Origin of the sequence: Glutamicibacter sp. AOP12-B1-11 (assembly GCF_052379245.1) — a bacterium.
Taxonomy (GTDB): Bacteria; Actinomycetota; Actinomycetes; order Actinomycetales; family Micrococcaceae; genus Glutamicibacter.
In genome coordinates, this window is the sequence record NZ_JBQSYL010000029.1 from 1 (window position 1) to 56049 (window position 56049).

At 63.3% G+C, this 56049-nt stretch carries 53 protein-coding genes (1 of these 53 only partly in view); 23 read left to right on the forward strand and 30 right to left on the reverse strand.

Annotated elements, in window-relative coordinates:
• Nucleotides 1–1568: PucR family transcriptional regulator ligand-binding domain-containing protein (locus ACT3UQ_RS15775; RefSeq protein ID WP_444637498.1), on the reverse strand; the 1568-nt coding region annotated here is incomplete at its 3' end.
• A gap of 227 nt (nt 1569–1795) precedes the next feature.
• On the opposite strand from ACT3UQ_RS15775, the gene ACT3UQ_RS15780 reads away from it, so the two are divergent.
• The 5 genes from ACT3UQ_RS15780 to pdxR all read left to right on the forward strand — a co-directional run bounded on the left by ACT3UQ_RS15780 (nt 1796) and on the right by pdxR (nt 8685).
• Complete coding sequence (locus tag ACT3UQ_RS15780; protein ID WP_105552567.1) at nt 1796–3343, forward strand: sodium/proline symporter; 1548 nt, start codon at nt 1796–1798, stop codon at nt 3341–3343.
• On the forward strand, nt 3336–3830 hold the full coding sequence (locus ACT3UQ_RS15785) for a hypothetical protein (RefSeq protein ID WP_444637499.1): 495 nt from the start codon (nt 3336–3338) through the stop codon (nt 3828–3830). Before ACT3UQ_RS15780 ends, ACT3UQ_RS15785 begins: the two co-directional genes overlap by 8 nt.
• A 902-nt stretch (nt 3831–4732) precedes the next feature.
• Entirely contained in the window at nt 4733–5800 is a 1068-nt protein-coding gene (locus ACT3UQ_RS15790) for a sugar phosphate isomerase/epimerase family protein (RefSeq protein ID WP_444637500.1), read from the forward strand.
• Complete coding sequence (locus ACT3UQ_RS15795; RefSeq protein ID WP_444637501.1) at nt 5800–7077, forward strand: MFS transporter; 1278 nt, start codon at nt 5800–5802, stop codon at nt 7075–7077. Before ACT3UQ_RS15790 ends, ACT3UQ_RS15795 begins: the two co-directional genes overlap by 1 nt.
• 114 nt (nt 7078–7191) lie before the next feature.
• Nucleotides 7192–8685, forward strand: coding sequence for a MocR-like pyridoxine biosynthesis transcription factor PdxR (gene pdxR, locus ACT3UQ_RS15800; protein ID WP_444637502.1), 1494 nt, complete (start codon nt 7192–7194; stop codon nt 8683–8685).
• 75 nt (nt 8686–8760) lie between these two features.
• Here pdxR and speB read toward each other — a convergent pair whose 3' ends face one another.
• From speB to ACT3UQ_RS15825, 5 genes are read right to left on the reverse strand one after another with little or no spacing between them, the layout of a single operon-like run.
• Nucleotides 8761–9711, reverse strand: a complete 951-nt coding sequence (gene speB / locus ACT3UQ_RS15805) for an agmatinase (protein WP_096254347.1) — start codon at nt 9709–9711, stop codon at nt 8761–8763.
• A gap of 30 nt (nt 9712–9741) precedes the next feature.
• Nucleotides 9742–11286, reverse strand: a complete 1545-nt coding sequence (locus ACT3UQ_RS15810; protein ID WP_219843905.1) for an aldehyde dehydrogenase family protein — start codon at nt 11284–11286, stop codon at nt 9742–9744.
• A 33-nt stretch (nt 11287–11319) separates the two neighbouring features.
• Nucleotides 11320–12333, reverse strand: coding sequence for an alcohol dehydrogenase catalytic domain-containing protein (locus tag ACT3UQ_RS15815; RefSeq protein WP_444637503.1), 1014 nt, complete (start codon nt 12331–12333; stop codon nt 11320–11322).
• A 13-nt stretch (nt 12334–12346) separates the two neighbouring features.
• A complete protein-coding gene (locus ACT3UQ_RS15820; protein ID WP_096254349.1) occupies nt 12347–13780 on the reverse strand; it encodes a purine-cytosine permease family protein in 1434 nt (477 codons plus the stop codon).
• Between the two features lie 52 nt (nt 13781–13832).
• On the reverse strand, nt 13833–14021 hold the full coding sequence (locus ACT3UQ_RS15825) for a hypothetical protein (protein ID WP_105650512.1): 189 nt from the start codon (nt 14019–14021) through the stop codon (nt 13833–13835).
• A gap of 244 nt (nt 14022–14265) precedes the next feature.
• Between ACT3UQ_RS15825 and ACT3UQ_RS15830 the strand changes: the two genes are divergently transcribed.
• Nucleotides 14266–15840, forward strand: a complete 1575-nt coding sequence (locus tag ACT3UQ_RS15830) for a PucR family transcriptional regulator (protein WP_444637504.1) — start codon at nt 14266–14268, stop codon at nt 15838–15840.
• A 197-nt stretch (nt 15841–16037) separates the two neighbouring features.
• Here ACT3UQ_RS15830 and ACT3UQ_RS15835 read toward each other — a convergent pair whose 3' ends face one another.
• The gene (locus ACT3UQ_RS15835; protein ID WP_181148334.1) at nt 16038–16301 is read right to left on the reverse strand and encodes a hypothetical protein; all 264 of its coding nucleotides are present in this window, start codon (nt 16299–16301) and stop codon (nt 16038–16040) included.
• Between ACT3UQ_RS15835 and ACT3UQ_RS15840 the strand changes: the two genes are divergently transcribed.
• The 7 genes from ACT3UQ_RS15840 (at nt 16263) to ACT3UQ_RS15870 (ending at nt 22586) form a co-directional block, all read left to right on the forward strand.
• Complete coding sequence (locus tag ACT3UQ_RS15840; protein ID WP_444637505.1) at nt 16263–16988, forward strand: transposase; 726 nt, start codon at nt 16263–16265, stop codon at nt 16986–16988. The genes ACT3UQ_RS15835 and ACT3UQ_RS15840 overlap by 39 nt on opposite strands.
• Nucleotides 16985–17416, forward strand: a complete 432-nt coding sequence (locus ACT3UQ_RS15845) for a hypothetical protein (RefSeq protein WP_240520446.1) — start codon at nt 16985–16987, stop codon at nt 17414–17416. The genes ACT3UQ_RS15840 and ACT3UQ_RS15845 overlap by 4 nt, the downstream gene beginning before the upstream one ends.
• Nucleotides 17350–18114, forward strand: a complete 765-nt coding sequence (locus ACT3UQ_RS15850; RefSeq protein ID WP_258138623.1) for an amidohydrolase family protein — start codon at nt 17350–17352, stop codon at nt 18112–18114. The genes ACT3UQ_RS15845 and ACT3UQ_RS15850 overlap by 67 nt, the downstream gene beginning before the upstream one ends.
• Nucleotides 18115–18301: 187 nt before the next feature.
• The gene (locus ACT3UQ_RS15855; protein ID WP_096254355.1) at nt 18302–18925 is read left to right on the forward strand and encodes a hypothetical protein; all 624 of its coding nucleotides are present in this window, start codon (nt 18302–18304) and stop codon (nt 18923–18925) included.
• 398 nt (nt 18926–19323) lie between these two features.
• The gene (locus tag ACT3UQ_RS15860) at nt 19324–19896 is read left to right on the forward strand and encodes a copper chaperone PCu(A)C (protein ID WP_444637506.1); all 573 of its coding nucleotides are present in this window, start codon (nt 19324–19326) and stop codon (nt 19894–19896) included.
• On the forward strand, nt 19896–21098 hold the full coding sequence (locus tag ACT3UQ_RS15865) for a Dyp-type peroxidase (RefSeq protein ID WP_096254357.1): 1203 nt from the start codon (nt 19896–19898) through the stop codon (nt 21096–21098). The genes ACT3UQ_RS15860 and ACT3UQ_RS15865 overlap by 1 nt, the downstream gene beginning before the upstream one ends.
• A gap of 39 nt (nt 21099–21137) precedes the next feature.
• Nucleotides 21138–22586 carry a PepSY-associated TM helix domain-containing protein gene (locus ACT3UQ_RS15870; protein WP_170947721.1) on the forward strand — a complete coding sequence of 483 codons (1449 nt, stop codon included), beginning with the start codon at nt 21138–21140 and terminating at the stop codon, nt 22584–22586.
• 10 nt (nt 22587–22596) lie between these two features.
• On the opposite strand, the gene ACT3UQ_RS15875 is transcribed toward ACT3UQ_RS15870, so the two are convergent.
• The 8 genes from ACT3UQ_RS15875 to ACT3UQ_RS15910 form a co-directional block, all read right to left on the reverse strand.
• Nucleotides 22597–23166: an Lrp/AsnC family transcriptional regulator gene (locus ACT3UQ_RS15875; RefSeq protein WP_219843906.1), complete on the reverse strand. Its 570-nt coding sequence runs from the start codon at nt 23164–23166 to the stop codon at nt 22597–22599.
• 14 nt (nt 23167–23180) lie between these two features.
• Nucleotides 23181–23324 (reverse strand): hypothetical protein, encoded by a 144-nt coding sequence (locus ACT3UQ_RS15880; protein ID WP_219844245.1) that lies wholly within the window; start codon nt 23322–23324, stop codon nt 23181–23183.
• A 146-nt stretch (nt 23325–23470) separates the two neighbouring features.
• A complete protein-coding gene (locus ACT3UQ_RS15885) occupies nt 23471–24487 on the reverse strand; it encodes an FUSC family protein (protein ID WP_096254358.1) in 1017 nt (338 codons plus the stop codon).
• A gap of 131 nt (nt 24488–24618) precedes the next feature.
• On the reverse strand, nt 24619–25533 hold the full coding sequence (locus ACT3UQ_RS15890; protein WP_444637507.1) for a LysR family transcriptional regulator: 915 nt from the start codon (nt 25531–25533) through the stop codon (nt 24619–24621).
• Between the two features lie 175 nt (nt 25534–25708).
• Nucleotides 25709–26548, reverse strand: a complete 840-nt coding sequence (locus tag ACT3UQ_RS15895) for a class II fructose-bisphosphate aldolase (protein WP_444637508.1) — start codon at nt 26546–26548, stop codon at nt 25709–25711.
• Nucleotides 26549–26551: 3 nt separating this feature from the next.
• Nucleotides 26552–27934, reverse strand: a complete 1383-nt coding sequence (locus tag ACT3UQ_RS15900) for a GntP family transporter (RefSeq protein WP_105569420.1) — start codon at nt 27932–27934, stop codon at nt 26552–26554.
• A 55-nt stretch (nt 27935–27989) separates the two neighbouring features.
• On the reverse strand, nt 27990–28883 hold the full coding sequence (locus ACT3UQ_RS15905; RefSeq protein ID WP_096254362.1) for an NAD(P)-dependent oxidoreductase: 894 nt from the start codon (nt 28881–28883) through the stop codon (nt 27990–27992).
• A gap of 26 nt (nt 28884–28909) precedes the next feature.
• Complete coding sequence (locus ACT3UQ_RS15910; RefSeq protein ID WP_444637509.1) at nt 28910–30358, reverse strand: four-carbon acid sugar kinase family protein; 1449 nt, start codon at nt 30356–30358, stop codon at nt 28910–28912.
• 168 nt (nt 30359–30526) lie between these two features.
• Here ACT3UQ_RS15910 and ACT3UQ_RS15915 point away from each other — a divergent pair, with 168 nt between their 5' ends.
• The gene (locus tag ACT3UQ_RS15915; protein WP_105569421.1) at nt 30527–31243 is read left to right on the forward strand and encodes a FadR/GntR family transcriptional regulator; all 717 of its coding nucleotides are present in this window, start codon (nt 30527–30529) and stop codon (nt 31241–31243) included.
• Nucleotides 31244–31368: 125 nt separating this feature from the next.
• On the opposite strand, the gene arfB is transcribed toward ACT3UQ_RS15915, so the two are convergent.
• Complete coding sequence (gene arfB, locus ACT3UQ_RS15920; protein WP_105552577.1) at nt 31369–31791, reverse strand: alternative ribosome rescue aminoacyl-tRNA hydrolase ArfB; 423 nt, start codon at nt 31789–31791, stop codon at nt 31369–31371.
• A gap of 117 nt (nt 31792–31908) precedes the next feature.
• Between arfB and ACT3UQ_RS15925 the strand changes: the two genes are divergently transcribed.
• A complete protein-coding gene (locus ACT3UQ_RS15925; RefSeq protein ID WP_096254366.1) occupies nt 31909–32364 on the forward strand; it encodes a DUF6069 family protein in 456 nt (151 codons plus the stop codon).
• A 69-nt stretch (nt 32365–32433) separates the two neighbouring features.
• Nucleotides 32434–32727: an antibiotic biosynthesis monooxygenase family protein gene (locus ACT3UQ_RS15930; RefSeq protein ID WP_444637510.1), complete on the forward strand. Its 294-nt coding sequence runs from the start codon at nt 32434–32436 to the stop codon at nt 32725–32727.
• 60 nt (nt 32728–32787) lie between these two features.
• Here ACT3UQ_RS15930 and ACT3UQ_RS15935 read toward each other — a convergent pair whose 3' ends face one another.
• The 5 genes from ACT3UQ_RS15935 to ACT3UQ_RS15955 all read right to left on the reverse strand — a co-directional run bounded on the left by ACT3UQ_RS15935 (nt 32788) and on the right by ACT3UQ_RS15955 (nt 38141).
• Complete coding sequence (locus ACT3UQ_RS15935; RefSeq protein WP_444637511.1) at nt 32788–34353, reverse strand: molybdopterin-dependent oxidoreductase; 1566 nt, start codon at nt 34351–34353, stop codon at nt 32788–32790.
• Between the two features lie 114 nt (nt 34354–34467).
• Nucleotides 34468–35856: a cryptochrome/photolyase family protein gene (locus ACT3UQ_RS15940; protein WP_105552579.1), complete on the reverse strand. Its 1389-nt coding sequence runs from the start codon at nt 35854–35856 to the stop codon at nt 34468–34470.
• Nucleotides 35857–35941: 85 nt separating this feature from the next.
• A complete protein-coding gene (locus ACT3UQ_RS15945) occupies nt 35942–36685 on the reverse strand; it encodes an anti-sigma factor (RefSeq protein WP_096288379.1) in 744 nt (247 codons plus the stop codon).
• Complete coding sequence (locus tag ACT3UQ_RS15950; RefSeq protein ID WP_096288381.1) at nt 36686–37276, reverse strand: sigma-70 family RNA polymerase sigma factor; 591 nt, start codon at nt 37274–37276, stop codon at nt 36686–36688. It lies immediately after the preceding gene.
• A 181-nt stretch (nt 37277–37457) separates the two neighbouring features.
• The gene (locus ACT3UQ_RS15955; RefSeq protein WP_096288383.1) at nt 37458–38141 is read right to left on the reverse strand and encodes a fasciclin domain-containing protein; all 684 of its coding nucleotides are present in this window, start codon (nt 38139–38141) and stop codon (nt 37458–37460) included.
• Nucleotides 38142–38566: 425 nt separating this feature from the next.
• On the opposite strand from ACT3UQ_RS15955, the gene ACT3UQ_RS15960 reads away from it, so the two are divergent.
• Both ACT3UQ_RS15960 and ACT3UQ_RS15965 read left to right on the forward strand, forming a co-directional pair.
• The gene (locus ACT3UQ_RS15960; RefSeq protein WP_444637512.1) at nt 38567–39043 is read left to right on the forward strand and encodes a hypothetical protein; all 477 of its coding nucleotides are present in this window, start codon (nt 38567–38569) and stop codon (nt 39041–39043) included.
• 174 nt (nt 39044–39217) lie between these two features.
• On the forward strand, nt 39218–41119 hold the full coding sequence (locus ACT3UQ_RS15965) for a glycerophosphoryl diester phosphodiesterase membrane domain-containing protein (protein WP_444637513.1): 1902 nt from the start codon (nt 39218–39220) through the stop codon (nt 41117–41119).
• A gap of 51 nt (nt 41120–41170) precedes the next feature.
• On the opposite strand, the gene ACT3UQ_RS15970 is transcribed toward ACT3UQ_RS15965, so the two are convergent.
• From ACT3UQ_RS15970 to ACT3UQ_RS15980, 3 genes are read right to left on the reverse strand one after another with little or no spacing between them, the layout of a single operon-like run.
• Entirely contained in the window at nt 41171–42406 is a 1236-nt protein-coding gene (locus ACT3UQ_RS15970; RefSeq protein ID WP_444637514.1) for an ABC transporter permease, read from the reverse strand.
• A complete protein-coding gene (locus ACT3UQ_RS15975) occupies nt 42403–43110 on the reverse strand; it encodes an ABC transporter ATP-binding protein (RefSeq protein ID WP_444637515.1) in 708 nt (235 codons plus the stop codon). Before ACT3UQ_RS15975 ends, ACT3UQ_RS15970 begins: the two co-directional genes overlap by 4 nt.
• On the reverse strand, nt 43110–44180 hold the full coding sequence (locus ACT3UQ_RS15980; protein ID WP_444637516.1) for an efflux RND transporter periplasmic adaptor subunit: 1071 nt from the start codon (nt 44178–44180) through the stop codon (nt 43110–43112). The genes ACT3UQ_RS15975 and ACT3UQ_RS15980 overlap by 1 nt, the downstream gene beginning before the upstream one ends.
• Before the next feature lie 170 nt (nt 44181–44350).
• Between ACT3UQ_RS15980 and ACT3UQ_RS15985 the strand changes: the two genes are divergently transcribed.
• The 3 genes from ACT3UQ_RS15985 to ACT3UQ_RS15995 all read left to right on the forward strand — a co-directional run bounded on the left by ACT3UQ_RS15985 (nt 44351) and on the right by ACT3UQ_RS15995 (nt 47635).
• The gene (locus tag ACT3UQ_RS15985) at nt 44351–44668 is read left to right on the forward strand and encodes a hypothetical protein (protein ID WP_096288395.1); all 318 of its coding nucleotides are present in this window, start codon (nt 44351–44353) and stop codon (nt 44666–44668) included.
• Between the two features lie 177 nt (nt 44669–44845).
• Nucleotides 44846–45988, forward strand: coding sequence for a phosphate ABC transporter substrate-binding protein PstS (pstS, locus tag ACT3UQ_RS15990; protein WP_096288397.1), 1143 nt, complete (start codon nt 44846–44848; stop codon nt 45986–45988).
• Between the two features lie 279 nt (nt 45989–46267).
• Nucleotides 46268–47635: an MFS transporter gene (locus ACT3UQ_RS15995; protein WP_096288399.1), complete on the forward strand. Its 1368-nt coding sequence runs from the start codon at nt 46268–46270 to the stop codon at nt 47633–47635.
• A 14-nt stretch (nt 47636–47649) separates the two neighbouring features.
• On the opposite strand, the gene ACT3UQ_RS16000 is transcribed toward ACT3UQ_RS15995, so the two are convergent.
• Complete coding sequence (locus ACT3UQ_RS16000; RefSeq protein WP_096288464.1) at nt 47650–48315, reverse strand: histidine phosphatase family protein; 666 nt, start codon at nt 48313–48315, stop codon at nt 47650–47652.
• Nucleotides 48316–48423: 108 nt separating this feature from the next.
• Nucleotides 48424–49656, reverse strand: coding sequence for an MFS transporter (locus ACT3UQ_RS16005; RefSeq protein ID WP_444637517.1), 1233 nt, complete (start codon nt 49654–49656; stop codon nt 48424–48426).
• A 464-nt stretch (nt 49657–50120) separates the two neighbouring features.
• Here ACT3UQ_RS16005 and ACT3UQ_RS16010 point away from each other — a divergent pair, with 464 nt between their 5' ends.
• Nucleotides 50121–50765 carry an arsenate-mycothiol transferase ArsC gene (locus ACT3UQ_RS16010; RefSeq protein ID WP_096288403.1) on the forward strand — a complete coding sequence of 215 codons (645 nt, stop codon included), beginning with the start codon at nt 50121–50123 and terminating at the stop codon, nt 50763–50765.
• A 28-nt stretch (nt 50766–50793) separates the two neighbouring features.
• On the opposite strand, the gene ACT3UQ_RS16015 is transcribed toward ACT3UQ_RS16010, so the two are convergent.
• The 4 genes from ACT3UQ_RS16015 to ACT3UQ_RS16030 are packed head-to-tail and all read right to left on the reverse strand — an operon-like array spanning nt 50794 to nt 55565.
• Nucleotides 50794–52593: an ABC transporter permease subunit gene (locus tag ACT3UQ_RS16015; protein WP_444637518.1), complete on the reverse strand. Its 1800-nt coding sequence runs from the start codon at nt 52591–52593 to the stop codon at nt 50794–50796.
• Between the two features lie 12 nt (nt 52594–52605).
• On the reverse strand, nt 52606–54126 hold the full coding sequence (locus ACT3UQ_RS16020) for an ABC transporter substrate-binding protein (RefSeq protein WP_444637519.1): 1521 nt from the start codon (nt 54124–54126) through the stop codon (nt 52606–52608).
• Nucleotides 54127–54144: 18 nt separating this feature from the next.
• Nucleotides 54145–54831 (reverse strand): ATP-binding cassette domain-containing protein, encoded by a 687-nt coding sequence (locus ACT3UQ_RS16025; RefSeq protein ID WP_444637520.1) that lies wholly within the window; start codon nt 54829–54831, stop codon nt 54145–54147.
• Nucleotides 54828–55565 carry an ATP-binding cassette domain-containing protein gene (locus tag ACT3UQ_RS16030; protein ID WP_444637521.1) on the reverse strand — a complete coding sequence of 246 codons (738 nt, stop codon included), beginning with the start codon at nt 55563–55565 and terminating at the stop codon, nt 54828–54830. The genes ACT3UQ_RS16025 and ACT3UQ_RS16030 overlap by 4 nt, the downstream gene beginning before the upstream one ends.
• 346 nt (nt 55566–55911) lie before the next feature.
• Here ACT3UQ_RS16030 and ACT3UQ_RS16035 point away from each other — a divergent pair, with 346 nt between their 5' ends.
• Nucleotides 55912–56049 carry the 5' portion of a pyridoxal-phosphate dependent enzyme gene (locus ACT3UQ_RS16035; protein WP_444637522.1) on the forward strand. Its footprint extends 861 nt past the window's final position, so 138 of the gene's 999 nt are visible here — the first part of the coding sequence; the start codon lies at nt 55912–55914; its stop codon lies beyond the right edge, outside the window.

Below are 56049 nucleotides of genomic sequence, written 5' to 3' on the forward strand. Positions count from 1 at the left end.
CTCAGCGTCAGAACCGTCAGCGTGCGCGCATCATTCAGATCCGCTTCAAGCAGTGATTCCAGCAGCGCGAGGCGCTGGTAGAACACCGAACGCGACAGCCGGCAGCGGGTTGCTGCCTGGGAGCGGTTGGTTGGCGAGGCCAGATAGGCTTCGAGCACGCGAAGGCACTCATCGCGCCGGTTGGCTTCCAAGGCCAAAATCGGCGCCAGCACTTGCTGTGGCAGGCGTTGCACGGCTGGTTCGTGGCGCAATTCATGGGTGAGTAGAGCCAGCGGGTAGTCGGCGGCCAAGACTACCGAAGTGCTTGGTTCCAAGCGCAGTTCACAGCCCTCGGTAGCCTGCTCGATCGAGGTCCGGATCTGCCCGAGCCCCGCAACTATTTCGCCCAGATAGAGGGGTCCTTCGAGGGCATGGGATTCCACTGCTAGACGCATCGCTTGCTGGAAGGCGTCTTGCAGCTGGATGCTCACGGTCGAAACGATGCCAAAGAGTTTGGGCGTTGGTGAATGAAGTGCACCAATAACTAGATTCATCCCATTTCCGGCATGCTGCTCAAATTCTTTCACTGCGGCTTTCGGGTCTTGCCCCGAAGCAAGCCGCACAGCGAAGCCACGCAGGGCCCGTTGCCTGACCGGGAATCCGGCAGCCTCAAATTTTCCGGTCAGCAGCTTCAAACTGGTTTCCCGGCTATTGAGCAGATCGTCGAGCAGCTCGCAGGCCGTATCGAACTTCCACAGTGCCGGACCTCTTGTGCGCAATAGCTCGGTACCCAAGGCGATGGCAGCCATGGTCAGCACATGCAGCGAGCCGGCCGGGTGGGCGGCGGAGCCCGGTGCGATCAAGGAGCCAAAATTCTTGCCATGGATTTGCACCGGAATCACCTGGCGCTCGGTATTTCCCATGAGGTGCAAGGCTCGTGATCGATCCTGCCAGTGGTCAAAGAAATCCGTTGGCAGTTCCACCGTGCTGGCGTAGCGCCGCAGGTTGTATCCGGAATCTTCGAAGACCACCGGACAGCCAAGAAGCCTGGCGCAGTCGTTCAAGACCGTTGCGGCCGGGGCGCCTAATTGCATCAGGCCGGTGAAATGCTCGGTCACTTCACCGCCTGCTTCGATTCTCCGCGTTTGCGCGGAGAACAGCAGCTGATGCAAGGTCTCGGTGATCTCGACGAATGCCACCGGCTCGTGCAGCAGAATCAATGGCAGGCGCTGCTCTTTGCAGGCGCGGACAAGACCCGCGGGGGCTTCGGGGCAATGGGCCCCGAGCTCCACTACCAAGGCCGCTGCTCGAAGCTCAACTAATTCGGCAACAAACGGTTCAAACTCCGCCTGTGCACTCCAACCGATGCCGGTGGTCAAGACCAGCTCCTGGCCGCGCAGGTAGGCGGCGGGGTTGAGGTTCTCCAAGACATGCGCCCAGCCAATGTGACGCTTCAATGACGGGGCATCGGCGATTACCTGCGGACTGCCGATCAGCATGCAGGGCAGTTGCAGCAGCTGTTCGACGGTGAGAATCGCATTGCCCGGACAGTCTGTCCGATTGGCCGGCATTTTTCCGACAAGTGTCACTGTTGGTAAGCCTCTCGCTGTGTAAAACTGTCAACGACATGGATCTTTGGTGATTCAGTTCACACGATACAGAATGTTTGGCTTTGGAAGGGGAATGCGTCGATGTTTGGTCTACCAACGTTCACGACCGTTGTCATCCTTGGGGTCCCGGCCCTCTGGGTAATCTATACGGCGGTATTTATGTGGCTCAGCCGCGGATGGAAGCGTGAAGACGTGGAGGACAACCGGTGAGCCTCGAAATCATCTTTCTCATCATCTACTTCATTGCCATGGCAGGTATTGGCTTCTGGGCGATGAAAAAGGGCCAGCAGGACTCCGAGGGATTCCTGCTCGGAGGGCGCAGCATCGGCCCGGGCGTGACGGCCCTGCGGCTGCAAAGTTCCTCGATGTCCGGCTACATGTTCATGGGCGCCGGATCCCTGGGCTACACACAGGGCTACTTTGGCATGTGGTACGCATTGGGCGATCTCGGCGGCGGCATCCTGAACCTTTCGGTCCTGGGCCGTCGCATGCGCAAGCTGTCCCAAATTCTGGGTTCCATTACCTCCATTGAATATCTGGAACACCGCTACCCGTCGAAATGGATCCGGCTGATCGCCGCCCCGGTGGCGCTGTTCTGCATGTTCTTCTATGTCCTGGCGCAGTTCATTGCCGGGGGACGCGGGCTGGAGATGGTCACCGGGGTGTCCTTCCCCGTGGCGCTGGCTATCGCCATCGGGGTGATCGTGCTGTACACCTTCCTCGGCGGCTACCTCGCGGTGGCCTACACCGACTTCGTCCAGGCCATCATCATGGTGGTGGGCATGGTCTGGATCCTCATTGCCACCCTGATCGCCATTGGCGGCTTCACCAAGGGCAACGAAGCCATTGGCGCCATCAACCCGAATATGCTGACCATGTGGGGCGCCGACCTCGGGTTCCAAGGACAGTGGGGCGTCATCATCGGTGCGCTGCTGGTCTTCTCGATTGGCTATATGGGGTGGCCGCATGTGGTGGTCAGCCACATGGCCATGAAGAAGCCGTCGGTAGCCCGCACCGCCGGTGCCTACTCGCTGATCTTCAACCTGCTATTCATTCCCGGCCCGTACCTTGTCGGCATGTTCGCGTTGATTCTGCTGCCTAACCTGGCCAATCCGGAAACCGCGATCTTCGAGGTCGCCGACGCGGTCTTGCCGACCTTTGCCGTGGGCATCGTGATGGCTGCGATCATGGCGGCCATCATGTCTACCGCCGACGCGTTGCTGCTGCAGGCCGGAACCATTGCCAGCCAGGATATCTACGCGCGCTTCATCAACAAGAAAATGAGCGACGGGCAGATGGTGTGGGTCTCGCGCATCACCGTGCTGGCTCTGGCGCTCATTGGTTTCGCCATTGCGGCCTTTGAACCGCCTGCGGTGGCGGCCATCGTGATCTTCTCCACCACGGTACTTGGCAGCGCCTTTGTCCCGGCGTATGTCTGCGCGGTTTGGTGGAAGAAGGCCAATACCGTCGGGGCTATCTCCTCGATGATCGCCGGCACGGCAGTTTCCGTCCTCTGGCAGGTATCGGGTGCCCCGGAGGCCACCGGCATCGATCCGATGGTCACCGGAATCTTGGCCTCCACCGCGGCCATGATCATCGGCAGCTTGGCTTCCCAGGCGAACCACCCCGTTCCAGAGCGCATCGTCCGGGCCCTGGACGAGACGGCGAAGATCGGGCCGATCCCGACGAAGATGCTCATCGGCCAGGACGCGTTGCTGGCGGGGCAAGCCGAAATGGCCGGCCGCAATGAGTGAGCTGGTGCTGCGCACCTTGGTCGATGAGGACTATGCCCAGTCGATATTGCAAGCGAAAGCTCCGGGCCTGGAGGTGACCTCCGCTCGACTGCGGCACCACCCGTTTGCCGGTTTCATCTTCGACGTCTCGCACCTGGCCGGTCTCGTCGGAAGGACCCACGCGCTGGTGGACTACTACACCGGCAAGGCTTTTATCAGCGGCCCGTGGCAGGCGGCCGATCCGGACCGGGCCACGCAGCTCAGCCCGGTGCAAGACCCGCAATGGAACACCATTGATTTCGACACCGCACGGCAGAAAGCCAAGTCGCTGCTGGCAACCGCCGCGCTGCGCCGCGCCCGATTGGCGTGGAAAGGCGGAGTGCGGGAACACCGCAGCGTCAACAAGGTGTGGAAGCCGAACTGGGTGCTCGACGCGAAACTCGACGGAAAGTCCTACCGCATCATGGTGGATGGGCTGAATGGAGGCTATTTCTTCATCGACTGCTGAAGTCGGGCACCGCGATGTAACTGGCAGTGCGCCTGGGCGACGTCTCTCCGCGGGAATCCAGTCGGGAACAAGCAGAGCGCAAGCCTATGGAAAACTGGGACGCAATACGCACTTGCCAAGTTCGTGAAGGGTCGCGAATGCAGTGAACTGCTCGCCAGAAGTCGGACTGGGAATGCAGGAACCAACATCTGTGGGCAATTCACACGTTGCGCCGGCCCAAGGGAAAAGGCGAATCAAAACGGTCGGCTGCTACAAGCTGGCTCCTGTTGCCGATCGATATGGAGTCGCTCGGGCAGGCGGCCCGCTACAGTTCCAAGCTCGTCGGTGCTGGTGCGTTGGAGTTCTCGGACCAAGCCGGTGCAGGCATACCAGCTAAGGTTCGAGTTCTTGAAGGTGGGTTGCAATTGCGCTGCGAGCTGTTCATGATCAGGCCGCGGGTAAGCGCACGGATCCCGTCGACATGCCCGGGGCAGGAAACGGTCAGCTGACGCGATGCGGTAGCCCGCGGTGTTGCTGGCCGACCGGCATCCTTCGCTTTTCAGAGGGTAATTGGAAGCTTGGAAGTCTTGCTCTTGGAGGCTCGTGCTTTGGTAAGGACATGGATTCGTCTTTGAATCACATGATTCCGGCTCATGGTCCCACGTCACGTTGGCCTAACCCTCTGCCCGTTTGGCTGCCAAGATCATCGGAAGAGATGCAATATGGCTCCCATGCCCACAAGGCACCGTGCGTTGCGCCTCCTGGACTAGGCCATTGGTATTAACCCTGGCCTCGATAATGGACATACCTCGATGACTAATATCTTGCTAAAAATGAGAGTCAGCACACCGGGTGATGCGCAGCACGCCGAAGCCGAGGAGGAAATCTTGAACGTACAGTCTCGATTCGCAAAGATTCTGTCAATGAATCTAGATGCCGCCGAACAGAAGCAGATTCCAGAGCTAACGCCGCAATTGGCACAGAAGCTAATCGATCGAATCGACACGATTCCTCTGTTCGCGCATGCCTACTCGCTACTGGGAAATTTCACTTATGGCACCTACCGCCCCAGCGACCTGCTGACCTACGCTTTTGAGCATGAACTGGACGGTGTCTGCATCCACCTGCTTGATGGCGAAGAGCGCAGCCTGGGGCAGGCCAGCGACGCGGAGCTTCGGGAGTTCGGAGCCACCGCGCACCAGCTGGGGCTCAAAGTACATCTGGAAATCAGCAGCACCCACAAGACGGACCTCGACGACGTGGTGCGCATTGCGCGGATCCTGAACGTCGAGCACATCCGAGTGTATTCACGCTACGAAGGCCTGCTGTCCGAGGTTCTCACCATGGTCGACAGCGACTTGCAATACCTGATCGTGCTGGCCGAGAAATACGACCTTCAGTTCTACTTCGAACAGCACGAGGAATTCAAGAGCTTCGAAATCGCAGCAATCCTGGAACGTGCAAACCATCCCCGGCTGCATGCACTGTTCGACTTCGGGAACATGATCAACGCCTACGAGCGCCCTTTGGACGCGCTTAATCACTTGGCGCCGCACATCGGCCAAGTTCATCTCAAGGGCATCAAGATCATGCCGGAAGATGGAGGCTTCGGCCACCGTGGGGTATTGCAAGGCAGCGATGACGACGACATGCCAAGCCCGCGCATGCTGTTGGACCTTTTGCTCTTGGGAGAGGATGAACCGCAGTTGGTCGCCTTCGCCCTAGAGCAGGAAAACCATTACCGTGCTCCGGCTTTCCGCCGCGCAGATGACCCGGAAGATCCGTTTATCGCCTATCGCGATCTGAGCACTACCGACCTTCCGGCCTCACTGACCTTGGACGAAATGCTGGTTGAAGAGCCGCAGTGGGCGGTCAACCAGCTGACCTATGTTCGAACAGTCCTTGCTCAACTGCGTGAACTTGCCATGTGCCGACTGGAATCGGCGTCCGAGGACGCGGCCCGCAACGAAACTCTTCAGGAGACCTGCTAATGAAAACGATCAACAAGGCCAAGTGGGGCAAATTCGTCCTGCTGATCATGGGCGGCGGCACCATTTACAAGTTGGCCAATCTCAAGGACGTTTTCTATGTCCCCATGCAGGAGCACCTCGGGCTGAGCAACACCGAAATCGGACTGCTGTTAAGCATCAACTCGATCGTGGCCACCGCCCTGTTTGTAGTCGGCGGATACCTGGCTGACCGTTTCCAGACCCGCACCGTGATCAGTGCAGGCCTGATCGGCGCCGGTGCCATCGGCTTCTACATGGCCTCGTTCCCGGACTTCAACATGATGATGGTTGTGTTCGCGATGCTCGCGGTGTGCTCGGACTGTCTGTTCTGGCCGGCGCTGCTCAAGAGCGTCAGGCAGTTGGGCGACGGCGACGAGCAGGGACGCATGTTCGGTTTCCTCGAGGGTGGCCGCGGTGTCATCGACACCATCGTGGCGTTCTCGGCCCTGGGAATCTTCATCGCCATGGGATCGGGCCTCGCTGGATTCCGTGCCGCGATCATCGCCTACTCTTCGATCAATATCGTGATCGGCATCCTGCTTTTCTTCCTGTTGCGCGGCAATTCTGCGCCGGACATCCAGGATGCCGCGGCAGCTGAGACTATGGCGCACAAGCCGACCGTAGGGGATTCCTTGAAGCTGATTGCGCGCATGCCGCAGCTGTGGTTGGTCAGCTTCACCGTGTTCATGGTTTACATCGTCTATGTGGGGCTGACCTACTTCATTCCGTACCTGTCCACCGTGTACGGACTGCCGGTGGCTCTGGTAGGCATCTTCGGCATCATCAACCAGTACGGACTGAAGATCATCGGCGGTCCGCTGGGCGGCTACCTGGCCGACAAGAAAGTCAAGAGCTCCAGCAAGTACCTGAGCTATTCTTTTCTGGCCCTGCTTCCCGTAATGGCGCTTATTGTCTTCCTGCCACAGGACGAGAAATTCACCGTACCGGTCATGGTTGCCTGTCTGGTCTTCTCATTGATCGTGTTCTCGATGCGCGGTGTTTTCTGGGCGCCGATGGATGAGGTCGGCATCCCTGATCAGATCAGCGGCACCGCCTTTGGCGTTGCCTGTCTCATCGGATATGCGCCGGGCATGTTCGGATTCCTGATCTACGGAGCGATCCTTGACGCATACCCGGGAGCCACCGGATTCCATCTGGTCTTCGCGATCATGTGCGGGCTGGCAGTAATCGGCAGCGTGATCGCCATGCTGGTGGCCAAGACCGCTAAGAAGGCGAAAAAGGTCACCACTGGCGCCTAGCGACCTCGGCAGCGCATTTCACGGCGGGTCGGCCCATAGAATACGAAGGTATACTGGGCTGGCCCGTCGTCGGCCGTGTCCTGCGGTCCGAAGCTGCTGGGGGGAGAAGGATCCATGGTGAAGGGAAGCGGAGGAAAGTTGCTGGGCGACCTGCGGCTGGACCGAGCTGGAGACAGCCCGTTGCATCGACAGATCTACACGCAGATCCGCACCATGATCCTCAGCGGACAGCTTCCCGGCGGCACGAGGCTCCCCTCTACCCGAACCCTGTGCACCGAGCTCAATGTTTCCCGGATTACCTTGGTTAACGCGTTCCAGGCTCTGGCCAGCGAAGGATTCCTGCGTTCCAGAGCTGGCGATGGCACCTACGTGGGCGACGAATGGCACAACGACTTCAGCTTCTCACCGGTGTCTCGACGCCCCGAACTATCGGTGCGCGCAGGGCTGAGCACCTCAATCCGCGGCAGCGAGCTGCACAAGCAGGCGCTGACCTCCTGGAACCCGGAAGACTCCGAAACTTTCGTGGCCAGCCAAGTCGGGACCGACCTGTTCCCCGCCCGCACCTGGAAAACCCTGGTGGCTCGCCACAGTGAACGCCGCTCCATCGACATGCTCGGTTACGGCGAGCCGCTGGGTTACCTGCCCCTGCGCGAAGCGGTGGCCGAATACCTGCGCGATTCTCGGGGCATCACACCGGCGGCCGAACAGATCGTCATCACCACCGGCGCGCAGCAGGCGTTCAATGCGCTCATGCTGCTGATGACCGATCCAGGGGACCACGTCTGGATGGAGGACCCGGGACACATCGCCGCGGCCAAGGCGATGCTGGCAAACGGCTGCACCGTGCACGGCGTCCCTATTGATGAGCAGGGTGCGAACCTGGCCGCAACGGAAGACTTTCCGGCCGGTCGTCTCATGTTCCTGACTCCCGCCCGACAGCACCCCTTAGGTGTGCGCATGTCCCTGGCCCGTCGCATGGAGTGGATCTCCTGGGCCAATGAGCGCAACAGTTGGATCATTGAGGATGACAGTGATAGCGAACTGCGCTATCGCGGGGCGCACTTGCCGCCGCTGTTCGGTCTGGATCGCGGTGCGCACGTGGTGCATGTGGGATCGTTCAGCAAAGTCATGTTCCCTTCTATCAGGGTCGGCTACGCGGTGCTGCCAGAGGACCTGGTCCAGCCCTTCGGCGCCGCGATCTCCGTGACCGGTCGGAGTCCATCCACACTGATCCAGGCGGCCGCGGCCGACTTCCTGCGCGAGGGGCACCTGAACTCGCATATCCGACGCACCCGGAAAATCTACGAAACCCGGCAGGCGGCGTTGTTGGAAGAACTGCACCGGCAGGTGGATCCGTTCATCCATGCCAGCCCGGTGGACGCGGGGATGCATTTGATCGCCAAACTGCCGCCGGGAATCGACGATCAGCTTTTGGCAGCGCAGCTGGCCGACCGCGGGGTCTACACCTATGCACTGGGGGACTACGTGCTGCAGCAGCCGGCTCCGCCGGCCCTGCTCATCGGCTTCGCGGCTACCGAGGCGCGGCATATGCCCGACGCCGTGGGCTACATGGTCCGCGCACTGCATCATATTGGCCATCGCTGGTAGTGCTGCCTCGCAGAGGCAGCCGCCTGCTCACCGGATTATCCGGTGAGCAGGCGGCTGCCAGCATATTACTGCCCGTTACTTGTTCGCGGTCAGCAGCGACATCATTTCGAAGACCAGCGTGGCCGCGGCCAGCGAGGTGATGTCCGCGTGGTCATAGGCCGGAGCGACCTCCACCACATCGGCGCCGACGATGTTCAGGGTTCCCAATCCGCGCAGGGTCTGCAGGATCTCGCGTGAGTGCATGCCTCCCATCTCGGGGGTGCCGGTGCCCGGCGCATAGGCGGGATCGAGCACATCGATGTCGATTGACAGGTACACCGGGGTGTTGCCAATGCGGTCCTTGATGCGCTGCACGACCGCGGGGATGCCCATCGTGTCGATGTCCGAGCAACGGATGATCTGGAACCCGAACTCGTGGTCGCGGATGAAGTCGTCCTTGTCGTACACCGGACCGCGGATGCCCACATGCATGGAGCGCTCCTCGACCAGCAGCCCCTCTTCGAAGGCCCTCCGGAACATTGTGCCGTGGGTGATCTCCTCGCCGAAGTACGTGTCCCAGGTGTCCAGATGTGCATCGAAGTGCAGCAGGGCCACCGGCCCGTGCACCGCCGCGGTCGCGCGGATCATCGGCAGGGCAATGGTGTGGTCGCCGCCGATGGCGATCACGGTCTTGTCCTTGGCAACCAGGCGGGTGGCCTGCTCCTGGATCTGCTGCACGGCCAGCGCGTTGTCATAGGGGGTGCAGGACAAATCCCCGGCATCCACGAACTGCGCGGACTGGACCGCGGTGGTCTGCAGTTCGGGGTGGAATCCCGGGCGCAGCAGGCGCGAGGCCTCGCGGACGTTGGAGGGGCCGAAGCGGGCTCCCGGGCGGAACGAGGTTCCGCCGTCGAAGGGTACGCCGACGATTGCGACGTCGTAGTCCGGCACTGATCCAAGCTGTGGCAGGCGGGCGAAGGTGCCCAGGCCTGCGTAGCGTGGCACCTCGGTGGCGGGCACGGGGCCGACGGGGACGAAATCAACCATGATGGTTCTCCTTGGAATTCTTTGCGCAGCCTATGGAAGGGTGATCCACACGGTTTTGGTTTCGGTGACGTAGTCCAGCTGTTCCGCGCCCAGATCGCGGCCGAAGCCGGATTTCTTGTAGCCGCCGAACGGCATGGCCGCGTCGATGGAGCTCTGCGCGTTGACGTAGACGGAACCGGCCTTCAGATCCTTGGATAACTGGTGCACGCGGTTCAGGGACTGTGAGTAAATGGTGGCGGCCAGGCCGTAATCGCTGTCGTTGGCCAGGGCCAGCGCCTCCTGTTCGGTGGAGAATCGCTGGGCCACCAGAACCGGGCCGAAGATCTCCTCGCGCACCACGACCATTTGGTTGGTGCAGTCTCCGAAGATCACCGGCGCCACGTAGTTGGTGGCGCCGTCGTCGATTGGGCCGCCGCACAATAGCTTGGCGCCTTCCTCCACACCGGCTCTGATCAGGTCGGTCACCGAACGGTACTGGGCCTCGGAGACCAGTGGGCCGATGGTGGCTTCCGGATCCAGGCCCGGGCCCAGTTTCCATGATTTGGCGTTGACAACCAGCTTGTCCATGAACTCGTCGTAGATCGAGCTCTGCACGTACAAGCGCGAACCGGCGTCGCAGATCTGCCCGGCGTTGAAGAAAATGCCAAAGGCGACTTCTTCCACGGCCTTGTCCAGATCGCAGTCCTCGAAGACCAGGACCGCGGACTTGCCGCCCAGTTCCAGGGTCATACGGGTCATGTTCTCCAGGGCCGCATGGCCCACCGACATCCCGGTTTTGGTAGATCCGGTGAAGGTGATCTTGTCGATGCCCCGATGCGCGGCCAGCGCCGCGCCCACGGTGGAGCCCTTACCGGTGAGGATGTTGATGACCCCTGCCGGGATGCCGGCCTCCAGCGCCAATTCGGCGAAGCGCAGGGTGGTCAGCGAGGTGACCTCGGGCGGCTTGACGACTGTGGTGCAGCCGGCCGCCAGGGCCGCGCCCAGCTTCCAGGCCAAGGTCTGCAACGGGAAATTCCACGGCACGATGACGCCGATGACGCCGACCGGTTCCTTGCGGGTATAGGCAACGTAGTTGCCTTCGAGTCCTGCTGGCTCGCCGCTGCGGCCGGAGATCTTCGAGGCCCAGCCTGCGAAGTAGCGGTAGGTATCGATGGTGCCCTGGATGTCCATCTCGGCCTCGGCGAGAGGCTTGCCCACGTCGATGGATTCCAGGATGGCCAGCTCCTGGAAATGCGCTTCGATCAGGTCCGCCAAGCGGTGCAGCATGCGTTCGCGGGCCAACGGGGTCTGCGTAGCCCACCCACCGGATTCGAAGGCGCAGCGGGCCGCCGCGACGGCTTCCTCCAGGTCCTCGACGGTGGCGCTAGCAAGGGTGGAGACCTGCTGGCCGGTGGAGGGCTCGATGACCGCCACGGTGGCGCCGTCGGAGGCCGGCCGCCAGACGTTGTTGATGAACAGCTCGTGCTGGCGACCCAGGAATTCCTGGACGCCGGCGGGTACGTTGTAGGCGGCCAGGTAGGCCTGCGGGTTCTCGAAGGTCTTCATTGCTGCCTCGGTATTGATTGGCGAAGTCATGGTCTGCTCCAAAGGATTCGTGCTCGAAGAGCTCTAGTAGTTGACGACGAGGCGGCCTTCGGCCTGCCCCCGGTCCAGGGCCTGGAAGGCATCGTTGATCTCGGCGAAGGGGAGGGTCTTGATCGTGGACCTGATCTTGCCCTCCTTGGCGAGGGCGAGAACCTGGTCGCGCTCCAGCCGGGTGCCGTCGGCGCTGCCGATGATCGTGATGCCCAGATCGATGATTTCTGCCGCGGCGAAGCTGAACGGCTGATTGGGCAGCGCCACTTGGATGAAACGAGCGGTCGGTGCGGCCAGGTCGAACATGCTGCGGAAGACCTGAGGGGAGGGGGCGAAGCTCAGGCAGGCGTCGGCGCCGCCCAGGGCCTGGATAGCCGCCACGGCGTCATCGCCCGGGGTGTAGGCGGCGTAGGCGCCCAGTTCCTTGGCGGTTTCGAGCTTGGCGGGATCCAGATCGATGCCGATCACCTTGGCGCCGTACAGGGCCGCGCACTGAATGGCGTACTGGCCCAGGCCGCCCAGACCGAAGACCACCGCGACGGACCCCGGCTCCAGCTGGGCCTTGCGGACCGCGCTGTAGGCGGTGACGCCTGCGCAGAGCAGCGGTGCGGCATCCGCGGAGGAGAGTTCTTCCGGGATCAGCGAGACCCAGGCGGCCGGGGCGATGACATACTCGGAAAAGCAGCCATCTACATGGACTCCGGTGGCCTTCGAATCGCGGCAGTAGGTTTCCAGGCCGCGGCGGCATTCGCGGCAGCTGCCGCAGGCCTCGTAGACGAACCCGACGCCCACCCGGGCACCGAGGGCAAGGTCTGCGCCTTCGCCCCGGACGGCCACGGTGCCCACGCCTTCGTGGCCCAGGATCGCCGGCTTCTCGCGAGGTAGTTCGTCTTCGCCCTTCCAGAAATGCACGTCGGTGTGGCAGACGCCGCAGCTTTCCATCTTGATCAGCACTTCGCCCTTGCCCGGGGTCGGGATCCGGGTCTGGCGAAGGTCGAGCGGGGCGTTGTCTTCGGTGTAGAAGGCGGCAAGCATGGTATTGGTCATTGCGGTTCAGCTCCTATTTAGTGGTAGTTGAAGTGGTCGAATCGGAGGTGTACGCACCCAGTCCGCGGGGCAGGATGAAGAGTCTTGAAGCGATCCAGTACACGCTGCCGGCCGCGGCGGCGGCCAGCAGCGAAGCGGTGGTGTAGCGGAACCATTCGCTGTGCTCGAAGGAATACGGGTTGAAGGTCACCGTGAAGACGGCGGCTCCGATGGCGAAGGCCGACATCGCTGCGATGTTGAACCCGCCGGTGAAGTAGTAGCGCGAGGCCTTGCCTTCGATGAACAGGTCCTTCAGCGCCACGTGCGTGCGGCGCAGAATGAAGTAGTCCACGATCATGATGCCGGTCAGGGCGCTATACAGCGCCGCGGTCCAGACTAGGAAGACCATGAATCCGTCGTAGAGTCCGGGAAGGACGAACAGGACGACGGCAGGGACCAGACAGAATCCTGCCACCAGCTGTTCCCAGCTGAATCTCCTGAGCAGCGTGTCGAACATCTGCCGTAATCCGACCACTGCGGTGTACAGGATATTGGCCATGCTCGTCACGTTGGCAAAAGCGACGAAGAGCAGGACGATCACGCTGAGCCACAAACCGCCGGACTCGGTCATCCACTGCGTGGGGTCCGCGCTGCCGAACTTGATGGCGCCGACCAGGCCCACCGCTTCGCCAAGCGAGGCCGCTGCGCCGATTCCGATCAGGTTTGGCCAGAACGCCACGCGCTCGTTTTTGGTGATGCGGGACAGGTTGCCCAGATACGGCCACCATGAGAAGCCTGCGGCGATGTTGATTTCCACGGCGATCATGAAGTTCACGGCGTTCGAATCGAACGGCTGACTCAGTGCCGGAAGGGACAGGAGCTCGGCGAGGCTGGAATCCTTCAGGAAGATGTAGATCATCACGCCCATCACCAGGAACAGGGCCGGGGCGACTATGGTGTTGAAGACCTTGATGGAGGTGGGGCCCTTGGCCACGACGAATGCGGTGATGGCAATGGCAACCAGGGTGATCGCGTAGATATGCCAGCCGGTTGGCTCCGGTTCGCGTTGCAGCACCACGGAGACGGCCGAGTCGATGGAACGGCCGAACATGATGCCCAGCACGACCAGCCAGCCGACGGTGAGCAGGATCATGGCAACGATGTAGATCAGCCGGCTGCCGTGGTGTCCGAAGACGCTGCGCATGAACGTGTATTGCTCGGTGCCGTACTTGCCTGCGCTGACCGAGACCGCCAGTCCGACGAGCAGCACTCCTAGAACGTTGCCAAGAACGATTGCCGACAAGCCTTGCTTAACATCGACCACCAGCGCCAGTGACCCACCGATCAGGAAACCCCAGGTGGCAATGGCAAGTGCAGCGTTGGCCCAGGTGTATTCCCAGAAGCCCCAGAGGCGCTTGCTCGGCGGGAGCGGTGCCCTGCCGCGTTCTGCTTCGATGGCGTAATCCATGTGAATTCGCTTTCAGGAGGGTCCGGAATTCTCAGAATTTCCGGGCGAGAGGCTATTGGAGTGCGAGGGTCAAGACGTAGGCAATGGCGAGAAGGAGTCCGACGACGAGGTATTCGCCGCGGGAGAGCTGCCCCTTTTGATGCGTTGCTTCATGCGCTGCGAAGTCTTCGCACACGTGACTTCGTTCGGTGAGGAAGGCCTGCTCGTCGGGGGTGGCGTCGTGTGAGCTTGCAGTGTTCATGGCGACCACTTCTGTGTAGATTTTCGAGTTGCTGCTTGAAGGCCCGGTGTGGTGAATCGAGCCGGACGGCGGCTCATCCGTTGAGGGTTTCCTCTGGTGGCCGCGTACTTTGATATTCCATAAATCCGGGTATGACGTGATGTATTCGGTCGTTTCGGACTTGTATCCATCTTCCGGCCAGGATGTGATCCGGGCAACAGGTGAACTGTAATCACTTGGCGGAGCGCGGTGTTACACTCTGTAAATGCCCTTGACGATCCGCCAATTTCTTCAGAACCCGGCGTTCAACAGATCGCGTCCCCACATCCTCGGTGACGGGACACGATTGGACGATGACGTGCGCGGAATCCACATCGCCGAATCCGCGGATCTGGCAGGACTCATCGAGGGCGGGGAGCTGATCCTGTGCTCGGGATTGGGGTTGAGTCAATCCGTTGAACAGGCAGCCGCGTTCCTCGACGAGCTCCATCGCTCCGGGGCCAGCGGAGTGGTCTTCTCCTTCTTGGCCGACGAGGCCCCGGTCAAGGCGGCACTTCGCACGGCGGCTACTTCCATGAGCTTCCCCGTGGTCTTGCTCGATGACCGCGCGCGTTTCATCGAAATCATCGAAGCCTATAATGAGATTTCGCGATCCGCGATGGTGGTTTCCGGCCCCGACGCGGTGGCGGATTTTCTGAGTTCTCCGGTCGCCGAACAGCTTTCGGTTCTTGATCTGCTCCGCACCGCGGCGGACCTGCTTGATAGGCCGCTGATCCTGGAAGACGAGCTGTCGGTAGTCCTGTTCCAGCGCGGTTTAGGCATGGAGCAGATGTCCCTTTATGCGCAGTCTCGCCAGCGAGCATGGGGGTTGGAGCAAGGCCGTTTTGAGCTGGCTGGCGAGCAGTGGGTGCACAATCCAGTATTCGTCGATGGCCGGAGGGTCGGACGCATCGTCTGCCCGTTGTGGCGCGAGTCGGCAGGATTCGCGGTCATCCTGGATCGGCTTTCCCGAATTCTCGGGCAAAAGCTGAGCGGAGACCTTGACCGGCTGCACCTGCTGCGCCAGGAATTCTTGGCTGATGCCATTGCGGATCTGCGGACCAATCAAACCGTAACGGAACAAGGCGCATGGCTGCGCCTGCGCCTTTTCGGGGTCACAGATGTGCTGGAGCTGATTCCCGCGGTGTTGTGCATTGCTTCGGGCGCAGACGAAGAAAATGATCTCAGTTCGCTGATTCGCAGATTGCGGATCGCCTTCGAGGATTTCCCGGTCCCGGTGATTGTGCGCAATGGACTAGGCGACGAATCGGAAGCCGTTGGAATGATGTTCTGCTTGGCTTCTCATGAACACCCCGAGGTGCTGCTGCAAAGAGCTTACCGGCTCGTTGAATCAGAAATTGGCCATCGGCAATGGAGTATGGGAATTGCCGGAAGCTTCGAATCATTGAAGCGGGCCGCGACGGACGGACTGCTCGAAGCCTATCGAGTGGCGCGCGGGGCATTGAGCATGGTGGTGCGCAAGCCCAAGTACTACCTGGCGCACGATCTGGGGTTCCGCTGGATACTTCAGACGCTCGTGAGCACCCCCGAGGGCGCAGCTTTCGTTCGGGATCAGCTTGGTCCTTTGAAAGAGGAGCCGGAGCTGCTGGCGATTCTGGAGGCATATCTGGGCGCCACGGGAAATATCGCGGAACTGTCGAGGTCGGTGCACCTTAGCCGCCCCAGCGTCTACGCGCGGCTTCGGCGGTTGCACGAGGAGTTCGGCATCGACGTGGAGAATGCGGACACGCGCACTTCCTTGCATATGGCTTTGGCGTTGTATCGGCTGGAGGGCCTGTAATCCATGCGCGCATTGAATTCTCAGTCCCTCGAAGCCCCGGCGTTCCTGCCGCATTTGCCGAAAGGGAATCGAGCCTGACCAGGCTGGCACCGGGACCCGGGGCCTGCCTGCATGACCTGTTGTTTCGCGCTCGCACGGAGAACAGGCGGGCGAGATCGATGCGGTCTCGCAGTTCTCCCGGACCGTCGGTTTCCCGACTAGCCCGCGCCCCCGGCCAATGCGCGGCGGAAGATCTTCGCGACTACTTCCCGGTCGGGTATCTGATCGGACAGGACCAACTGCAGCTGCAGGCCGCACAATGCCACGCCCAGCATCTTGCCGGTGATCTCATCGGAGCGGTGGCACAGGACCCGGGTCAATCCGAGGTCCCAATCCGCGGCGGCCTTGCGCAGTGCCAGCCTGGTGTAGGCCAGGGCATAGAGGTGCGACTCGAAGACGGCGGCGGTGCTGTTCTCGCCCAAAAGGTCCATGACATATCCGGTGAGCGCTTCTGCCATATCCGCGTCGTCCGGCAATCGGCCTGCCCACTGCTGGAGCTCTTCCACGCCACGCTGCGCGGCCCGACCGCCACGGCCAGCCGGGAAGGATCGTTCTACGGACGGTACCGGCTCTGCGCGATCGATGGGACGATCCTGACCTTGGCGGACATCGAGCAGAACCGGTACAAATACTCGAAGCATGCCGGTCACCACGGCGGGACCGGGTACCCGCAAGCCCGCCTGCTGGCGTTGATCGCCTGCGGCACGCGCAGCATCATGGATGTCGTGTTCGGGCCGACGACCATCGGGGAAACCACCTACACCCCGCAGCTGCTGCGCTCCATGGATGAAGGGATGCTGATCATGGCCGACCGGAACTTCGCCTCCGCCGGGCTGCTGCACCAGCTCCGGAAGACCGGCGCGCAGTTCCTGGTGCGGGTCAAGCTCGGACGGCAGCTGCCGGTGCGCCAGATACTGCCGGACGGATTCTATCTTTCAGTGCTGGCCGGACAACCGGTGCGGGGGCTCACCGCGAACATCACCGTGCATGCCGAGACAACCAGACGCACCGAAACCTACCGATTGGTGACCAGCATGTGCACCTGGACTCGACCCGCGTCGGCTTGCCCTTCCGCGAGCACACCAGCCGTCCCGGGGTCTGGGGCATGATGGGCAACGACCGGGAGAACTGGCGCGACGTGGAAATTGGATTGCCCGAGCGCGTGGCCGGAACCCTGGAACGGATGATCGCCCGCGGCACCACCAGTTGGCGTACCTTTGCCCAGGTGGACGTGGGCTGCATGCTCGTGAAATATGAAGCCGTGGTAGCCATCAAGGAGAAATTCGCCAACGAGGCCGACGTGCAGATCATGGTCTTCCCTGTGCCCGGCATCCTTCGGGAGCCGGGCACAGGGAAATACTTGGAAGACGCGCTCAAGGCAGGTGCCGACTTCATGGTCGGCATCGATCCCTGCGAGCTGGACCGCGACCCGGTCCGCCATTTGGATGTGGTGTTCGGCTTGGCCGCCTCGTGCAGGTGGACATCGGCATCCACCTGCACGAGGCGGGCACGCAGGGAGTCTTTTCCGCGGAACTGATTGCCGAGCGCACCCGGGCGCTGGGCATGGAAGGCAGGGTCAACCTGTCCCACGCCTATGGACTGGGCGCAGTCGGCGAAGCCACCAGTCGGAAGCTGAGCGACACCTTCGCCGAGCTGGACTTCTCGCTGACCTCGGTCGCACCGAGCACCTCCACCCTCCTGCCGCTGCTGGGCCTGGCCGAACCCGTGGTGCGCTTCGGGCTGGGAAAGGACGGGCAATGGGACTATTGGAGCCCTTATGTCAATTGCGAGATGCTGGACCGGACCTGGCAGCTGGCCTTCGTGTACGGCATGCCCAAAGACGAGCAGATCGAACATGCGCTCGCCGTGGCCGCCATGGGCGGCGCGTCGATCATGAAGCGCGAGATGCCGCGGCTGGCGTCCGTGGCCGACCGACCGGGCATAGCCGTGGGAGACCGTGCGGACCTAGTGCTGATGGATGGCCAGACGGTTGCCTCGGCCGTCATGGAGCGCGGCGCCGACCGCACCGTCATCCGTGACGGGCGAGTGGTGCCACGGGTTGAGGGTACTGTCGGTCAGCGAGCCATTCTGAGTTGGTGGATTCAAGGGATCGTGTGCAGCACGCCAAGTCCCAGACAGGCACAACGGACAGGCCCGCGACATTCGGAGCTGCACGGAACGCTTCACCCCGGCAATACCGCCGGTACCCCCGGTAGGCTATGCCCGAAATTTTGAAGACCGGCACCGCCTTGGCACCGGGATGACCGCCGCGCGAGCACGGTATCGATCCTTCAACGTGCCAGGGTTGGCTTGCGGGGTCCGCCCTCGTCTGCGGAAATGACTGCACCCCGGAGCAAGAGGGCCGTATTCTAGAGTTTTACAGGATGTCGAAATACGGTGCCCGGTCTGTAATACTGGTGGTGTGCAAAAATCCTCCCGTTCAACACGTGCTCTCAGAGGCACCGCCGCCGCGTTCTTCGCGACGTCCGTTTCTCTGGTTTCCCACGTACTTGCGGGCGGAGCCATACCGGACATCCTGAACATCGCGCTACCGCTGTCCCTGTCGCTCATGGTCTGCATCTTGCTCAGCGGCAAACGGTTCACGTTCTGGCGGTTGTCCATCATGGTGGGGTTCAGCCAGATGCTCTTCCACCTCCTGTTCTCCATGGGAGCAGGTCATTCCGCTCTTTCAACCGCGGGGCAAGGCATCCACGCACATCATGGAATATCCCTGGCGGTCGATGTGACCGGCTCGGCCAGTACCACCATGGCAAGCCACGGCGATGGCAGCATGCTGCTGGCGCACTTCCTTGCGGGGTTCGCTACCGTTCTGGTGCTTCACCGCAGCGAGCAGGTACTCATCGCGGCTTCGGAGATCATCGGCCTGTTCACCTGGAAACTCTTCTGGCGCCTGGTCAACTTCGCTTATCAGCCAGTGCGCCCGCAGACAGCGCCTGTGGAACCGCGCGAAATCCCTGCCTGCACGGTGGCCGTGTATGCCACGTCTGTCGTTCGCAGGGGCCCGCCCGTACTGGCAACGGTGTAAGACAACCTTGCAGTCCTTCTGGGCTGCGACTTTTCCGCTCCTGTTTGCAAAGGACCCGGAATCGGGCTCTGCCATGTCCCATCCCAGGACAAGCTACTGCGCTCGTGCACAATGATTTTTCCTGAAAGCATGCTGGCGAACGAATCTCACTGAGTTCGTTCTATCAGCGTTGCCTTTCCAGTCTCCAGTGCGTCCTCCGTCCTGAACCCCGGAGGCCAACCAGTCCTGCCTCGCACCGCACCTTCGCAAGCCCTATTCGACCAGGGCTTTTTTCTCCCCTGCTGTGCCCAGCACAATGTTCCCTGACCGCCGATAGCAACATCGGTGTTTTCAGGCTCCACAGCAGCACTGATTCGGAGCACCCTATTTGTGCTTCCCTCATTCTCCTAGGATGAACCGTGAAAACTTCTTTTGCCCTGCGCACCACTGCCCTATCCGCTGCCGCGTTGATCGCCTTGGCGGGTTGCGCCGCCACCCCTGCTGCTAACAGCAACCCGGCTCCAGCTGGCGCTTCTGTCACCATGAAAGATCCATGGGTGAAGGCTATCGACGAGGGGATGTCGGCGGGATTCGGCACAATTGAAAACACCGGAGACCAGGACATCACCGTCACCTCGGTCACGAGCCCGGCCTCCAGCGATCTGGAACTGCACGAAACGGTAGCCAACGAATCCGGGGCCATGGTGATGCGCGAAAAAACTGGCGGATTCACCATCCCCGCCCACGGCGAACTGCATCTTGAACCAGGGGGAAGCCACATCATGCTCATGGACCTCGCCGAACCGCTCAAGCCCGGCAGCGTCGTGAACATGAGCCTGGAATTCTCCGATGACACCAGCTTCGAGATCACCGCCCCGGTGAAGGACTTCGCCGGCGCGAATGAAGATTATGAGGGCTCCGAGCACGAGGGCATGGGTCATGACGAGTTGGACAAGGGCGACTCCGCATCCGAAAGCGCCCACGATCACTAATGCCACACGAAGACACACCCGCCAAATCAGGCCCTAGCAGGCGAGGAATTCTGTTCGGCGGCGCCGCAGCCGGACTGGGAGCGATCGCCGCTCTGGGGATCGACTCCCTGGCCGGCGCTGCTGCGCCAGCCGGCGCTTCGGAGCCGTTGCACGGCCAAACCGTGATTCCGTTCTACGGCGAACACCAGGCAGGAATCGCCACCGAGCCCCAAGCCCACGCCAACTACATCGCGTTGGATTTGCGCGATGACCTTGACCACGAGTCCCTGCAACGCCTGCTCCGGTTGCTCAGCGATGACGCGGCAAGGCTCACCCAAGGCCAAGCGGCCTTGGCAGACACCGAACCGGAACTGGGCACGGTTCCAGCACGGCTCACCGTGACCTTCGGATTCGGTCCGAAACTCATGGAACTCGCGGGGTCCTCGGCCAGCGAAGGCCAACCGTTGCCGGGGTTCAAGATCGACCGGCTCGAAGAACGCTGGAACGATGGGGATCTGCTGCTGCATATCGCTTCGGACGATCCATTGTCCGTTGCGCATGCCCAACGGATGATGCTCAAGGATGCCCGCCGGTTTGCCTCGGTGAAATGGGTGCAGTCCGGGTTCCGCCGATCACGGGGATCCGAGGCCAGCGGCACCACGATGCGGAATCTGTTCGGACAAGTCGACGGGACCGTGAATCCCATCCCCGGTTCGGAGGATTTCAACTCTGTGGTGTGGAACGCGGATGGGAGCACCACCATGGTCCTTCGGCGCATCCGAATGGATGTTGATACCTGGGATGAGCTTGACCGCTCCGGCCGGGAATTCAGTGTTGGGCGGACCCTGGGCAACGGAGCTCCGACCACGGGAACCCAAGAACACGATGAGCCTGACTTCGAAGCGACCAACGCCTTGGGGTTCACGGTCATCGCCGCGCAGGCGCACATCCGCAGAGCCCGGTCCGATAACACGAACGAGCGGATCTTCCGGCGTGGATACAACTACGACGAGCCGCCCAACGGGAATGACATCTCCAATTCGGGGCTGATCTTCGTGTCCTACCAAAAGAGCGTGGCCAAGCAATACACCCCGATGCAGCAACGCCTATCGGACCTTGACGCGCTGAACCAGTGGACGACTCCCATCGGCTCGGCCGTCTTCCTGATCCCCCCGGGCTGCGCCGAAGGAGGATTCATCGGTGAAACCCTTTTCGCAGCCTAGCCACCTGTACTCTTCCTACTTTTCCCTCAAGGACCGTTCATGACTTTTCTGGAAACCACGACCCCGGAATCCCAGCCACCGCCCGTGCCTTCGGGGCCCACCCGAAAGGGATGGCTCGGCCAGCTGCTGCTACGGCTGCACTTCTATGCGGGAATCTTCATCGGCCCGTTTATCCTTGTGGCCGCGGTGAGCGGCGCCTTGTATGCAATTACTCCGCAAATCGAACAGGCTGTCTATGCCGATCAGCTGCGCGCGCCGATAGCTGATTCCTATTTGCCGCTGGCCGATCAAGTTGAGGCGGCCAACACCTACCTGGGCAGTGATGATGCGCTGGTTGCGGTTCGCCCGGCACCGCACCCCGGTGATACCACCAGGGTGATGTATGCGGACGAGAACCTGGGAGCCAGCGAAACCAGGGCCATTTTCATCGACCCGGCCACCGCTGAAATCCGCGGAGACTTGACCGCCTACGGGACCAGCGGTGCGCTGCCCCTGCGGACCTGGATTGACCAGTTGCACCGCAACCTGCAGCTCGGTGAGCCGGGGCGCATGTATAGCGAACTGGCAGCCTCCTGGCTGGGAGTTATCGCCCTGGCAGGATTTGGCCTGTGGATTCTGCGCATCAGGAAAACCAAGCGAAAAAAAGACCTCATCCGCCCCGCTGTCAAGGCAAAAGGCTACCGGCGCCTGGCCAGCTGGCATGGATCGCTAGGGATCTGGGTCTTGCTCGGCGCATTCTTCCTCTCCGCCACCGGCATCACCTGGTCGACCTACGGTGGCGCGAATGTCAGTGAGCTGCGCGCCGCGCTGAACTGGGGAACCCCCTCGGTGGGCACGGAGCTGTCTGCCGCGGAGGGCAGTGCAGGTGATGAGCACGCCCATCACCACGGGGCCGCGCCCGCGCCAACCGGCGACTCGGTGAACCCGGCGGCATTCGATACCATGCTCTCGATCGCCAAGGAAGTCAACGTCAATACGGGACTGGTTGAGATCAAGCCGCCAGCCGCGAAAGGAAAGGCGTGGGTGGTCCAAGAGATCCAGCGGTCCTACCCGACCGAAGTCGACGCGGTCTCTATCAATGGGCAAACACTGGACGTCGTGGACCGTGTTGATTTCAGGGAGTTCAGCCTCGCCGCGAAACTCTCGCGATGGGGAATCGATATCCACATGGGCTCCATGTTCGGACTTCCCAACCAGATCCTGTTGTTCCTGGTCGCCTCGGCCATCGCCTCCATGGTGGTGCTGGGCTATGCGATGTGGTGGAAGCGCCGCCCCACGAAGAATCCCGCACTACGCATGGGCAAAGCCCCTGCACGTGGCGGCTTAACCCGCGCCCCATGGTGGGGCATCCCGTTGGTCTTGCTGGCTGCAGCTGCCGTCGGCGTCTTCCTGCCTCTTATGGGGATCAGCCTGGCCCTGTTCCTGCTCGCGGACCTGGTCGTTGGCTGGATTCATCGAGCCAAGAGCAAACGGCCGGCCACCAAGTAGCCAGCTGGCCTCAGTGGTGTTTGAACAGTGCCCTGCGTGCGATGCGCGGAGGGCACTTTTCTTCCCTGAAAGATCGATCTCGGTGCCTCGTAAAAGGCGCGCTCAGAGATGCAATTTGTGAAGCCGTATCAAGAAGCAGGATTCGTGCCAGCGGCCAATCCGGAAGGGTCGTTGAAGGGCCGGCCGTAATTCGGCAGGGCAAGCTCCTCATGGGCTTCGATTGGAGTGGCGTCATTGATCTTGTCACCGGGCCAGGCCTGCCAGGACCAGTGGAGATGTCCTGAGGAAGAGATAACAGCTCGCAGTGCGCGACCAGGGGCAGGGCGAGCAGCTCGTCAATGATCAGGTGCTGCAGCTCGCCGCTGTTGGCCACCGCGACATGGACCAGGTAGTCCTGGCTGCCGCTGACGTTGTACAGCGCGAGAGTTTCGGGCAAGGCCGGTGCCGTCTGCGCGAAGTCGTTGGCGGTGTCGCGGGCATGAGGACGGATCTGGATGCCCAAGAATGCCTGCTCGCCCTCGCCTTGCAGACTCGGCAGCGCATGGGCGCAAGCGGCCTCGACGGAGCCATTGCGGCGCATCCACCTGATCCGCTCTAAGCAGGTGTTGGGGCTACTTCGACCTTGGCGGCGATTTCCTTGTTCGGCATGGACTCATCCACCTGCAGTAATTCCGGTACCGCCCATTCAACCGAATCCAATTCAGGAGATTGGACCGAATTGCCCTTTGACCCAACCATGGACAAATCCTGACGAATCTGGCGCCTGGTCTGAGTCTGGAAACATGCTGGCGGACCGGAGGGCTGGCAGGGGAATCGAATCATGGGCGGCTTTCGCCCTGGCGCTTTTGGCGGCATTGGCGGTGCCCGGCGCGGAGCTGGAAGCCTCAGCGCTGTTTCGGGTCGAAAAAAAGCGCACCTAGAATTCCGGCCGACACGCCCAAGAGGTTCGCCAACGCCCGTTCAAGCATCACGCTGGCATCCACACTCGGGTCAGCCAACTCCAGCATGAGCATGATCTGCGGGGTGAAGAAGCTGAGTGCCAGTCCGTAATTCCGGGTCATGTAGCCTTCGGTGGGGAACATCAAGAAGATGACGGCCAGCCCGAGCCAAACCTCGGGAAGCTGAAGAGAATAGATGCCCAGCAGCACGAGCAGGCCGGCGACGGTGCCGGCGACGCGATGCGCCCCTCGGCTCAGTCTGCCGCGCGCGTTGCCTGCCGCCAGCGGCACGACGGCACTGGCCATGACCCACGCCAGATGATCCACGCCCAGCAGCATCGCGATGGATCCTGCCAGCAGGACGACGCAGCCATAGCAGCCCGCTCGGCGCAAGATCTCTTGCCAGGGCAGTCCGCGTCCGGTGTTCCGCCTTTCGGATCCCACGAACCGGGCCGTCTGGCCAAGCACGATGCTGAACATCGCGGTCAAAACGAACGCCGCGAGACCCGATGTTGCAAGCTGTTCTCCGACGGGCAGGCTTCCCAAGGCGCCGAACGCGAACAGGGGGAAGAAGGACCCTCCGGGTTTCAGGCCGAACCGATCCGAACACAGCGAGCTGCATAATGCCACCATGATTCCGGCGGCCAGGAAGGGCCACGGGGCCAGATGCCACGGGGCGATGAAAATTGCCGATATGCCCGCGGCAAGCATCATCGCCGCCGCGAGTGCCTGGTCCTTGAGTCGTTGCAGGCGATTCGGATTTCTTCCGTACATTCCAACGACCGAGCCGAAGACCGCATAGACCATCAGCTCGCCGTGGCCCAGGATCAGCAGGACGATTCCGGGAATGGCGAGGCCGAACCCCACCCGCAAGGCCGGCCGCAGCTCGGGTCGATGCGCCGCGCGCAGCAGCTGCCAGTTTGGTGTGCCCCACGCGGACGTCGTGCGAAGCCTGACGTCCATGCCCGTTGAACCTACTTTCCCTAGTCCGTTGAGCTTCGCGACGGCGCAAAATCACCCGGTGGTTCAAGTGTCCGTGAGCAGGCTTGATCATGTCCAAGAATTACTTCCAATGGATCAATAGATCGACCTTATTATGCTAGGTCAGTAGCGTAATCGGCGTTCGGGAAGATCTTGGTCACAGTTTGTAAGAAAGCTCGTGGCACCGGCGGCAGCGATTGCGCGCAGTGCATCACGAGCACCATCTGGGCTTTGACGTGCGGAGCGACCAAGGCCGTCTGCTCAAGTCCGGGCAGCAGCCCGAAGGGATCCAGCCATTGCTTGGGGACGATACTGGCCCATTGGCCGGTAGCCACGTAGGCAATGAGCGAAGCCACGGAATCGCACTCTATGCGTGGCTCGGCGCGCATTCCGCTAGCGGCAAGCGCGGCATCGAGTACTTGCCGGCCCCGCAAGCTGCCGTCCAAAAGGCATAGCGGAAGTTCCAGCGCTGCGCTCCAGCCTGCAAGGGTGCGATCTTCGGGCAACATCCCGACCGCGCTGAGCAGCACATGCTCTTCGGCGTACAGGGGGACTACCCGCAACCCCACGAGGTCCTCGGGCACGGCATAGATGAGCCCGGCGTCCAGTTCGTAGTTCTTGATGCGGCGCACGATGTCAGCCGAGCGAAGGCTCGATTCCAGGACGATGCCCACCTGGTCGTAGACGCGCGCGAATGGGTCCGTCAGCTGGACCACGGTGGTCGCCGCGGCCGGAACAACGCCCAAGCGCAGAGATCCCTTGATCCCTGATCGCAAAGCATGAGCCTCTTGGCGCAGGGAGTCCCTGTCGCTGAGCATGCGCCGCGCCCAACGCAGAACCGACTCGCCTTCCAAAGTTAGCCCTTGGAAAGAATGCCCGCGGCGGACCAGCGGCACGCCCAGTTCGTCTTCGAGCTTGCGAATGGATTCCGAGAGCGCCGGTTGGGAGATGCGGCAGAACTGCGCGGCCCTCGCGAAGTGCTGTTCGCGGGCCAGAGCCACAAAGTATTCCAACTGCTTCAACATCATGGATCCATTGCATCATGGATGCGGATGCAAGGCCGGACGCTGTTCAGGCCGGAGTGCGGATCGGCTGGACTGCGCGCAGGTTCGGCTGCGCGCGCACCGGCTAGCAGTGGCAAAGCCGGAGCGCCGCAGTGCGGGAACCGCGAAGTCCCCGCGCCACGGCCCTGAAGGCGGCAGGCTAGCTGGACACCAGCGCGGCGAACGTTGACGCGGCGACCTCGGTCACCGCGCGCTCCCAGTCACCGAGCAGGCCCAGGATATTCTGCCCGTCGGCCCGGCGCGATTCCAGCTGCTCCGCCAGCATGGTGAGCGTCGAGCTGCGCAGCTCGGTATTCAGATTGACCTTGCCCACCCCATAGGAGATGGACCGCGACAGATCCGGCGCAGCGATTCCCGACGCACCGTGCAGGACCAGCGGAATCGTGGATTCGGCATGGATGGCCTTCAGCACATCCCAGTGGATCTTCGGCTCGCCCTTGTAGCGGCCGTGCACGTTGCCGATGGCCACCGCCAGCAGGTCCGCCCCACTGGCATCAAGGAATTCGGCCACCTGTTCCGGATCGGTCAGCTGCGAGGCGCTCTGCTCAAAGGCCTTGTCCTCGTTGCCGGGCAGCGCGCCGAGTTCTGCTTCCAGCACGATGTCCGGGCCGATCAGCGAGCGCACCTGCTGCACGAAGGAGATATTCTCCTCCAGCGAGCCGGCCGAACCATCGGCGAGCACCGCGGTGGCGCCGGCCTGCACCGCGCGGGCAATCAGCTGCGCGTCGCTGGCGTGATCCAGCTGCACCGCCACCGGCACGGTGGCCTGTCCGCCCAGGGTGCGCAGCGCGCAGATCAGGCGCAGCCCGGAGGCGCTGGACGCGGTTTTCGGCGCGACATTCAGGATGGCCGCGCGGTTCTGCGCTTCGGCTTCGGCCACCACCGCCAGTGCGGTGGTGAAGTCGTAGCAGGTGAAGGCCGGGACGGCGTGGCCTGCGGCCATGGCCTCGGCGACCAGCTGGTTCATGGGGATGAGCATGGATTAGACTCCTGCGGCGGTGACGATGGCGTAGACAAGGGAGGTGAGCGCGAATCCGGCGACACCCAGAACGGTGGTCAGCACGGTCCAGGTGCGTAGCCCGTCGGCGACCGAGAGTCCCAGGAAGCGGGTCACGATCCAGAAGCCCGAGTCATTCACGTGGCTCAGCCCGAAGGCGCCGAAGCCGACGGCCGCCAGGATCAGCGCGGTCTGCACGGTGGAGAAGCCGCCGGCCTCGACGGCGGTGGCCAGCAAGCCGGTGGTGGTGATGATCGCGACCGTGGCCGAACCCTGCGAGGCACGCAGGATGGCCGCCAGCACGAAGGCCATGACGATGATCGGCAGGCCCGCGGAGGACAGCGATTCGGCCAGCACGGTGCCGATGCCCGACTCGGTGAGCACCTTGCCGAACACGCCGCCGGCGCCGGTCACCAGGATCACGATGGCCGCCGGGGCCAGCGCCGAGTCCATGACCTTTCCGGTCTGCTCGCTGGACCAGCCGCTGCGCACGCCAAGCAGGTAGTAGGCAACCAGCACGGTGGTCAGCAGCGCAATCGCCGGGGAGCCGACGAAGCCCAGGACATTCGCCGCGGTGGATTCCGCGGTGACCAGCGTGCCGCCCACGGTGCCGAGCATGATCATCACGATGGGCAGGAGAATCATGGAGATGACCATGGACGAGGTCGGGGCCTTGGTCTTGGTCAGGGTGCTGCCCGCATCGGTGCTCTTGCCGAAGGAGGCGAACTGCTCCGCGGTTTCCGGAAGCATGGGGACATCCCGGCGGTTGATCCGCTTGGCCACGAAGTAGCTCAGCACGCCCAGCGGGGCACAGAAGGCCAGACCCAGAATGGTGGCCCATCCGACGTCGGCGCCGAGGATCTCGGCGCCTCCCACGACACCCGGGTGCGGCGGGACCACCACGTGGATGGCCAGCATGATCGCGCCGACCGGCAGCCCGATCTTCACCGGGGAAACGTTCAGCGCCTTGGCGAAGCCGTAGATGATCGGCACCAGCACGATGAATCCGACGTCGAAGAAGACCGGGATGGCCAGCAGGAACGCCGCGGTGGTCAGCGCCGCGATGACGCGGCGCGGGCCGAAGAGCTTGGTGAACCGGGTGGACAGCACCTGGGCTCCGCCGGAGATCTCGATGACCTTGCCGAGCATCGCGCCGAGGCCCACCAGCACCGCCACGCTGCCTAGCGTGCCGCCCATGCCCTCGGTGATCAGCCCGGCCACATCCTGCAGCGGGATCCCCGCGGCCAGGGCCACCAGGATGCTGACCAGCAGCAGGGCGATGAATGCGGGCATCTTGAATTTGATGACACCGACCAGCAGCAGGGCAACGCCGGCTACCGCGATCAGTAAGAGCAGAAGTGGGCTCATGAAAATTTCGTCTCCTTTGACGGGAATGCTCAGGGGCAGCTGCGTGCAGCCGACTTTACTTGGCGGACTTCGGGGCGAGAACCTTGATCACGGCCGAATCATCTGCGGCCGCCAGCTCGTGGGCCTCGCCCAGTAGGTAGAGCTGTTCGGCGGCCGAAGCCACCGGGGTGGGCAGGTGCAGCGCGCGGGCCGCGGAGGTCACGATGCCCATGTCCTTGACGAAGATGTCCAGCCGGGAGAGCACCTCGGCGCCCTGATCGGCGTAGGCCTGGAGCATGCGCGGGCCGCGGTTGCCGAGCATGAAGGAGTTCGCCGCTCCGGCCTGCAGCGCCTGCAGGGTGGTTTCCTGGTCCAGGCCCAGCTTCTCGGCCAGCGCCAGCGCTTCGGCGGCCGCGGCGATGTGCACGCCGCAGAGCAGCTGGTTCACGGTCTTCAGTGCCTGGCCGTCGCCGGGCTTGTCGCCCACGATGCTCAGGGTGGAAGCCAGCAGCTCAAGCACCGGGCGGACCTTCTGAAGCTGCGCCGGTTCCGCGCCGACCACGATCAGCAGGTCGCCCTCGCCGGCACGCACCGGGCCGCCGGAGAGCGGCGCGTCCACCAGGCCGACGCCCAGCTCACCCAAGCGGGCCGCGGTGGCGGGGACCGCATCCAGCCCGACGGTGGAGGTCAGGATGACCACCGCTCCGGGCTTCAGCCACTGCGCCACGCCCGTTTCGCCGAACAGCACGGAGTCCAGCTGCTCGCCGTTGCGCACGGCCAGCAGCAGCGCATCGGCGCCGGTGACCGTTTCGCGGGCGTTTTCGAAGGTGCTGATTCCGGCCTTGCGGGCCAGTTCCATGCGCTCGGCCGAGATGTCGAAGCCGTGCACGGTCAGTTCGGTGGCCAGGCGGGTGGCCATCGGAAGGCCCATGGCGCCCAGGCCGAGGACTGCAACAGTGGTGGTGCTCATTGGTGTCTCCAAATCTTGGGGTGGTGCTAGAAGGTGGTGCTCAGGGTGCGGGTGACCTTGGTCAGCGAGCTGTCATCTCCGACATTTCCGGCGAAGACCACGTAGGGGATGCCCGCTGCCGGGCCGTCCACCGATTCCCAGAGCGAGACGATGCCCGGCAGCATCGGCCCGCGCACGATCGCGTGGCGGATCTCCAGGCCGTGGGCGGCGACATCCGAGGAGGTGATCCCGCCCTTGGCGATGACGAAGCGCGGGGGAGTGCTGTGCAGGATCCGGTTGACCACGCTGACCACCGCGGCGCTCACGGTGCGCGCGATCTCCAGGGATTCGGCCGCGTCGGCGGTCTTCACCAGCGTCCGCGAGGTGTGCACGATGACGTCTTGGGTGGCCAAGGCGGTGCCGATCTCGGCGGCCTTGGCCGCGAGGTAGCTTTCGCTCTGCTCCGAGAGGATGGTGGGCACCTCCAGCTCGATCACGGTGGCGTTCGCATGCTGTGCGGTCAGATCCGCCAGCTGCCGGGTGGTCACCCCCACGTGGGAGCCGACGACGATCAGCCCGCCCGCGGTGCGCATCCCGGCGTCATTCCCGGCAAAGATCTCTTCGGTGCTCAGCGGCTGGCGCATGTCCTGGCCGATGCGGGCGCGGACGAAGGGCGGGCCGACGCGGTAGAGCACCCGGGTGCCGGCCGCCTCGGCCAGTTCCAGGCCTTCGGCCAGCGCGCGCATGTCATTTTCGGTGACGATATCGGCGGTGGCCACCTGCGCGTTTTTTGTCTGGGCCAGCTTGCCGGCGATGCCCTGGGCGCCGGAGCGGATGGTATCCAGATCCAGCACGAGGACATCGGAGGCCGCCACGCGGCCGCCGGTCTTTTCGGCCACGTAGTCGGGCAGGTAGCTGGTGCTGAAGCCGAAGGTGGCGTCCTTGGCGAATTCGGTGGCGCTGACCTTCGCCAGCTCTCCGCCACCGGTGCGCATATAGTGCTCGCCGCCAACGGTGAGCCGTCCGGCGTCGCCGAAGGCCGGGACCATGAGCACCGCGTCCACCGCATTCTGCGCATCGATGTCCCGCAGGGTTGCGGCTATGGTGTCGGTTTCCAGCGGGAAGTGGCCGCGCAGGGTTGAATCGCTGCGGCTGGCAAAGCCCAGGGTGATACCCGCCTCCGCCGCGGCCTGCGAGGCGGCGGCCACGATCTGCGCATTGCGTTCGGCGGCATCGGCCGAGTCGAGGGAACGGGTATTGGTCAGCACGTAGACGGCCAGCGCGCGCTCGCCGTCCAGCCGCAGGCCGAAGGCCCAACGGAAGTCCGCGACGTCCCAGCTTGTGAGCACCGGCAGGTTGCTGACCGATTGGGTGCCCGTCGGGTCATCGTCGAGCACCACCAGGACGCGGCCGGTGGCGCGTGCCGCGGCGGCGATCTCAGCGGGTTCGATTTCGCGTTCCGGGAGGTATCCGGCGAGCAATTCGGACTCAAGCATGAACAAGGACTCCTTCGTCTTTGGGCGACCAACTGACTTCATTGGTAAGATGTCAGACATCTGTCATGAGGAATAGTGTTCCACGGAATTCCGCGCACCGCAACAGCCGCGGGCACATAGACTGGATAAGTCTGCAAGGGGGCATCGGGCCTCAAGGATGGAGGAACCGTGTCTCGAAAGTCACTGGTCACGCAGGTCGCGGATGACGTGCTTGACCGGATCATCGGCGGGGAATTAGCAGTTGACGAGCTCATTCCCGGCGAGCTGGAGCTCTGCGCGGCGCTCGACGTCAGCCGGATGACCGTGCGCGAAGCGATCAAGATCCTCGCGGCGCAGGGCATCATCCGGGTTGAGCGCGGCCGCGGCACCTATGTGAATCCCGTGAGCATGTGGAGTTCGCTGGAAGCGGTGCTCCGGGCAACCACCGAGGGCGTCGGGGCCGCTGCGGCCGCCGTGCAGCTCATCGAACTGCGCAGAATGCTGGAGACCGGAGCCTGCGAGCTGGCGGCGAGCAAGATCAGCGACGCGCAGCTGGCCCGGCTCGATGAACTGGTTTCCGAGATGAAGGCCGCCCACCAAGAAGCCGACCTGGATCGTTTCGTGGATGCAGACCTCGAATTCCATGATCAGATCCTGCGCGCCTCGGGCAACGTCTTCCTCGCGGCCCTCTTCGAGCCGCTGGGCCGGGTGCTGGCCTCCCGCCGGCGGGAAACCAGCGCCTTTCCGCAAATCCAGGCCCATGCCATCGCGGAACACGAAAAAATCCGCCAGGCGCTGGGGCAGCGCGACAGTTCCCGCGCCCGCGAAGCCATGGATGGCCATATGCGCCAGACCCTCGAAGATCTCAATACCTTCATACTCCGCCAGCAGGCGGGAAAAGGCTAGCTCCCGGGCCCTAGGCGCTCCAATAGGCGGAACCGGAAATGCCGCAGGCATTCACTGCTCTGCTTCGGGGAAGAGCCAACGCGCGTTTTTTGCCGGTGATTTAGTCCATGATTCACCCAAGTGGCCTACTCGGCGGAGGGCTTTTTGCGTTGCTGCTTGGTTTCCGAGCGGCGCGACTTCGTAGCCAGGCGGCGCCGCTGCGATCCCTTGGTCGGCTTCGTTGCACGTCGGCGGGGGCCGTCGGGAGCCAGCGCCGTGCCGACCAGATCGGCAATTTTCTGCATGGCGATCTCGCGGTTGCGCAGCTGGGAGCGCTGCTCGGAGGCACTGACGGTGAGGACCCCTGCGATGAGCCGAGAATCCAAGCGATCGAGCAGGCGCTGACGCTGGTAATCGCTGAGCATCCGCGAACCCGCTACGGACCAGGACAGTTCGACGCGGCTATCGGAGGTATTGACATGTTGCCCGCCGGGACCGGAGGAACGTGAGAAGCGCCAGTTGAGCTCCGACTCCGGAATGCTCAGTGCGCGCGTGATCTCTATATCCATATATCAAGCTTCCCATGGGAAGCGAAAGCGGAATCTCCTGGGTTCAAGTCATCCAAACGGGCGTACATTTAAATTGGAGGGTTATCCGTTTTCGATTGGTCGAGGAGATGTTCAGCCATGAGTGCTGAAATGAAGTACAAGATGCCTTTCAACTACGTTCAAGTTGTCATCGCCGCGTTTAGCGCGGTGGTCACGAGCGTTTTTGTGTTCTTTATCAGCGGGGTTGCCGGCGGTTCGATGAGATTCACCGGAGGCATCTTCCAGAACGTTGATTTCTTCGGTATTGTCCGCTTCATCGCGCTGCCATTTCTCATTCTGGGATTCCTGACCTTCCTGATTGGGCGTGCCCGTCCGGGGTTCTGCAAATTCGCCCAGTGGGCCGGTGCCGCGGTGATGGTTGTTTCCGTCATCAACCCGATCCTGTTCGCGGCCGATCTGGCCAGCGGTATCGGGCTTTCGCTGATTCTGCTGGTTGTTGGTGCCTCCTGGTACATGGCGGTGGACAATTCGAACAAGCTGGCCAGGAAGTCCAAGCTAGAGCGGTTGCAGGCGAAGCAGCTTCGCGTGGCCTGAGGGGACGGAGGTAGGCTGAGATATGAATCATCGGTAGCCCAACGCCAGTTGGGCAATGAAGGGAAATTCATGTCGATCGTCGTCATCAATGCGTTGAAGGTGCCAAACGAAGCCGGTCCGGAGCTGGAAAAGCGTTTCGCGGCTCGCAAGCACTCGGTGGATGGCTCGCCGGGCTTCGAGGGGTTCAAGCTTCTGCGCCCGGTGTCCGGCGAGGACCGCTACTTTGTGTTCACCCAGTGGGCTACGCGCGAGGATTTTGAGAACTGGCGCGAGACGCGTGCGGATGCCGCGCACACAGGCGCGGAGAAGAAGCCTGTCGCTTCCGGCGCGGATCTGATGGAATTCGAGATTGTCGAACTCTAGCGCTCAACGATAGCTGCCGAGGCCGCTGCGCCGTCAACGAGGGGTGGATCCACGCAGCGTTTATGAGTCGGTGACGGAGAACTGCACGCGTTGCCAGCCGCTGGCCCCGTTGGGCACCGGATCAGCCCGCTCGCTGGTTTGCATTTCACCCTCGGCATCGTAGGCGCGCACCGTGACCGAATGGTTGCCCGGGGATCCGCCCTTCCAGACGTAGCGCCATTGGCGCCAGGTATCCAGCGTGGCTTCTTCGGCCAGCTCGGCCTCCTGCCAGGGTTCGTCGTCGATCTTGACCTCGACCTTCGAGATGCCGGTTGTCTGCGCCCACGCGGTGCCTCCCATGACGACCTCTCCGGGCGGGAGCTGAGTGAAGGAGCGCGGCACGTCCACTCGCGAAGACATCTTGATTGGTCCGCGCTCCGACCAGCCGCGGGTGGTCCAGTAGGCTTCCTTGTCGGCAAAACGGGTGACCTCCAGATCCACTACCCACTTGGTCGCCGAGACGTAGCCGTAGAGGCCCGGGACAACCATGCGCACCGGGAAGCCATGCTCCAGCGGCAAGGGCTCATCGTTCATGCCGACGGCCAACAGGGCCATGCGGTCATCGGTGAGCACCTCAATTGGCGTCGAAGCGCTGAAGCCATCGCTGGATGTCGACAGCACCATATCCGCACCGTTTTGCGGAACCGCACGTTCAAGTAGATTGCGCAGCGGGTAGCCGAGCCATTTGGCATTGCCCACAAGATCTCCGCCGACCGGGTTCGAGACGCAGGTCAGCGTGAGGTAGCTTTCCACCAAATCTTGGCCCAAGAGCTCATCGAAGCTCATGGTGAATTCGTTCTCGACCATGCCGTGCACACGCAGCGACCACTCGGCGGGGTCGAGCCGCGGGACCGACAGCGCGGTGTCGATGCGGTAGAAATCCTCGTTGGGAGTGACGAACTTCGGCATTCCTGCAAGCTCTACCTGCGCTCCAGCCGGAACCTTGGCGGCTTTCACCTTGGCCGCAGGCAAACCGAGCGCCAGGCGGGCCGCCTCGGCGGCATTTCGTGTTGCGGAAATCGAGGCTCCGACACCTGCGACAACAAGCGCCCCCAGCAAGGAGAGCGAGGAAGCCAGCAGGAACTTCCGCCGGGAGGGGCCAGGGCTGGTTTCCTCCGCGGCCGCCGGTGAGTAGCTCGTGGTGGCCAGCCCGGTCAGCCATTTCAGCGTTCCAAGCCCCAGCAGCGTACCGACCACCACCGGGACCAGATCCATGGGGTCGGTCGCGGAACGCGTGATGACGGCAGCGTCGATCACCGCAGCCAGGACGAGGATGGCCGCCGCCGCTGCGGCAAAGCTTCGCCGAGCGAGCAGTCCCACCAGCGCCGCGAGTAGCGCGGCAACAATTCCGATGGAGATGAACAGGGCGAGCTTGTCGTTGGTCCCGAAGGTCGCAATGGCAAAATCCTTCAGCCACGGCGGGGTGAAGTCGATGAAGGTCGAGCCTAGCGCTACTCCCGGCGCAGAGGAGGTGGCGAAAAATACCGACACCAATTGGGCGACCGCAAAAAGCACCGCTGCGGATACCAAACCCGCAAATCCAAAGGCGAAAAGCCCGGACCTTTTCTGTCCTCTTGAATCGTCCATCTCAGACCACCTCAAACGTTGTCATGCCCATGCCCCCAATAGGCAAGGGGACCGCCTACTGGGTATTCGGAACTGTAGCGCATCTGGATTGGCGGATGCGGAAGTTTTTGGAAATTACTTGCCCTGCCGCAATTTCATCTCGCTGTAGGCTTCCAGCGCTTGTTCGCGTGATTCCTTGAGATCGACCAGTGGTTCCGCGGCCAACGGCGCGTACCGGGCCACATAGGATCCGCGCGGATCAAATTTCTTGGCCTGCAGTTCGGGATTGAAGACCCGGAAGTACGGGCTGGCATCGGCTCCGCTGCCGGCGACCCATTGCCAGTTTGCGCTATTGCAGGCCACATCCGCGTCGACGAGCGTATCCCAGAACCACTGCTCGCCGACTTTCCAATGGACCGCCAGATTCTTCACCAGCAGGCTTGCGGTGACCATCCGCACGCGATTGTGCATCCAGCCGGTGTGCCAGAGCTGCGCCATCCCGGCATCCACGAGCCCGAAGCCGGTACGGCCGCGCTGCCAGCAGGCAACTTTTTCTGCCACCTCTTTGCCGTCTGCGGGCCAGGCCCACGCGAAATCGTCGAATTCGGACCGCAGGTTTTCGGTGGGAAGCTGCGGGTGGTGGTAGTAGAGATGCCAGCAGAAGTCCCGCCAGGCCACTTGGCGGCGCATGGCAGCCGCTCCCTGGGCGGCACCGGGGGAGTGGGCGGCATATTTGCTGAGCTCATCCCAGACCTGGTGGGCGCTGAGATGGCCCCAGCGCAGCGCCGGGGAAAGGGCGGAAGTACCATCGAGGTCCGGGCGGTCGTGATGCTCGGCGTAGTCCTGCGCTATCGAGGAGAGGGTCTCGGCCAAGCGTTCCTGGGCCGCTGGCTCCCCTGGGGTCCAGGTCGCAGCAAGCCCCTCCGACCAATCCGGGGTTGTCGGCAGCAGTTTCCAATCATCGAGCGATTCGCTGGGCGGCAGCGGAAAGCCCTGGCGCTGCTGCGGCGCCGGCGCGGGCAACGGCGGGCGTAGTTCCTGCGCGCGCAGCGAATTGTAGAAGGGCGTGAAGACCTTGTAGCCGGTCCCGTTCTGGGTCAGCAGTTCCCATGGTTCATGCAGCAGTGCGGCGGAGTAGCTGTGCGCGGCGATCCCGTCGCCGCGCAACTGGAGCTTGAGTTCCGCGTCCACCGCGCGTTCGGCTTCGCCGTAGCGCCTGTTCCAGTGCACCTCGTCTAGGTTGCCGTCCTGGCTCAGCTCGGCGAGGATCCTGGCCGCGGGGCCGCGGCGCAAGATCAGCGGGATGCCGAGGTCATCCAGTGATTCGCGCAGGCTGAGCAGTGCCTGATGCAGCCACCAGCGCGCGGCGCCGCCGAGCGGACGGATGCCGGGGGATTGCTCATCGAGGATGTAGAGGGCAACAGTGTCTCCTGCGTCCCGCGCCGCGTGAAGCGCCGGATGGTCCACGGTGCGTAAATCATCGCGGAACAAGACCAGTTGAAGTGCCTGTTGCGGTTGGCTCATGGATTCTTCCTCATGAACAAAGCTTAGTGTATATCTAGCTAGGCTAACTAAATAACGCCCATGGAGGTCAACCGCACTGTCATCTCTAGCCGGCGAGCACCATCACCGGATCGGTGGTCGGGGCTTGTGAGCCACCTGCAGGTTCAACCGTCAAGGCTATGGCCGTGCCCTCGGGCATGACGGGGAATTGCGCGGTCCAATTGCCATGGGGCATCACGTCGGCGGGAACCGGGGACTCGCCAGCGGCTATGGTCCACAACTGGTAATCGTGCTGATCGTCGATTGCTGGCAGATCCTGTCCCAGGACAACCGACCCTGTCGAGGAGGCCAGCAGCATCATCTTGCCCTGCCCTTCTGCCATTTCCGAGCTGATGACCTTCACCTGCTGGCCGTCGAGGATGGAAAGCAATTCGTTGCGCTGGGTCTCGGCGGTGGTGGCCCGCTCGTGCTGGTTCACCGCAATGGTTGTCGGCACCGCGATCAGCACCACTGCCGCCGCCGCGGCGGCGAGCCAGCCGAAACGAGGGGCGCGGCGCTGCTTCTGCTCGCGCCGCTCGCTGAGCGAAATCGGTGCCTGGTCGGCTTGGGCCGGCAACGCGGCGAAGATCTTGTCGCGCAACTCCGCCGGCGGCTCGACCGAGGCCGCCTGGTCGATCTGCGCGATCGTTTCGCGGTAGCCGCGAAGCCAGTTGGCGGCTTCCTGGTTGGAACTGGCCAGTTCCTCGGCCTGTTGGCGTTCTTCGGGGGAGTCGAGGGCTTCCAGCGCCAACCCGGTCAGCAGCTCATGCTCGTGGGCGCTCAATGAGCCGTCAGTTTCCTTGTAATTCATTTAGGCCACCTCCAAACATGTTTTCAAGCGCTGCAGGGCGCTGCGGATTCTTGATTTCACCGTAGCCAGCGGCATCTCCCGGCTTTCGGCCACCTGGGCGTAGGTCCGCCCGCCGTAGTAGGTGTCCAAAACCGTCTGCTTTTCCTTAACGGTCAAGGTGTCCAAGCAATGGCGCACCCGCTGCGAATCGACCTGTTCCATGAGGAACTCATCGATTTCGGGGACTTCCCGCTCGACGGTGAAGCTGCGGTCCTCGCGCTGGGTTCGCGCTTCCTCGGAACGAATCCGGTCGATCGCCCGGCGGCGGGCGATCGTCGAAGCCCAGGCATAGATGGTGCCGGAACCTGCACGATAGCCTTGGGCGTTGTTCCAAATCTCGAGCATGACCTCTTGGGTCACCTCCGAGGCTTGGGCCGAATTGCGTATCAGCCGCACCGAGATTCCATAGACGATCGGAGACAGCTCTGCGTACAGCGAATCGAACGCCTGATGCTCGCCGTCGGCGACCCGCTGGCAAACATCGGTCCAATACTCGGCGGAACGGTCGCCAACCGGAGGCCTTGTGCCAGCCGCGCTCCGTGGTGATTCCATGGAGTCGAGCCTAGCACCGGGACTCGCATACAGGCGTACCAAATTACCTCTGTTCGTAGTTCATGCCCCGGACGGCCATCCCGAGTTCTGCCCATTAAACGTCTAGTGGCCGGTGTTTGAAGAGTGAACCACCAAACACCGACCAGCTAAACGCCTGGAGAATTGCTGCTACCGGCCGAGGTTACTTCTTTGCCGGTGGCATCAGCACTTCGTCGACCAGGTAGACGGTCGCATTGGCGGTCTGCACGCCACCGCAGATGACCGAAGCACCATTGACTTCGAGCTCGTCGCCGCTGCCGGTGACCTCGAGATCCTGGCCTGCAACGGTGGTGTAGGAGCCCGAAAGATCCGAAGGAACAATCTGGCCGGGGACCACATGGTAGGTCAAGATGCCGCTGAGCGTATCTGCGTCCTCAACTACCGCGTTGAGGTCCTTTTCCGGGATTGCTGCGAAAGCGTCGTCAACCGGGGCGAAGACCGTGAACTCGTCACCATTGAGGGTGTCCACGAGATCTACATCAGGGTTCAACTCTCCCGACACGGCGGCGGTCAGGGTCTTCAGCAGCGGGTTGTTCGAGGCCGCCACCGCTACCGGGTCCTTGGCCATGCCTGCGACCGATCCGTCGCCGCTTGGAACTGCCTCGGCGTAGGCGGCGCAACCGGAACCAACGAGATTCGCTGCGGGATCCATTTCCGCGTCACCCATGGCAGATTCGCTGGCCATGGCCGAGCTGCTTGGTGCGGCCATGGAGCTGGAGGCCGAAGGCTCGGCGGTTTCTGATCCGGTCGAGCAGGCGGTGAGCCCCATCGCGGCCACTGCCATCAGTCCGAGAGCGCCGGCGAAATTGCGATTCATGCGTTTCATGTCTATCTCCTTGCCTTACGACGACTACTCTCGCCGTACTTCCCCGACCCTGTCGGTGCGGGCTGTCATGAAGCATTCGGAGCCGGATGGGGAAAGGATTGAAAATTCTCGAAAAATATTAAAACTCGGGATTTCGGCCTGGATTAGCGCTCGCCATGAGTGCGCGAAAGCGGCTGGCACCACCCTTGGTCTTGGACCTAGTGCTTTGTCCGGGATGAGAGCTGCCGCTGGGTCATGGCTCTGCTGGCTTGCGTGGACCGTTCGCTGGCATCAATAGGCAGTTCAGCCCGTTGGCATCTAGTCCCGTGGGTGGAGCCACTAATGCCGAGATCTCCCTTTGCCGGGCGAGGCGAAGCCGACTATCTGGCTTGTACCGTAGATATGGTGGCGACACCTAGCAAAGTACGCATGAACGAAGGAAAAGAATGAAAATTTCCCAGAACACGAAGACGAAACGAATCTCGAAAATTCTCGGGGCATGTTCATTGCTTGTTGTCTTGGGTCTATCGGCCACCGCCTGCGGCATGGTTGAGTCCTTCGGCAGACAGACCGCGGATGCCTGGAGCGTCACCTACGAAGTGTCGGTGACCGGGGGAACCGTCAATGGCATTGATGACGTGAAGTACCTGGAGGCACCGACTCGAGGCGAAGTTTCCAGTGAGACCGCGGTTGGCGAGGTGGCGACAACAAATGATCCGGCAAAAAAGCGGAGCGCCACATGGCAGGAATCGGTCATGGTGACGGCCGAAGAAGAAGCCGGAGTCTCAGCCGCCCCACGTGCCGGAGCCACAGCCACCTGCCGAGTCCTGCTCGATGGCGTCAAGGAAATCGCGGCGGTCACCGGGGAGCCCGGAAAGCCGGTGGAATGTGTGGTTAGCACGCCGGCCTTCGCCAAAAAATAGCAGGACCGCACCAGCCATTGGCCGATCCGCCGAAGATGGCCGCCGCCCGAAGATCCCAGCCGCAGGGCGCGCAAGTCGTGCAGTTCTAGAATAGGAAGAGACCAAGGTCAACTACTTCCAAAACGTTGCACTGGCGCCATATTGCACACGAAACCTGAAAGTAGGACCCGGACGATGAAGGAACCCTCGGGAGCCGGTGAAACGGACCAAAGCGCCGGCCCCGCAACGCGTGGTTCGGACCGGTCCGGGCAAGGCCGCGGACGGTTGGCTGCGCCTTCGGCTCTTGGGCTCATCTCCCATGGGCTGCGCCTGGGGCATGCGCACACTCTGCGTTATCTCGCCGTCATCATCACCCTGCAGTTGGTCAACGCACTGGCCGTGATCCCCGGGGTCAAGGCGCTGTTTTCCCTGGCGTTGGAATCCTGCGGGCTGACGAACCTCACCGATCGCAATTTGCCGGTGATGCTTGCGGACCCGAGCGCCGTCTTATTGCTCCTTTTGATCGCCGTCCTGGTGCTGCTTGCGATGGGCCTGCAGTTCTCTGCCCTCATCGTCATGGTCAATCGACAGCAAGCCGGCCTGCCGCCAACCATGCGCGGCATAGCCAGCGAGACCTGCAGCGCCTTGGGCCGCTTTGCCCGGTACCCCTCGCCGCTGCTCATGGCCTACCTATTCGTGGTGCTTCCGCTCGGTGGGCTCGGCCTGTCTTCCGTGCTCATCCAAGGCATCGATATCCCGCCGTTCATCACCCGGGAGTACCTGAAGACACCACTGAGCGGCAGCTTGTACGCCGCCATCATCGGCGCAGTGATCTACCTCAATCTGCGCCTGATGCTGACGCTGCCAATGTTCGTGGTGGGCCGGCGACGGCCCTATCGTGCGATCGTCGAGAGCCTGCGTGCCACCCGGCGGACTTTCTGGCGCTCCGCGGCGCTGCTGGGTGTTCCGGTGCTGGCTTCCGCCCTGTTGATGTCATTTATCGTCGAGTTCCTGGTGTGGGGCTCGGCCGCCGCTGGCGGATTCCTGGAGCCCGAAGGGGCGGCCTGGGCCGCTTCGCTCGGCATCGGTGTTGGCCAGGGCCTGGGATTCCTGGTCATTGGCGCGACGACCGTGGTGATCATCCAGGTGCTCGTGGCAGCTACCCGGTCCCGGCTCGGGCTGCCAGATAATTTGGCCAGCTTGCGGGAACCGGCGCCCGCCATTGGGTCAAGGCTGTTCCGTGCGATGGGAGCCGCGGCTGCCTGCGCACTGGTGCTGGCCGGAAGCGTGAATGCGGCCCCGGTTATGGCCGGCACCTTTTCGCGTGCCGCCGACACCGCCATTCTGGCGCACCGTGGATTCTCCGGCGGCGGAGTGGAAAACACCATCGGCGGGTTGGAAGCCGCCGCAAAGCTGCAGCCGGACTACGTCGAGGCAGATTTCCAGGAGACCAAAGACGGCCACTTCGTGGCCAGCCACGATACCAATCTGCTGGTTGTCGCCGGACGCAACGAGAACATCTATGACATGAGCGTTGCCGAGGTCACCGCCGTGACCCAATCCGTGGGAGGGTTCACCGGCAAGATTCCCACCATGACCGAGTACCTGAACCGGGCAGCGGAACTGCAGATCCCGCTGCTGGTTGAACTCAAGGTGACCGGGCATGAGTCCGCCGGCTACCTGGATCGTTTCCTCGCCGAGGTGGATGCAACGGGGAGTGCCGAGGCGAATATCTATCACTCGCTGGATCCAGAAGCCGTGCGCGAGATCAAGCAGCGCCGCCCGGAGCTGCAGGTGGGGCTGACGATTGCCATGAGCATCGGAGCCATACCCGACGTCGCAGCCGACTTCATCGTCGTGGAACAGGCCTCCTTCAATCCAGCGGTGCTGCGCGCGGCTCAAGCCGAAGGCAAACCGGTCTTTGTCTGGACGGTTAATGACGAGGCGACCATTCGCGAACTATTGAGCCTCGGAGTGGACGGCATCGTGACCGACAGCGTAGATATTGCCTTGCACGACAGGGAACTGGTCTCCAGCAGCCCGCGCTCCGCCTACCGGGTGGGGGTAGCCCTGGCCCACCTGGATCTGTTCCGGTAGCCAGAACCCCCACCGGGCCAACCCGGGTGGGCCTGCCCGGCCAACGGCGTATCAGACGCGGATCGCGTCGACGATGCGTACCCGGGCGGCCACCAGGGCGGGCAGGACGCCGGTCAACGCGCCGACGGCAATGGACACGCCCATGCCCAGCAGCGCGGCCTGCACCGGGAACCCGGGCATCTCATCCAGCCCGGTGGCCATCACGGCATTGATCAGCTTCGGGTTTGAGACCAGGGCCACGGAGATCAGCACCCCGAGCCCGCCGGCCACGGCGGTGGCCACCACGCTTTCCATCATCACCGAGAAGAACACCCGACCGGTGGTGGCGCCGAAGCTGCGCCGGATCCCGACCTCGCGGATCCGCTGCTTCATCGTCACCATGGCCACGTTGAGCAGGCTCAGCGAACCCAGCAGCAAAATGATGCCGGCGATCGAGCTGACCACCAGGGCGAACTGCTTCAGGGACTCGTCGTTGCCCCAGGCCAAATAGTCCTGGCGCTGGGAATCGACGACGTAGCCGGGAAGTTCCGCCTGCATCTGCCGGGCGAAATGACTGGCCAGTTCCTCGGAGCCCTCGATGGGCACCCACATGGCATAGCTGACATCGCTGAGCGGGGCGGCGGCCGCGAACCAGTGCTCGTAGGTCTCGGGCAGCATCCACATTTGCCCCATCGATCCGTAGCCCCGTGTGGAGGTGGCGCCGATGACGGTGACCGAAACGTCGCCGCCGAGGCCGCGCAGCTCGATGGTCGCCGGCAGCGTGCCCTCTTCCATGCCCAGCGCGCTGAGCGTGGTCTTGTCCACGACCACCGCGGGGGAGAGGTTCTGCGCGTCGGCGTCCTCCAGCCAGCGTCCGTGCTGGGCGAAGATCCGGTGCATCGGGCCATAGTCCGGGTCGACCACCTGCATCTCGGTATCCACCGACAGGCCCTGGCGGACCGCCTGCGTCCCGAAGGTGCGGCCGATCAGCGAGGTGTACTCGATCTTGAAGCGCTCGCTGGTTTTCTCGAAGGCCGCGGTGATCTCAGCGGAGCTCTGCGGCGGTCCTTGGCTGGCGGGGTCCATGGCGTAGGTGCTGATCATCGCCGGACGCCCGTTGCGCTCGAGCTGTTCGGTCATCAGCTGCTGGGCCATTTGCGCTCCGGCCACCGCGGTGGTCAGCGAGGCCACCGCGATGGTCACCCCGATCAGCGAGAGCAGCACCCGCAGCCGGTGGATGCGCAGCTCCTGCCAGGCCTCGAGCAAGGCGGCGAAGAATCCGGTGAAGATGCGGGCCAGGGTGTTCATCGCGCGGCCTCCTGGTCCAGCGGATGCAGCCGTCCGCCGTCGAGGCTCAAGCGCTCGCGGGCCAGCGCCGCAACATTGGAATCGTGGGTGATGGTGATCAGCGCGGCGCCGGATTCGACGGTGGCCGCATCCAATAGCTCCATCACCGCGCGGCCGGTGGCCACGTCCAGCGCGCCGGTGGGCTCATCGGCGAGCACCACGCGCGGGCGGCGGACCAGGGCGCGGGCGATGGCCACGCGCTGCTGCTCGCCGCCGGACAGGGTCTGCGGCATGGAATCGAGCCGGGCGCCAAGCCCCACCCGGTCCAGCGACTCGGCGGCCAGCCTGCGGCGTTGCCAGAAGTCGCGGCCGCTGGAGTACATCAGCGGCGCCATCACATTCTCCAGCGCGGTGCGTCCGGGCAGCAGGTTGAACTGCTGGAAGACAAAACCCAGGTCCCGGCCGCGGGCCGCGGCCGCCTGCCGGGCGCTGAGCTTCGTGGCGTCCTTTCCCCGCCAGGCCAGGGCGCCGGAGGTCGGCCGGTCCAGCAGTCCGAGGATGTTCAGCAGCGTGGACTTCCCGGTGCCCGAGCGCCCGACGATGGCGATATGGTCGCCCTCGGTGACGGTCAGGTCGATACCGGACAAAATGCGCAGTTCGCTGTCATCGGGCAGCCGGACGCTGCGGGTGACGTTCTCAAGCTTCAGCAGCTGAGCAGAACTCATCAGGGGTACATCTCCATTCCCGGGCCTTCAGCCGGCTCGGGAGCGGAGCCCGGAACGTAGCGCAGCACCTCGGCTCCGGCCTCCAGCCCGGAAGCCACCTCGACGACCTTGCCGTCGGTGACCCCCAGCTGCACCTCGGTGCGGATCTCCTTGCCGTTCTCGTCGAGCAGCCACACGGCGCCGCTGCCGACCAGTCCGCGGACCGCGGTGACCGGTACGGTCAGCACCTCTTCGGCGGTTCCGGCTTCGATGTCCATGGCCATGGACAGCCCATCGAAGACGACGGTTTCCGCCGGAACGTCACAGGAAATTTCGCTGCCCGAGGCGCTGGAGCCCTGCCCTTCGGCGGATATCGGACCCATCCCCGGGTCCAGCTCCTGCTCCGGTGAATCGGCGTCCACCGTGGCCGAGGCGGTATCGCCCACGCTCAGATCCTTGCAGGTGAAGGGCTCGGGCCCGCCCTCGATGGTGATCGTGGCTTCGAGAGTTCCATCCATGAGCCGGTAGCGGTCCAGCGGGCTGATCGCCCCGACCGCCTTGAAGTGCTGCGGTTGCACCTTGGCCAGGTCGGCGCCCTTGGTGACCTCGTCGTCGAGCTCGATGGCAAATTTGCCGACCTTGCCGGTGGCCGGGGCGTACACGTCGTGGTAAGTCACCACGGGCTCGGCGGCCTGCACCGGTTCCTCCTCGGTGGAGGATTCTTGATCGGACTCGGTGGTCTCGGCGGCTTCGGGTTGGGTTTCGGCGCGGATCTGGAAGATCCGGTCGCCCTTGCTCACGTGGTCACCGGGTTTCACGAAGGCCCAGTTCACTACGCCGTCGAGCGGGGCGTTCAGCGGCTGCGCCGCATCGAGCTTGATGCTCCCGGAAATCGACAGGGTGTTCTCCACGGTGCCAGTTTCCACCATGATTGTTTCGGCCGGCACCTCGCCGGTGGGATATAGCTGGTCCTCGGCGGCCGAGCTGCTGCCGGTGAAGGCGAGCTTGACGAGGCTGACGGCGACGAGGACGCCGATCAGCAGCCAGGCGGAAGGAAGGATGAAGCGGCGGAATATGCGGCGTTGGCTCATGCAGTAACTCTTTTCACCATTCAATGAATAGCAAAGCGTCCAGCAAATACCAAGCTTATTTGGGCAATAATCCCATCTTTAACCGAAAATGTTGGATTTTTACCGTACAGGTCAGCTACGACCTGCTTCTGGAGTAAAAGTTCTGTGCCGAGCTGCTCCTGGTCTCGCTGATGCTGGTGGCCGCCGTCTTCGAATTGGATGCGGCCCTTGGCATGTTCGCCGCCGGGATCCTGGCCAACGCGGTGCTCAAGGAGGTGAAGGCCGAGTATGCCGCCGAGGTGATGGACAAGGTGGAAATCGTGGGATTCAGCTTTCTGATCTCGGTATTCTCCGTGACCAGCGGCGTGAATTTCAACCTCGCGCCGCTCAGAACGCTGAGGCCCGCGGCCGCCCGCGGGATTCTCTCCGAGGTGACCGCTTCCGTGAGGGTCACCGGCGCGCTGACGGTCTTGATCTTTCCAGCGGCCGCCAAGCGGCTGGGGCGCTGACCGGGTGATTTGCCCAGGACCTTCAAGACTTCGAGCAATCGCGCACCGCACGCGTACCCGATTCGACGTAAGGTAGTTGCACCAGCGCGAAGTAATGAGTTTCGAGCATTGAGCAGTATGATGCTTGACTTGTGTTTTTAGCCTGTCCAACATTCAGCCAAGATTTGAGGAGCACCCGTGCGCCCCAGCCTCCCCCGCCGGTCGGCATCTGCCCGTTCACCCAAGCTCATAGTCGCCGCAAGCCTGGCTGCGACACTATTGCTGGCCGGATGCGGGTCGGACTACCCGTTGGGCGAAGCGCAGCGGAATGCCGCGGAGGGCAATACCTCGAATCTTGAAGGCACGCTGACCGGAGGCGGATCCACGGCGCAGAACTCCGCCATGAATGCCTGGACCACCGAATTCGCCACGCTGCACCCCAAGGTCCAGGTGCAGTACGCCTCGGTGGGCTCCGGCGCCGGGCGCGCCGGGCTGTTGGCCGGCGGCACCGAATTCGCCGGATCCGATGCGTACCTCAAGGAAGAAGAGATCCAGCGCTCGATCGAAACCTGCGGCCCGCAGGGCGCGATCAACATCCCCGCCTACATCTCCCCGATCACCATCGCCTTCAACCTGCCCGGGATCAGCGAGCTGAATATGGACGCAGAGACCATCGCCAGGATCTTCTCCGGCGAGATCCGCTCCTGGCAGGATCCCGCCATCACCGCGCTGAATCCGGGGGTGGAACTGCCCGATGTTCCGCTCACCGGGGTGGCCCGTGCCGATGACTCGGGAACCACCGAGAACTTCACGGAGTACCTGCACAGCGTTGCCCCCGAAGCCTGGGCCCATGAGCCCGATGGCGGCTGGCCGGATGCGACCGGCCTGGAAAAGGCCCAGGGCAACGCCGGCGTGGTGACCACGGTGACCCGTGCGGTGGGCGCGGTGACCTATGCCGATGACTCCCTGGTCGATGAGAACCTGGGCAAGGTGAAGCTGAAGGTCGGCGGCGAATTCGTGGCCGTCAGCGGCGAGGCCGCGGCCCTGGCCGTAGCCGAATCCGAACGCGCCGAAGGCCGCAAGGAGCACGACATCGCGCTGGAGCTGGACCGGAAAACCACCGCCGAGGGCGCCTACCCGCTGGTGCTGGTCTCCTATCTGCTGTTCTGCAGCAGCTATGCTGATGCGCAGACCGTGGAACTGGCCAAGACCTTCGGCCAATACGTGGTCAGCGACGAGGGCCAGAAGGTGTCCGCCGACTCGGCCAAGAGTGCCCCGATGCCCGAGCAGCTGGCCGAAGAAGCCCGCACCGCCATCGACTCGATCACCGCCGGCTCCTAGCCGCGGCGGCCTCGCTTACCCCGGGGCCGGCAGCGCGCGGGAATCGGCAACGCCGGGCCGGTGATCCTGCGGTGCCGTGCCGCCGGCACACGAGCGGACTGGAGCCGTTCCACCCCGAAGCACGCTGGCTTCCCGGGCGCCAGCGTGCTGTTGCAGCCCTTGTAGGACTATAAATACAAGCCTAATATCGGGGCTAGGGAGTCGTTCCAAGTCCGGCGCCGAGCGCCCGGATATGTGCAGGAAAATGCTCCCAGACACTCGCTATATCGAGGAGGAGCAATGACTGCAGCAGCTTCCGCATCGGGGCGTATGACGCCGGAGCAGAAAAGGGTCGCCGGTGCGACAATGGTGGGAACCACCGTGGAGTGGTACGACTACTTCATCTATGCCAATGCCGCGGCGCTGGTGTTGGCTCCGCAGTTCTTCACGCCGGCCGAAGGGTCGCTCGGTTCGATCATCGCCTTCGCCACCGTCGGCATCAGCTTCCTCTTCCGCCCCTTGGGGGCCGTGGTCATGGGCCGGGTTGGCGACCGCTATGGCCGCCGCGCGGTGCTGATCACCACGCTGATCATGATGGGCGTGGGCACCACGCTCGTTGGCCTGCTGCCAACCTACGCAACCATTGGCGTCTGGGCCCCGATTCTCTTGATCTTCCTGCGCATCGTCCAGGGCTTCTCCGCCGGCGGCGAGTGGGGCGGGGCCGCGCTCATGGCAGTGGAGCACGCCCCGGACAATGCCCGCGGAAAGTTCGGCGCCTTCCCGCAGCTTGGCGTTCCGGCGGGCATGCTGCTGGCCTCGGCGGTCAGCGCGATTATCGCCGCGGTGCTCTCCGCGGAGCAGTTCATGGCCTGGGGCTGGCGCATTCCCTTCCTGCTCAGCTTCGTGCTGATCCTCATCGGCCACTACATCCGCGTGAAAGTCCAGGAGTCCCCGGTCTTCCACGAGCTGGAGAAGACCAAGCAGACCGAGACCGCCCCGCTGTCCACGCTGTTTCGCAAGCACCCGAAGAAGGTCATCCAGGCGACCCTGGTGTTCATGGGCAACAACACCGCAGGCTACATGCTCACCGGCGGTTTCATTCTCGGCTATGCGACAAACAAGCTGGAACTGAACGCCGGAGACATCCTCAATATCATCACCATCGGTTCGGTGGCCTGGCTGATTTCCACCTGGTTCGGCGGCGTGCTTTCGGACAAAATCGGGCGCAAGAAGATGTTCATCATCGGCTGGGTGCTGTTGCTTGCCTGGCTCTTCCCGCTGTTCTTGCTCATCGAAACCGCGAACCTGGCTTGGGTCACCGTGTCCTTGGTGGTCTTCGGCGCCTTCATGGGCTTCTCCTACGGGCCGCTGCCGGCGCTCTACGCCGAGCTCTTCCCGGCGCGCATTCGACTTAGCGGCGCCTCGATCAGCTATGCGCTGGGTTCGGTGGTCGGCGGCGCGTTCGCGCCGACCATTGCCGCCGCGCTGGTGGGCAAGTTCGATACCACCGTGGCGGTATCCACGTACCTGTTCATTTGGGTGGCCACCTCGCTGCTCGCGACCCTGACGCTGAAGGACCGCACCGGAGCGGACCTGTATCCCCAGGATGGGGACACCGAGAACGTTGATCTTGGAAAGCGGAATGAGACCGGCCCGGAAAACCTCTGAGCTGAAAGCGGTCCCTATTCTCGGGTGAAAGTATCCGCGGCCGCGCCGTCGGTGGCCGGATCTTCCAGATCCGCTCCGCCGATGGCTTGCTCTTGCCACTGGGTCGCGCGCCAATTTCCGGGGGAGCCCTCGAGGATGATGGCCCCGGTGTTGGATACCGAATGCTCCGCGGAGAACGCGGCGTCCAGGTTCTCGCACCGGGCTGCGGCCCAGACGCGGATGATGGCCCCATGGGTGAAGAGCGCCGCGGTCTGCACACCGGAGGCTGCCGCCTCGGCCACGGCTTCATCGAAGCGTGCCAATTCGGATGCGCCGTCCGGACCGCCGCCGGGCATCGGGGTTTCCAGCTGTCCGTCGGCCCATCCGAGGGCGACGGACAGGTAGGTCTGGACGGACTGCGGGTCGTTGGCCATCTCCAGCGCGCCGGCGGAGATCTCACGCAATCCGCTGCGCACGGCGACCTCCAGTCCCAGGGCGTCGGCCAGCGGAGCCGCAGTTTGCTGGGTGCGCACCAGGTTCGAGGCGTAAATGGCCTCGATGCCGGTTTCGCCAAGCAGGGCCACCAGGGCTTCGGCCTGCTGCTGCCCGAGCTCGGTCAGCGGCGCTCCCGGTTCCGCCGTGTCGAGGTGGTGCCCGACGTTCGAAGGTGTTTGTCCGTGGCGAATGAGGAAAAGGCGCATGGGATCATTGTGCCCATTGCGGCGATGCCTTGGGTAGTGCGCCACGCGTTGAAGGCTCTTGGGCGTCATAGCGGCGGTGCTCATTTATGGCGGCGGCTGGTGGGTATCCTAGGCGTGCTGGATCGAGTTCAGCGGCGAGTTCTTGGGCAGCAGAACCATGACCATCGCCAAGCCCAGCGTCCCGAAGAACGCGCTCACCCACCAGGTGGAATTCCATCCGCCGGTGAGGACCACCAGCCAGGCGACGAGCATCGGCCCGGTGAAGTTTCCGATATTGAATATCTGTTGCATGAGGCCCATGGCGGCCGGGGCCGAGCCGCCCTCCGGTGCCAGATCAACCGCCAAGCGCGTCATCGTGGCCGGAACGGCGGCACCGCAGAGCGAGAACAGCCCCACGCAGAGCACCTGAACGAGCACCAGCGATGCCGGGTAGTCGATCGCGAAGGTCAATAGGGCCATCACGGCCATGACCGCAAAGGAGGCCAGCAGCATTTTCTTGCCGGCGATTCCGCGGTGCAGCAGCAGCCCGGTGATAATCGCTCCGAGCGCGTTCAGCCCGCCGACTACCGCCGAGAATAACCCGCCGAGGATTGGCGACAGTCCGTCTTCACGGAAAATGGTGGGCAAGAATCCGACGATTGCCATCCACTGCACGGTGTAGCAGCCGAAGATGATGCCGCTGATCCAGATGCGGCCGGAAGCTGCGGTCACCACGATTTTCCTCAAGGCTTCCTTGGCGCTGGTGCCTCCGCCCGGGGCAGAGGCGGAGACGAACTTGAGAATCAGCAGGATCGGGAGCACGGTCAGCACCGCAAGAATGAACCACCAGCTCTGCCAGGAGATGAAGCGCAGGGCAACCGCTGTGCCTAAGACGCCGAAGAAGGTGGCGATACCCATGAAGGCGGCCCACCAGCCCACCGCCAAATTCATGCGTTGCAGCGGCGCATGGGCGCGCACCAGGCCGGGGCCCATCACGCTGCACATGATCACCCCGGCCCCCTCGATAATTCGCGTGCCCAGCAGCATCCCGGCGTTGGGGGAGAAGGAGCCCAGCGCCGAGCCGAGAATGAGCAGGAGCAGGCCGAGGATCATGATTTTTCGCTGAGAATAGATTTCGGCGAGTAGCGACATGGCCAAGCCGCCGAGCATGCCGGCGACCTGGACCACCCCCAGCAGCACGCCGGAGAGGATCAACGAGATATGCAGCTCCTCTTGCAGCACCGGAAGCGCCGAAGGGAGCTTCCAGATATGCAAGGCCGCCATAATGCCCGCAAAGACCGTTGTTATCCAGGCCGCATCCGTGCGCTGATGCGCGATAGCCGGGGTGGGTCCTGTCGCCATGCCACGTCCTTCCACGCTGGATCACGCGCAAAAAGTTCCGTGATCCGAGACATACGCATGGATTCTTTCATGCTCCGCCGCATCAGGCGCCTTTGTAACGCTTGATGTTGCACCGTGCACGGCCAGGCGGGGCCGGATTGCGCCATTACGCGCCTGCCTGGTGGCCGTCGGGAGTGTGCGGCGGCCTGTGGTGAGCCAAATGAATTCGTCATTGACCGGCAACCTGGGATATTGACAATCATCGATGTATTGCCGAAGATTAGATATCGATAGTCATCGATGTCTAGCGACGTACGTGTTGATGGTTAAGCGAGATGGACCATGCTCTTCCAGAGCTGACGAGTTTGCCGTGGGTGTTTTTTATGCCGCCGGTGTCAAAAACGCCTTGGATAAATCACCGATCTTCACAAAGTTGCTGCGTAGCGATGAGTTGCCAGCTGAGAAAAAGGAATAGGGCAGTTCACATGACTTGGACACCGAACGACACCGATCCCACCAAGGACACCCACGTATTGGGCCGGATGTCCGAGCATTTAGCCGAACGCTACGCGGGCACGTTCACTCCCGAGATGATAGAACGCTATGTCTTCGAGTCGTATGCCACCTTGGGGCGTACCGCACGTGTGCGGACCTACCTGGCGGCCATTGCCACCCGCTTCGCCGATGACAGACTGCGCGCGCTCGCTCAATCCATGGGCAGCATTGCCAAGGACAATCCACAGGTATTATTCGTTTGCGTGCAAAATGCCGGGCGTTCGCAGATGGCCGCCGCATTGCTCGCGGAAGTATCCGGCGGGCGGGTGGAGGTCCGCTCCGCGGGCTCGTTGCCCGCCGGAGAGATTCAGCCATTGGCGGTGGAGCTGCTCAAGGAACACAATATTAGCTTGGAAGATGCGTTCCCCAAGCCGCTCACCGATGACGTGGTGCGAGCCGCCGACTATGTCATCACGATGGGGTGCGGTGACACCTGTCCCATCTATCCAGGCAAGCAATACCTGGACTGGGACGTCGCCGATCCGCAGGATATGACGCTTGACGAGGCGAGGGGAATCTACGCCGACATTGAGCATCGCGTGACCGAGCTCTGGGAACGCATCCAATCCTCCTAAGCAGCCGGACCGTCGCGGCCGCATCGCGCTATGCTCCCGAAATGCCTGCCGGTGCAGGTTCCGCGGTCTTGGCCATGGCTCGGACCGGCTTTTGCGGCGCGCGCCGCATCCCGGCCACGGCCACCGCGCATACGGAGGTCAGTACCAAGGCAATCGCCGGGGTGAGCGTGGTCCACGGGGCACGCTCCACGTAGCCGATTCCTTCGGCGAGCAGCAGGCCCCACTCCGGCATGGGCGGCTGCGCGCCGAGACCCAGGAAGCCGAGCGCGGCAAGCGCTAGGGCAACGCCGGGAAGGCGCAGCATGCCGTGGCGCAGCAGCGCCGGAAGCGTTGCGGGAAGAATATGCCGGGTGAAGATCTCGAAGCGTGACATCCCGGCCAGCGGAAGCCAGCGGATGTGGCCCATGGCCCGCGCCTCGTCGATCAGCGAGGCGGCATGCGCGGTCAGCGGCGGCCAGGTAACCCACAGCACCGCAAGCGCGGCTCCGCCGACGGAGGGGCCCATCAGCGCCGCAATGATCACCCCGGCAAGAATCGGCGGCGTGGCATTGGCGATTTCTGCCGGGCCGCGGGAGATGTCGCCGAGCACCGCCAGCAGCAGGCCGATGATGATGGCGCACAAGACGATCAATACCGCGGGGGTGATCGTCCCGAGCGTTCCGTGGGCAACCCGCGCAAGCAGATCGCGTCCGCTGGAATCCGCGCCGAAGGGCAAGGAGAGGCTCAGCGCGGCCAGCCGCTGGTGCTCGATCGCATAGGGGTCCCGGGGCAGGCCGAAGGCGAGGATCGCCAGCAGCGCGGAGCAGGTAATTATTGCGGTGAAGCGTGCGATCCGCCCATCGCCGCGCGCCTCGGGCGCCGGAGGCAGTGAGCCCGGTGGAAGCGGTCCGCCGCGCAACCAGCGCCTGGCCAACGCGGTGAGGGTGCCGATGGGCACCGCGGCCCCCGCCATGAGCAGCACCCCGGCCTGCAGGGCCGGGATGTCCTGGGCATTGGCCGAACCGAGCAGATAGCGGCCGAGTCCGGGAATCGCGAATACCTGTTCCACGGCCACCGCGCCGCCGAGCAGGCCGATGAACACCAGACCCAGCTGATCGATGGTTGTCGCGGCCGCCCGGCGCAGCACCCCGGACAGGATGACCGGGGCGCCGGCTCCGGCCAGACGCCAGACGTTCACCCAGGGTTCCTCGCCGGCCCCGGAGATCGCATCCGCGAGCAAGCGTCCGAGCAGGCCTCCCGCGGGGATGCCAAGGGCAAGGGCCGGGAGGATGGCGGTCTCGAGGCCGGTCCAGCCGTAGGGCGGCAGCCAGCGCAGCTGCACCGAGACGATGACCAGCAGGATGCTTGCCAGCAGGAATTCGGGCAGTGCGGTCAGCGCGACGCCGACCGGCCCTGAACCGCGGTGCTCCAGGCCGCGCAGCGCACGCACCGCGGCCGGGGCGATCAGGCAGCTGGTGACGAGCAGCGCAACGATGATGGCGAAGGCGGTGAGCGTGGCGGAGACGGATACCGCCTGCCACACGCCCGGACCGATTTCGGCCCCGCTGACCCAGGAATTGCCCAGATCCCCGCGCAGCACCGCGGACCACCAGCGCAGGCTGGAGGCCAGCGGGCCGCCATCGAGCCCCAGCTGCTCACGGATTGCCGCCAGGGCTTCGGGCGTGGGCTCCAGTTCTGCGTAGCGCGCCCGCAGCACCGCGGCGGCCGGGTCGGTACGCGAGAGCCAAGGCAGGGCGCCGGCAATCAACAGCAGCACCACGCCGCTGAGCAGGCGTGAGACCAGGGAAAGCAGCTTGTTTTGCCGCCCGCCGGGACGTCTGTTTTTCATCGGGCAGTTGCCTTACTCGGCGCCGAGCCGGGTGGTGGCGGTGATCAGCTGGCGCTCGCGCGGATCCCGTGAGGCATCCTGAAGGTCAGGAACTTCGCCCTGGATGACACGTTCGTGCAGCAGCGGAATTGCGGCATCGGTGCCCAGAATCCTGGCTTCGGCCAGCATGATCTGGTGCTGGCGTTCTTTGCCGGCTTCGGTTTCCGCGGCGGTCTCGATCCCCTGGTCAACTTCCGTAGAGCAGAGCTGGGAAATGGCGAAGCCGCCCTCGCAGCTGAAGTCCGAGGCGAAGTAGGCCACCGGATCCCCGGAGTCCAGCACGGTGGCACGGGAGAGGATGAATGCGTCAAATTTGCCGTCGAGGGCATCGGCTTCGATGTACTGGTATTCGCGCACATCTTGGCTCACCTCGAACCCGGCGGCTTCCAGCTGCTGTTCCAGCAGCACGGCGACCTCGGGAAGCTCCGCCCGATCGGTGAAGGTGCCAAGATTGATCTTCACGCCCTTCACCTTGGCCGGTTCCGCCCGGCCTGCCAGCAGCTGCTGGTAGTCGGCATCTTGGCGGTAGCCGGCCGCGTAGGGCAGGGCCGGGCCCAAGAGGCCGTCGGCGAGATCGGCCCGGTTCTCATAGACCGATCCGACGATGGCGGCGCGGTCGATGGCCTCGCGTGCCGCGGCGCGCACGGCCGGATCCTTAAATGGCCCCTGCTCGGTATTCAGATAGAGCGTATTGGTGCGCGGCATCGGCACTTCGGTGAGCAGTTCCTGATCCACCGAAGCGGCCTGCCCCGCCGGGATCGCCTCCACCACATCGGCTTCCCCGGTGCGCAGCGCCGCGGCACGGGCGGTTCCGTCGGGGACGAACTTCACGTCGATGCCCGAAGCCTTGGCCGCCTCGCCCCAGTAGTCATCGAAGCGGTCCAGGGTGGCTCCGGAGACGCCGTCTACGGCCACAAGCTGGAACGGTCCGGTTCCCGTGCCCAGCGGGTTCACCCCGGATTCCGTGTAGGCGGCCGCGTCAAAGATGGCCAGCTGCGGGCTGGAGAGCCGCTGGGGCAGCAGCGGGTCCGGGTCTGCGGTGGTGATGCGAATGCCTTGCTCTCCGTGGGCTTCCACGCTCAGCGGCGTGCCGTTCAGGATGCGCGGTACCGGGGTGGAGTTGATCGCGCGGCGCAGCGAGTTCACCACCGATTCTGCGGTCAGCGGCTGCCCGTTGTGGAAGCTGACCCCTTCACGAATGCTGAAGTTCCAGATCAGCTCTCCTTCACGGGTCCACTCGGTGGCCAGTCCAGCTACCGCGTCACCGGCATCATCCAGGTTGACCAGGGTTTCCGCGGCGGACCAGCGGGAGAGCTTAAAAGCGTCGTCGCTGAGCGGGCTGAGCCCGGAACGCGGCGGCTGCATATGCGCCACGGAGATGCGGTCCGCGGCGGCTTCTCCGGGGCTGGCAGTGGAAAAGCACCCGGTGAGCGTGAGTGCACCAACCAGGGGGAAGAGCATCAGTGCGAGGGATCTGGAACGTGGTCGAATCATAGGTTGTCTATTCCTTGGCTAATTGAGGCGATTTTGGTTGGGTGCACAGATGCGCACCGTGCGCGAACACCGCGCGGCAAGCTGGGGGTCATGGGTTACGAGAAGCAGCGCCACACCCGAAAGGGCTATGGTCGCGAGCAGGTCGGCGGATACCGCACACGCAGTCTGCGGATCCAGGGCGCTGGTCGGTTCGTCGGCCACGAGCACCGCCGGGCGCACGGCCAAGGCCCGGGCAAGGGCCGCACGTTGCGCTTGGCCGCCGGAAAGCTGGCTCGGACGCCGCCCGAGCAGCGCCGGGTCAAAATGCGCGAGCTCGGTGGCTTGCGCTATCAGATGCTCGGCGGATTCACCTGGCAAGAGCCGCTCGATGGCATGTGCCATTGACCGGCGAATCGTCCAGCGCGGCACCAGAGCGGCCGCCGGATCTTGCGGAACTCCCTGCACCAGCCGGCGCCGCTGCGCGCAGACTAGCTTGTGCGGTGCGGCCCACTCGTGGCCCTGGACATTGATCTGGCCGGAGGATGGTGCGCGCAACCCGAGGACCATCTCGGCGAGCGTGGTTTTTCCGGATCCAGAGGCGCCCACTACGGCGATTGATTCACCGGCCGAAATCTCAAAAGTTGTCGGAGCGAGCACCTGCCGCTCCTTGGCGCCGCGCCCGTAGGTTGCGCTGACCTGCGCTACTTCCAGTACGGCCCGGCTCATGGCCGTGCTCGTTCCATGGTGGGCCCGGCGAGCTGGCAGATCTTCCCGGATTCCAGCGCGAGTCGACGAGTCGCCAGCGCAGTGGCTACCGCAGGATCGTGCGTCACCACCACGAGCGTCTGCCGAGCGGTGATGACACGGTCAAGCAGGGCCAGGGTCTGGTCCCGCGATTCGTGGTCAAGGGCACTGGTCGGTTCGTCGGCGAGAATCAGCGGAGCATCGCTGAGCACTGCCAGCGCGACCGCAGCGCGTTGCGCCTGCCCGCCAGATAGTTCCGCGGGCCTGCGCTGGCTCAGTGCCGGGTCGGTCAGCCCCACGGCGTTCAGTGCCTCGTGGACCTGGCCGGCGTTTTTTCCGGTGACCTTGCGCAGCTGCCGCCCCAGCGGGAGAAGCGGGTGCAGAGCATCGAGCCCGCGCTGCGGAATGAATCCGATGCGGGTGAAATTCGCCGTGCGGGTGCCGGTGAAAGCCAAGCCCGCGGCCCACCGTCCGGTGAGCGTGGCCAGCAGCAGGGACTTGCCGCTGCCGGAGGGGCCGGTGACGACAATGCGCTCGCCGGGGAACAGCGCAAGCTCATCGATTTCGAGCAGGGACTGCTGAGTTCTTGCAGCGACCACGCGGGCGTTTTTGAGGCGGATCAGTGGGTCGGATGGCGCAGCGAGCAGGGTGATGGGCTGTTGCCCAATCGCGTGGCCATCTGTGGCGTGCTGAGCGAGGGTGCTCTTAACTGTCATAATGAGAATGATTATCACTTAGATTAGACTATTGGCGCAAATCCTGCGTGGGCCCGCCGGGCAGCATTGCCTGCGGATCAATTGCTTGGGGACCGGCCGGCGACGCGCTCAGTGAATCCAGGAGAGGGCCGGGACCGTTCGGCAAGGCGTAGTTTCTGCAGGTATTCGTGGAATTTAGCGGTGGGCAGCAAGCCGAAAACGAAAATCGACACTGAAACGTGCGTTATGCCAGCCAGTTCCGATCTTCCATGTTTAGACTTGCCAAACTGGGTAGCGGTGGAGGTCACACCGCATTCATTTTGCCGAGCACTTGTCAGCAGGATTTGTCACCGCCCGAATGCGAGTAATGATCATGGATAGTGTAGGAACTTTGAGTCCGTTCAACTCACCAACGGTGAAACTGGACAGGCTTTTTGGCACGCCTCGTGTTGAGGTTTTTGCAAAACTGGATTTGCTGCAGCTCTCCGGGAGCACCAAGGAACGC

Excerpts from the sequence above, each read along its gene's own strand:
- ACT3UQ_RS15785 (WP_444637499.1), top strand. The coding sequence starts at position 3,336 with ATGAGTGAGCTGGTGCTGCGCACCTTGGTCGATGAGGACTATGCCCAG.
- ACT3UQ_RS15790 (WP_444637500.1), top strand. The coding sequence starts at position 4,733 with ATGAATCTAGATGCCGCCGAACAGAAGCAGATTCCAGAGCTAACGCCG.
- ACT3UQ_RS15795 (WP_444637501.1), top strand. The coding sequence starts at position 5,800 with ATGAAAACGATCAACAAGGCCAAGTGGGGCAAATTCGTCCTGCTGATC.
- pdxR (WP_444637502.1), top strand. The coding sequence starts at position 7,192 with ATGGTGAAGGGAAGCGGAGGAAAGTTGCTGGGCGACCTGCGGCTGGAC.
- speB (WP_096254347.1), bottom strand. The coding sequence starts at position 9,711 with ATGGTTGATTTCGTCCCCGTCGGCCCCGTGCCCGCCACCGAGGTGCCA.
- ACT3UQ_RS15810 (WP_219843905.1), bottom strand. The coding sequence starts at position 11,286 with ATGACTTCGCCAATCAATACCGAGGCAGCAATGAAGACCTTCGAGAAC.
- ACT3UQ_RS15815 (WP_444637503.1), bottom strand. The coding sequence starts at position 12,333 with ATGACCAATACCATGCTTGCCGCCTTCTACACCGAAGACAACGCCCCG.
- ACT3UQ_RS15820 (WP_096254349.1), bottom strand. The coding sequence starts at position 13,780 with ATGGATTACGCCATCGAAGCAGAACGCGGCAGGGCACCGCTCCCGCCG.
- ACT3UQ_RS15825 (WP_105650512.1), bottom strand. The coding sequence starts at position 14,021 with ATGAACACTGCAAGCTCACACGACGCCACCCCCGACGAGCAGGCCTTC.
- ACT3UQ_RS15830 (WP_444637504.1), top strand. The coding sequence starts at position 14,266 with ATGCCCTTGACGATCCGCCAATTTCTTCAGAACCCGGCGTTCAACAGA.
- ACT3UQ_RS15845 (WP_240520446.1), top strand. The coding sequence starts at position 16,985 with ATGATGGGCAACGACCGGGAGAACTGGCGCGACGTGGAAATTGGATTG.
- ACT3UQ_RS15865 (WP_096254357.1), top strand. The coding sequence starts at position 19,896 with ATGCCACACGAAGACACACCCGCCAAATCAGGCCCTAGCAGGCGAGGA.
- ACT3UQ_RS15870 (WP_170947721.1), top strand. The coding sequence starts at position 21,138 with ATGACTTTTCTGGAAACCACGACCCCGGAATCCCAGCCACCGCCCGTG.
- ACT3UQ_RS15875 (WP_219843906.1), bottom strand. The coding sequence starts at position 23,166 with ATGCGCCGCAATGGCTCCGTCGAGGCCGCTTGCGCCCATGCGCTGCCG.
- ACT3UQ_RS15880 (WP_219844245.1), bottom strand. The coding sequence starts at position 23,324 with ATGGTTGGGTCAAAGGGCAATTCGGTCCAATCTCCTGAATTGGATTCG.
- ACT3UQ_RS15885 (WP_096254358.1), bottom strand. The coding sequence starts at position 24,487 with ATGGACGTCAGGCTTCGCACGACGTCCGCGTGGGGCACACCAAACTGG.
- ACT3UQ_RS15890 (WP_444637507.1), bottom strand. The coding sequence starts at position 25,533 with ATGATGTTGAAGCAGTTGGAATACTTTGTGGCTCTGGCCCGCGAACAG.
- ACT3UQ_RS15895 (WP_444637508.1), bottom strand. The coding sequence starts at position 26,548 with ATGCTCATCCCCATGAACCAGCTGGTCGCCGAGGCCATGGCCGCAGGC.
- ACT3UQ_RS15900 (WP_105569420.1), bottom strand. The coding sequence starts at position 27,934 with ATGAGCCCACTTCTGCTCTTACTGATCGCGGTAGCCGGCGTTGCCCTG.
- ACT3UQ_RS15905 (WP_096254362.1), bottom strand. The coding sequence starts at position 28,883 with ATGAGCACCACCACTGTTGCAGTCCTCGGCCTGGGCGCCATGGGCCTT.
- ACT3UQ_RS15910 (WP_444637509.1), bottom strand. The coding sequence starts at position 30,358 with ATGCTTGAGTCCGAATTGCTCGCCGGATACCTCCCGGAACGCGAAATC.
- arfB (WP_105552577.1), bottom strand. The coding sequence starts at position 31,791 with ATGGATATAGAGATCACGCGCGCACTGAGCATTCCGGAGTCGGAGCTC.
- ACT3UQ_RS15925 (WP_096254366.1), top strand. The coding sequence starts at position 31,909 with ATGAGTGCTGAAATGAAGTACAAGATGCCTTTCAACTACGTTCAAGTT.
- ACT3UQ_RS15930 (WP_444637510.1), top strand. The coding sequence starts at position 32,434 with ATGTCGATCGTCGTCATCAATGCGTTGAAGGTGCCAAACGAAGCCGGT.
- ACT3UQ_RS15935 (WP_444637511.1), bottom strand. The coding sequence starts at position 34,353 with ATGGACGATTCAAGAGGACAGAAAAGGTCCGGGCTTTTCGCCTTTGGA.
- ACT3UQ_RS15940 (WP_105552579.1), bottom strand. The coding sequence starts at position 35,856 with ATGAGCCAACCGCAACAGGCACTTCAACTGGTCTTGTTCCGCGATGAT.
- ACT3UQ_RS15945 (WP_096288379.1), bottom strand. The coding sequence starts at position 36,685 with ATGAATTACAAGGAAACTGACGGCTCATTGAGCGCCCACGAGCATGAG.
- ACT3UQ_RS15950 (WP_096288381.1), bottom strand. The coding sequence starts at position 37,276 with ATGGAATCACCACGGAGCGCGGCTGGCACAAGGCCTCCGGTTGGCGAC.
- ACT3UQ_RS15955 (WP_096288383.1), bottom strand. The coding sequence starts at position 38,141 with ATGAAACGCATGAATCGCAATTTCGCCGGCGCTCTCGGACTGATGGCA.
- ACT3UQ_RS15960 (WP_444637512.1), top strand. The coding sequence starts at position 38,567 with ATGAAAATTTCCCAGAACACGAAGACGAAACGAATCTCGAAAATTCTC.
- ACT3UQ_RS15965 (WP_444637513.1), top strand. The coding sequence starts at position 39,218 with ATGAAGGAACCCTCGGGAGCCGGTGAAACGGACCAAAGCGCCGGCCCC.
- ACT3UQ_RS15970 (WP_444637514.1), bottom strand. The coding sequence starts at position 42,406 with ATGAACACCCTGGCCCGCATCTTCACCGGATTCTTCGCCGCCTTGCTC.
- ACT3UQ_RS15975 (WP_444637515.1), bottom strand. The coding sequence starts at position 43,110 with ATGAGTTCTGCTCAGCTGCTGAAGCTTGAGAACGTCACCCGCAGCGTC.
- ACT3UQ_RS15980 (WP_444637516.1), bottom strand. The coding sequence starts at position 44,180 with ATGAGCCAACGCCGCATATTCCGCCGCTTCATCCTTCCTTCCGCCTGG.
- ACT3UQ_RS15985 (WP_096288395.1), top strand. The coding sequence starts at position 44,351 with ATGCTGGTGGCCGCCGTCTTCGAATTGGATGCGGCCCTTGGCATGTTC.
- ACT3UQ_RS15995 (WP_096288399.1), top strand. The coding sequence starts at position 46,268 with ATGACTGCAGCAGCTTCCGCATCGGGGCGTATGACGCCGGAGCAGAAA.
- ACT3UQ_RS16000 (WP_096288464.1), bottom strand. The coding sequence starts at position 48,315 with ATGCGCCTTTTCCTCATTCGCCACGGACAAACACCTTCGAACGTCGGG.
- ACT3UQ_RS16005 (WP_444637517.1), bottom strand. The coding sequence starts at position 49,656 with ATGGCGACAGGACCCACCCCGGCTATCGCGCATCAGCGCACGGATGCG.
- ACT3UQ_RS16010 (WP_096288403.1), top strand. The coding sequence starts at position 50,121 with ATGACTTGGACACCGAACGACACCGATCCCACCAAGGACACCCACGTA.
- ACT3UQ_RS16015 (WP_444637518.1), bottom strand. The coding sequence starts at position 52,593 with ATGAAAAACAGACGTCCCGGCGGGCGGCAAAACAAGCTGCTTTCCCTG.
- ACT3UQ_RS16020 (WP_444637519.1), bottom strand. The coding sequence starts at position 54,126 with ATGATTCGACCACGTTCCAGATCCCTCGCACTGATGCTCTTCCCCCTG.
- ACT3UQ_RS16025 (WP_444637520.1), bottom strand. The coding sequence starts at position 54,831 with ATGAGCCGGGCCGTACTGGAAGTAGCGCAGGTCAGCGCAACCTACGGG.
- ACT3UQ_RS16030 (WP_444637521.1), bottom strand. The coding sequence starts at position 55,565 with ATGACAGTTAAGAGCACCCTCGCTCAGCACGCCACAGATGGCCACGCG.